The following is a 56,012-nucleotide window of genomic DNA, read 5'->3' as shown; positions in this document are numbered from 1 at the left end:
GCCCGGCCAGCGACCCGGAAGTGCTGGGCCAGCGCGTGGCGAAGATGCTGCTGGATGCGGGTGCTGGCGAGCTGTTGAACGTCTGAGCCACCGCAGGTAGTGCCGGCCGCTGGCCGGCAACCTCATGATCCCGATTGAATGCAGTTGCCGGCCAGCGGCCGGCACTACCAAAAGCAGAACGGGCGCCAGGCGCCCGTTTCGCTTATTTGAACTTGTAGACCACGTTCATCGTGGTCAGCGTATCGGTCTTGCGCTTGTCCTCGGCGACGTCGCTGTTGTAACGCGCCTGCCAGCCGGCCTTCAGCGCCAGGTGCTCGTTCATGCTCACCGAGACACCGAAATCGTTCTGGCCGAAGGTGTTGTACGAACCCGATTCGACCAGCAGCGTGTTGATCAGGTCGGTGTTGTCGGTCAGCGAGTACTTCAGGTCGAACAGGCCGCGACCGATCAGGCCGGTGCGGGTGCGGTCGTCCTCGGTGCTGTGGGTGCGGCGCACACCGGGGCCGATCTGCGCATCGAACGAGAAACGCTCGGTGTTCCACAGCCGGGTGCCGTAACCCAGACCGAACGAGCTCTGCCGGTCGTAGGTGGCGAAATCATCACGCTCGGTACGTACCGTGGCCGTCAGCTGGCGATGTTCGCCCAGCTGCAGCGCGCTGCCTGCACTGCCGGTGTAGCGGTTGGCGGTGGTGTTGTTGCGGCGCGTGGTGGTGCCGTCGTCGCTGGTTTCGGTCACCTTGGAGCTGGAGCGCAGGCCGAACAGGTCCATGCTGTGCACCCAGTCGCCATCGGTGTAGCGCAGGCGCAGGCGGCCGTTGAAGCTCTCGGTGCTGCTGTTGCCACGTGCCGACGCGAAGCCGAGTTCGCCACCACTGCCGCTCCACGGCGAGGACATCGCCGCCAGTTCGGAGGCATCCTGCGCATACGCCAGCGGGGCGCAGAGCAGCAAGGGGACCAGCAGGGACACGCGCAGGGACATCGAGGCTTCTCCGAAGCGGTTGGCAGCCGGTGATGATACTGGAAGCGTGATGACCGTCCGAATCGCCCGTCCCGACTGCTTCAGCAGGCGTTGTCGGCCAGGCCCATTCAGGGCAGGTCGACCTGCAGGGCAGGATCGTTGAAGCGCGAGTACCGCAGCCGCAGCTGGAAGGGCTTGCCGTTGTTGTGGCCGCTGCGCACGATCTGCCGCGGCAGGCCCTGCGCATCCACCCAGTACTCCAGGCGCTCACCGGCCGTGGCGCCACGCAGGCGGTAGTGGCGGGTGCTGACGCCGTCCAGCGTCTGCTCGCCCAGGTCTTCGGCCTGCAGGGCCTGTGCGGGGATATCGGCAGGCAGCGGGCTGCGCCATTGCTCCAGCAGCCCCGGCGGGGTTGGCACCTGGCGGATCGCATCGTCGGCCTGCAGGAACATGGTGTCGCCGATGATCACCTGCGGCCCGGCAGGGGTCTGCACCCGGAACCGGTCCGGGGCGACGAAGTCCATCGCGGTACGCACCGGTTGCTGCGCGCCCAGCACCTCCAGCTCGGCATGGAAGCTGCGCAGGGCGGCAAAGCGCTGGCTGGCAGACAGCACCGCCTGCGCCGGATCGGCAGCGGGGACGGGCGTCGCAGCGTCGGTGGGCGCCGGTGCGCGGTCGCAGGCGGCCAGCAGCAGGCAGGCCAGCAGGGGCAGGACAGACAACCGGCGCATCGGGCGCTCCACGGGGCAGGGGGCGCCCACGATAGCCCAATCGTCCGCCACAACGCCCGAGACTCGGACATAATCGGGGGCATGGACCGATACGAACGCATCACCGCCCTGCATCGTCTGCTCAAGTCCGCACGCTATCCGGTGACGGTGGCGACCCTGCAGGACAAGCTCGGTTGCTCCCGGGCCACCGTCTACCGCGACCTGGCGTTCCTGCGCGATGCGCTGATGGCGCCGATCGAGGGCGATGGCGAGGCCGGCTTCCGCTACCTGGCCGACGAGAGTGACCGCTTCGAGCTGCCCGGCCTGTGGCTGAGCTCGGAGGAGCTGCACGCCCTGCTGGCCTCGCAGCACCTGCTGGCCCGTACCGGCGGCGGCGTGCTGTCTTCGGTGCTGGCGCCGCTGCAGCAGCGCATCGAGAGCCTGCTGGCCGCGCAGGCCGGTGTTTCCAGCTGGCCGGTGGATCGGGTGCGGGTGATTCCGCACCGTGGCCGCAAGTTCGACGAAGCCAGCTTCCGTTCGGTGGCCTCGGCGGTGCTGGAGCGCAAGCAGCTGGGCTTCGAGTACCGCGCCCGCTCGACCGACGAAGCGACCAAGCGCACCGTATCGCCGCAACGGCTGACCCATTACCGCGACAACTGGTACCTGGACGGCTGGGACCATGATCGCGAGGCCCTGCGCAGCTTTGCGGTGGACCGCATCTACAAGGCACGGGTGATCGACAGCACCGCCCGCGATGTCGCCGACAGCGAACTGGACGAGCAGCTCGGCGCCAGCTACGGCATCTTCTCCGGTGCGCCCAAGGGCTGGGCAACCATCCTGTTCAGTGCCAAGGCCGCTCGCTGGGTGGCCGACGAGCACTGGCACTCCAAGCAGCAGGGACGCTTCCTTGCCGATGGCCGCTACGAACTGAAAGTGCCCTACAGCGTGTCGCGCGAACTGTTGATGGACGTGTTGCATTACGGGTCCGATGCCGAGATCGTCGAGCCGATGATGCTGCGCGAGCAGGCCAAGGCACTGCTGGAACTGGCCCTGACCAACTACGAAAAATCCTGATACCTCCCCCGAGATCGATTGCGCCCATGAAGAAGACCCTGTTGCTGCCCCTGTTCGCCGCTGCGCTGGCCCTGACCGCCTGCGGCAAGTCCGGTGAGCCTTCGCAGAAGCTGGTGGTGGCCGCCACCGCCGTGCCGCACGCCGAGATCCTGGAAGTGGTCAAGCCGATCCTCAAGCAGGAAGGCGTGGAGCTGGACGTGCGCGTGTTCAACGACTACGTGCAGCCCAACGACCAGCTGGTGCAGAAGCAGGTGGATGCCAACTACTTCCAGACCGAACCGTACCTGGACGCCTACAACCGTGATCGCAAGACCGACCTGACCAAGGTGGTGGGCGTGCACATCGAGCCGTTCGGTGCCTACTCGCGCAAGATCAAGTCGCTGGCCGAACTGCGTGAAGGGGCCGATGTGGTGATCCCCAACGATCCCAGCAACAACAGCCGCGCGCTGATCCTGCTGCACAAGGCCGGCGTGATCGAGCTGAAGGACCCGACCAATGCGCTGGCCACCCAGCGCGACGTCGTCTCCAACCCGAAGAACCTGAAGTTCCGCGAGCTGGATTCGGCCATGCTGCCGCGCGTGCTCGACCAGGTCGATCTGGCCCTGATCAACACCAACTATGCGCTGGATGCCGGCCTCAACCCGACCAAGGACGCGCTGGCGATCGAGAGCAAGGACTCGCCCTACGTGAACTTCCTGGTCGCCCGCCCGGACAACAAGGACGACGCCCGCGTGCAGAAGCTGGCCAAGGCGCTGACCAGCCCGCAGGTGAAGGCCTTCATCGAGACCAAGTACAAGGGCGCGGTGCTGCCGGCGTTCTGATGTTGGGGTAGCGCCGGGCCATGCCCGGCGGAATGGGTGTCGCCGGGCATGGCCCGGCGCTACCGCCCTCAATCGACATGGAAGGCGAGGGTGGCGGCCACGGCCTGCTGCCACCCGGCGTAGAGTTTCTCGCGCCGGGCCACCGCCATCTGCGGTTCGAAGCGGCGATCCAGCCCCCACTGTGCCGCGATCTGTTCGCGGCTCTCCCAGAAGCCGACCGCCAGCCCGGCCAGGTAGGCCGCACCCAGCGCGGTGGTCTCGGTCACCCGCGGTCGCAGCAGGGGGACGCCGAGGATGTCGGCCTGGAAGCTGGCAAGGAAGTCGTTGCCGATCGCGCCGCCATCGGCGCGCAGTTCACTGAGCGAGATGCCCGCATCGGACTGCATCGCATCCAGAACGTCGCGGGTCTGGTAGGCCATCGCCTCCAGCGCTGCGCGCACGAAGTGGGCCTTGCCGGTGCCACGGGTCAGGCCGAACATCGCGCCGCGCACGTCGCTGCGCCAGTACGGTGCACCCAGGCCGACGAAGGCCGGCACCAGGTACACCCCCGCGCTGTCCGGCACCTGTGCGGCCAAGGCCTGGCTGTCAGCAGCGCGATCGATCATGCGCAGCCCATCGCGCAGCCACTGCACCACCGAGCCGGCGATGAAGATCGACCCCTCCAGCGCGTACTCCACCTTTCCCTCCAGGCCCCAGGCAATGGTGGTCAGCAGGCCATTGCGCGAGCGCACGGCCTGCGTGCCGGTGTGCATCAGCATGAAGCAGCCGGTGCCATAGGTGTTCTTGACCATGCCTGGCTGGAAGCAGGCCTGGCCGAACAGCGCGGCCTGCTGGTCACCGGCGATGCCGGCAATCGGGATCGGATGGTCGAAGAAGAACTGCGGGCGCGTGTGCGCGTACACCGAACTGGAATCGCGCACCTGCGGCAGCATCACACGCGGAATGTCCAGCAGGGCCAGCAGGTCCTCGTCCCAGTCCAGGGTATGGATGTTGAACAGCAGCGTACGTGCGGCGTTGCTGTAGTCGGTCACGTGCGCCTGGCCGCCGCTGAGATTCCACACCAGCCAGCTGTCGATGGTGCCGAACAGCAGCTCGCCGCGCTCGGCCCGCTGCTGCGCGCCTTCCACGTGATCGAGGATCCAGCGGATCTTGGTGGCCGAGAAATAGGCGTCGATCAGCAGGCCGGTGCGCTCGCGGATCAGCGCTTCGTGGCCGTCGGACTTCAGCCGCTCGCAGATCGCCTGGCTCTGCCGCGACTGCCAGACGATGGCGTTGTGGATCGGCTGGCCGCTGGCACGGTCCCAGACCACGGTGGTTTCGCGCTGGTTGGTGATGCCCAGTGCGGCGATGTGGCGGGGATCGATCTGTTCGCGGCTGAGCAGTTCGGTGATCGTGGCATAGACGCTTGTCAGGATCTCGCGCGGGTCATGCTCGACCCAGCCCGGCTGTGGAAACAACTGGGCAAACTCGCGCTGCGCGCTGCCGACGATGTCGCCGGCGCGATCGAACAGGATCGCGCGCGAACTGGTGGTTCCCTGGTCGATGGCCAGCACGTAGCGGGGCGTCATGCAGCGTCTCCGGTGGCGATGTTGGGATCGTAATGCATCGGTGGCGCCGGGCCGCGCGCGGCATTACCGGCGACGTGAATCCATCCAGGCCTGCAGCCGTGCCGCCTGTGTCGCGTCCATCTGCAGCCCCAGCTTGCTCCGCCGCCACAGTACATCCTCGGCGCTGCGGGCCCACTCGTGGTCGCACAGGAACGCCACCTCGCGTGCGTGCAGGCCCGCGCCAAAGTCTTCGCCCAGATCGAACAGGCTGCGTGCGCCGTGCAGCAGATCGATGCTGCGACTGCCATAGGCGCTGGCCCAGCGCCGCAGCGTGGCCTCCGGCAGCCAGGGGGCCTGGTGCCGAAGCTGTTCCCGTGCCTGCCCGGCATCACCCCAGTCGCTGCCGGGCAGTGGCTCGCCTGCCGCCGTCCAGGCGGGGCGGGCGTGCGGCAGATAGGGGCGCAGCAGGTCCAGTGCCTCCTCGGCCAGTACCCGGTACGTGGTCAGCTTGCCGCCCAGCACGTGCAGCGCAGGCGCACCTTCGGCGTCCAGTTGCAGGCGATAGTCACGGCTCAGTTTGGCCGCGCGCGGGTCCGGATCGGCCAGCAACGGGCGCACGCCGGCAAACTGCCAGACCACCTCGGCAGGTGCGACCGGATCGCGCAGGTAGCCGTTGGCAGCGCTGCACAGGTAGTCCACTTCCGCGGGCAGCACACTGCAGCGTGCGGGGTCGCCGCGATAGTCGGTGTCGGTGGTGCCGATGAGCAGGTGGTCGTGGAAGGGCAGCAGGAACACCACACGGCCGTCGGGCTGCTGCAGCAGGCAGGCGCGGTCGTTCGGCCAGGCGCGGCGCAGCACGATGTGGCTGCCCTGGACCAGGCGCAGCGCAGGTCCGCCGCTGCGGGCGTGCATGCGCTCCAGCAGACCGCCGGCCCAGGGGCCTGCGGCGTTGACCACCGCCTGTGCCTGCACGGTCTGCTGATGGCCTGCGGCGTTTTCCAGTACGGCGTGCCAGCGTCCGTGCCCGCGTTGCAGGTCCACGCAGCGCGTGCCGGTCAGGATGCACGCACCCCGCTGCGCAGCATCGAGCGCGTTGAGGATGACCAGCCGCGCATCATCCACCTGCGCGTCGGCGTAGCTGAAGGCGTGCTGCAGCTGTGGCGACAGCAGCGCGCCGAGTGGATCGTCGTGCAGGTCCACGGCGCGCGACGCAGGAAAGGCGGGACTGCGCCGGCCCAGATGGTCGTACAGCCAGAGCCCGAGCCGCAGCATCCAGCGCGGGCGCAGGTGCGGCTGCCACGGAAGCACGAAGCACAGCGGCCGCACCAGGAACGGCGCCTGCCGACGCACCACTTCGCGCTCGCCCAGCGCCTTGCGCACCAGGCCGAACTCGCCCTGTTCCAGGTAGCGCAGGCCGCCATGGATCAGCTTGCTGCTGGCGCTGGAGGTGTGTGCTGCCAGGTCGTGCTGTTCGCACAGCAGCACCTTCAGGCCGCGGCCGCTGGCATCACGGGCGATACCGGCGCCGTTGATGCCACCGCCGATCACCAGCAGGTCGACCTCGTGCATCGCGCCTCCGCATCCCGTCTGTGTAGATCCGACTGTCAGTCGACTCTACAGAACCCGGGTGACGGAAACGACGACGGGCCCCGAAGGGCCCGTCGCGGTACAACAATGACGCAGAAGCGCTTAGAAGCGGGCGCCGATGCCGAAGCCGACGGTCCACGGATCCATCTTCGCTTCGCCGATCTTCTCGCCGCCGACCTTCACGTCCGGACGCGAACGCATGTAGCGGGCGTCGGCACGGGCGAACCAGGTCGAGTTGATGTTCATGTCCACACCGACGGTGCCGATCACGCCCTTGGCGTCCTTCAGGCGGATGTCGGAGTCGCTGCCGTCGGCCAGGGTTTCATTGCTGAAGGCCGACTGGAAGTAGCCCACGCCCACGAACGGACGGAACACGTTGTCAGCCTGGCCGAAGTGGTACTGGCCGCTCAGCGCGACCGGCTGCTGCTCGACGTTGCCGAGGCGGGCATTGCCCGGGCCCTTCACCTTGTGGTCGAACTTGTCTGCAGCGCCCCACAGTTCAACGGCCCAGTTGTCGTTGATGTAGTAGCTGAAGCTGACGGTCGGTGCCGGGCCGCCATCGACCTTCTTGATGCCGTCGATCGGGTCATTCTTCGGCTGCAGCAGCGAGACGCCGCCAACCACGGCAAAATGCTTGCCCGAGGCGGTATCGGTGGTGGTGCTGTCCTGCGCGAAGGCAGCCGGTGCAAACGCGGCGGAGGTCAGCAGGGCGAGGCTCAGGATACGGATGGAGCGCATGGGGGAATCTCCTAATGTTTCTTGTTTTGGGCCCCCGGTTGCGGGGCGAGCACACCGTAGTCGCCCCAACATGAATCGAATCCGACGCGCGTTAAAAATTAGTTCGCACTGTTCAGCGAACAGCGCGAAATCCCTGTTTCCATGCGGTTTCTGCCCTCCCGGAATATTCATGCAGTTGGAGAAGATGTGAGCGCTGCAACGTTGTGCATCGGCCTGCCTGCGCAGGTGAACGCGGATTGCCGGGTGTTGCTGCTGGGTTCAATGCCCGGTATCGCTTCGTTGCAGGCACAGCATTACTACGCGCACCCGCGCAATCGTTTCTGGCCATTGCTCGGCGATCTGTGCGGCTTCGACCCGGCAATGCCGTACGCGCAGCGACTGCAGGCGCTGGCAGCCAATGGTGTCGGCCTGTGGGATGTGATCGGCCGCTGCGAACGACGCGGAAGCCTGGATGCGGACATCGTGCGTGGCACGGAAGTAGCCAATGCACTTCCGGCACTGATCGCCGCACTGCCTGACCTGCAGCTGATCGGCTGCAACGGTGGCGCGGCCATGCAGGCCTTCCAGCGCTGGGTGCAGCCGCAGCTGGCCACGTCTGCCAAGGTGCTGGCACTGCCGTCCACCAGTCCGGCCAACGCAGCGTGGTCCTTGCCGCGCCTGCGCCAGGCCTGGCAGCCGGTGGCCGTCGCACTGGCGACATCAAGCGGACATCGGCAGGACAATACGCTACCGACTGGAAGCGCCGGCGGGCCATGAGCAACAGCGTGTCCCGGCTGCGTGCGTACTGAAAACACCTGTAACGGTTGGCGCTGGCTCCCGCTGGCCGCACAATAGACGTTTCCCTACACCAGATTGCCGGAGTTCTCCCCATGGCCGAAATCAAGGAAGCACGTGTCCCCGATATCGGTGACTACAGCGATATCCCGGTAATCGAGGTGCTTGTTGCCGTCGGCGATACGGTGAAGAAGGACCAGGGCCTGGTCACGCTGGAAAGCGATAAAGCGACCATGGAGGTGCCGTCCTCGGTGGCCGGCGTGGTCAAGGAAATCAAGGTCAAGCTGGGCGACAGCCTGTCCGAAGGCAAGGTCGTGGCACTGATCGAAGTGGCCGACGGCGAGGCTGCCCAGCCGGCCGCTGCTGCTGCACCCGCCGCTGCGCCCGCACCGGCCAAGGCCGCTGCTCCGGCCGCTGCCACCCAGGCCGCTCCCGCTCCGGCCGCTGCTGCCGCCCCCGCTGCCAGCGGCGGCGCGGTGGAAGCCCTGGTGCCGGATATCGGCGATTACAGCGGCATTCCGGTCATCGAAGTGCTGGTCGCCGTGGGCGATACGGTGAAGAAGGACCAGGGCCTGGTCACGCTGGAAAGCGACAAGGCCACCATGGAAGTGCCGTCGTCGGTCGCCGGCGTGGTCAAGGAGATCAAGGTCAAGGTCGGCGACAACCTGTCGCAGGGCAACGTGGTCGCCATCATCGAAGCCGAAGGCGCTGCCGCCCCGGCCCCGGGCAAGGCTGCCGCCGCTGCTGCCCCGGCCGCCGCCGAGACCGCCACCAAGGTCGAGCCGGTCGCCGTGCCGGCCCAGCCGGACAAGCTGGCCGCCCGCGAGATCGCCAGCGCCCCCTCGGCCGGCGCGCCGACCAGCCCGCCGGTGCAGTTCAATGCCGATGGCGTGCTGCCGGCCAAGGTGCCCTACGCATCGCCGGTGGTGCGCGTGTTTGCCCGTGAGCTCGGTGTCGACCTGCTGCAGGTCAGTGGCAGCGAGAAGGGCGGCCGCATCACCAAGGCCGACGTGCAGAAGTTCGTCAAGGCCGCGCTCAGCGGCGGCGCTCCGGCAGCTGCCGGTGGCACCGTGGCTGCCGGCGGTGGCCTCAACCTGCTGCCGTGGCCGAAGGTTGATTTCAGCAAGTTCGGCGACGTTGAAGTGCAGCCGCTGTCGCGCATCAAGAAGATCTCCGGTGCGAACCTGGCCCGCAACTGGGCGATGATCCCGCACGTCACCCAGTTCGAGCAGGCCGACATCACCGACCTGGAAGGCCTGCGCGTGGCGCTGAACAAGGAGAACGAGAAGGCCGGCATCAAGCTGACCATGCTCGCCTTCCTGATCAAGGCCAGCGCCGCGGCGCTGAAGAAGTTCCCGGAGTTCAACGCCTCGCTCGATGCCAGCGGCGAGAACCTGACCCTGAAGAAGTACTTCAACATCGGTTTCGCTGCCGATACCCCGAACGGCCTGGTCGTTCCGGTCATCCGCGATGTCGACAAGAAGGGCGTGGTGCAGATCGCGCAGGAAACCGGCGAGCTGGCCAAGAAGGCGCGTGACGGCAAGCTGGGCCCGGCCGACATGAGCGGCGGTTGCTTCTCGATCAGCTCGCTGGGCGGCATCGGCGGCACCGCGTTCACTCCGATCGTCAATGCGCCGGAAGTGGCCATCCTCGGCGTCTCCAAGTCGTCCATCCAGCCGGTCTGGAATGGCAAGGAGTTCGCACCGAAGCTGATGCTGCCGCTGTCGCTGAGCTACGACCACCGCGTCATCGATGGCGCCCTGGCCGCACGCTTCACCACGTACCTCTCGCAGGTGCTGGCCGACATGCGCCGCGTGCTGCTGTAAGGCACCGCTTCGCCCCCACCGTGCGGCCGCTGCCCCTGGCGCGGCCGCCTGTCGAAACGCAGTGACAGCCCGCCGGCCACGCCGGTCGGGCACGAGGAAAACCCACCATGGCCACGATTGAAATCAAGGTTCCCGACATCGGCGATTACAGCGATGTGCCGGTGATCGAAGTGCTGGTCGCCGTTGGCGATACGGTGAAGAAAGACCAGGGTCTGGTGACCCTGGAGTCGGACAAGGCGACCCTGGAAGTGCCGTCCTCGGCAGCCGGCGTGGTCAAGGAAATCAAGGTCAAGCTGGGCGACACGCTGTCCGAAGGCGCGGTCGTCGTGCTGCTGGAGACCGAAGGCGCCGCTGAAGCGCCGGCCAAGGCCGCTGCGCCGGCCCCGGCGGCCGCCGCCCCGGCCAGCAAGCCGCCGGTGACGCCGTCGCACCGCGCCCCCGCCGAGCCCGAAGCACCGAAGCCGGCACTGGCCAGTGGCAAGGCCGCCGACATCGAGTGCGAAATGGTCGTGCTGGGCTCGGGCCCGGGCGGCTACACCGCCGCCTTCCGCGCCGCCGACGTCGGCCTGGATACGGTGCTGGTCGAACGCTACGCCAGCCTCGGCGGCGTCTGCCTCAACGTGGGCTGCATCCCGTCCAAGGCACTGCTGCACGCCGCTGCGGTGATCGACGAAGTCGCCCATGCCGGTGATTTCGGCGTCGAGTTCGGCAAGCCGACCATCACCTTGGACAAGCTGCGCCAGTACAAGGAAAAGGTCGTCAACCAGCTGACCAAGGGCCTGGCCGGCATGGCCAAGCAGCGCAAGGTCCGCAATGTGCAGGGCGTTGGTAAGTTCGTGTCGGCCAACGAGCTGCTGATCACCGCTGAAGACGGCAGCACCCAGTTGCTGCGCTTCCAGAAGTGCATCATCGCCGCCGGTTCGCAGGCGGTGAAGCTGCCGAACTTCCCGTGGGACGACAAGCGCGTGATGGACTCCACCGACGCACTGGAACTGGCCGAAGTGCCGGGTTCGCTGCTGGTCGTCGGTGGTGGCATCATCGGCCTGGAAATGGCCACCGTGTATGGCGCGCTGGGCAGCAAGGTCACCGTGGTCGAGTTCATGGACCAGCTGATGCCGGGCGCCGACAAGGACCTGGTCAAGCCGTTGGCCGATCGCCTGAAGAAGCAGGGCATCGAAGTGCACCTGAAGACCAAGGCCTCGGGCGTCACCGCCGATGCCAAGGGCATCACCGTGACCTTCGAAGCCGCCGAGGAAGGCCAGGCGCCTGCGTTGGCGCAGGGCACCTTCGACCGCGTGCTGGTGGCCGTGGGTCGCTCGCCGAACGGCAAGAAGATCGATGCTGAAAAGGCCGGCGTGCAGGTGACCGATCGTGGCTTCATTCCGGTCGACCGGCAGATGCGCACCAACGTGCCGCACATTTTTGCCATCGGCGACATCGTCGGCAACCCGATGCTGGCCCACAAGGCCACGCACGAGGGCAAGCTGGCGGCCGAAGTGGCTGCCGGGCACAAGAAGGAGTGGGTCGCGCGGGTGATTCCGTCGGTGGCCTACACCAACCCGGAAATCGCCTGGGTTGGCGTCACCGAGACCGAAGCCAAGGCCAAGGGCCTGAAGGTTGGCGTGGCCAAGTTCCCGTGGGCCGCCAGCGGCCGCGCGATCGGCATCGGTCGCACCGAGGGCTTCACCAAGCTGATCTTCGACGAGGACAGCCACCGCATCATCGGCGGCGCGATCGTCGGCGTGCACGCCGGTGACCTGCTGGCCGAGATCGGCCTGGCGATCGAGATGGGTGCCGAGGCCGAGGATATCGGCCACACCATCCATGCGCATCCGACGCTGAGCGAGTCGGTGGCGATGGCCTCGGAAATCTACGACGGCACGATCACCGATCTGTATCTTCCTAAAAAGAAGTAGCGCCGGGCCATGCCCGGCGAAACGGAAAACCCGGCGCAAGCCGGGTTTTTTGTTGGTCGTCTGCGCGAGTCTTCGATCATGCTCACTGCGAGCGTTCGGGCCGCTGCGCGGGCGGCAGGCATTTCGACAAATGTCCCCCGTCGCCCGCCTTCGGCGGTCGCCTCCTCCTTTACTTTGTCGAAACGCCTGCCGCCCGCGCAGCGGCTCGGCTTGCGGAAAGCGGAGCCACAACCACCGCAGCGGCTGCCTGGATGCCTGACACGCGGAGGGAGAGGGGGCGGGGTGCGAAGTAAAGGAGGAGGTGACGGCCGCAGGCCGGCGCCGGGGGACATTCGCACCCCGCCCCCTCTCCCTCCAGCGCTCGACCAACCCGCTTCTACTCGACGATGCAAAGAAAAAACGCGGCCCCCGATGTTCCGGAGGCCGCGCCAGGAGAGAGAATGCTGTGGAAGGGGAGCAGGGTTTAGAAGGTGACGCTGATACCCGCCACCGGGCCCTTGAATTCCTGCTTCAGGCCGATGGTGCCGTCGCTGCCCTTCTTGTCCGCATCCAGCTTGAACCAGTCGTAGCCGGCGAACACGCCGAAGTTCTGGGTGAAGCGGTAATCGACGATCGCGTTGGCGCGGCTGAGGTCACCCTTGTAGTCGTCGAAGCTGCCCCAGCGCGTGTTGAGGTACTGGCCCTGCAGGGTGATCATCCACTTTTCGGACGGGGTGAAGCTCAGGCGTGCACCGACCACCGGCGCCACACCGTCGGTCTTCTCGTCCAGGAACTGGCCTTCATACACCGTGCCCAGGTCGGCGTAGCCCTTGGTGCTGACCTTGGCGTATTCGGCACCCAGCTGCAGGCCGAGGTCGAACTTCTCGGTGTCCACCACCGAGTAGTCATACACCAGGCTGGCCACCTGGTACTTCAGCTCCGCCTTGACGAAGCTGTCGGCCGGTACGTTGACGTTGCCGAAGGAAATGTCCTGGCCAAGCGTCTCGCGGCGGTCCTTGTCGTACTTGAAGTAGTTGAACAGCAGGCGCTGGCGGTTGCTGATGCGGAACATGCCGTCGATGCGCGGCTCCCATTCCTTGCCACCCAGCTTGAAGTCCTCGGAGAAGCCGATGTCCTGGCCGGCGACATTGGTGTTGCCGCGCAGGGTGTTGTCCGAGTCGATGTTCATCGCACCCAGGCGCAGGGCGAAGCGGTCATCGCCTTCGGCGGCATGGGCGGAGGAGGCGAACGACGCGCCGGCGGCGAGAAGCGAGAGGGCGAGCAGGGTGGGGACGGAGCGCATCGAAAGAGTCCTTGCAGTGGTTCATCGGAATGAAGGCCACTTTGCCGGACGTCGCTGTCCACCATTCGTGAAGGTATGGTCCACGCGATGTGGACGGTTCAGCGCTGTCAGCGCCCTGCGAAAAGATGGCCCCGGAGCGGCGCTTCGGGGCCATCATGGGGACCTGCAGGCGAAGCGTCGACGAGGTAGCTGCAGGCAGGTCGGAAGATGGGACCACGGCCGTCGGCGGAAAGTTCCGCCGCCTGCGACCAAAGTTCAATGCGTTGCACCGCAACATCGCGCAGATGGCATTGTCCCCGTGGTGGGCTGCAAAACCGCAGCCCTTACCGCAACTTGCGCTGTTCCGATATGAACAGGCAGCGGTTGTCTCGCAAATTGTCCCATTGCTATAATTTGGCGGCTCGATGAGGCCCCCCTGCTGTAGTCGCCTCAGCCATCCACTTGTAACCACGCGGGACGTCCTGTGCTGAACTCCGTAGAAACGGGTCGGCGACTGATGCTGCGCGCCGCGGTCTACCCGCTGGCCGCGGTGGCTGTCCTGGCTCTGGCCTTCCTGCTGGTGGGGCCGAAGTATGCCCTTGGTGCCCTGGCATCCGGTGTGGCGGTTTCGGCCGGTGGTTGGGTGGCGGCACGGATGGCGCTGGGTGGTGGTGCGCTGGGGGCCGGTTCGGCCATGGCACGCCTGATCGTTGCGATCGTGGCCAAGTGGGCGCTCGTTTTTGGTGTCCTGATGGTGGGGTTCCTGGTCTTCAAGCTGCCTGCACTGGCGCTGTTGGCCGGTATCGCCGTCGGGCTGATGTTCCAGGTCCTGGCCATGGCCAGGCGCTAATCGAATTCATTTAACTTAAGGTTCCGGACACATGGCAGGCGAGGCGCTTACACCCACCTCCTACATCCAGCATCACCTGCACAATCTGACGGCAGGTCATGGCACCCCGTGGGCGATCCACGTGGACACGCTGGTAACCTCGCTGCTGATGGGCCTGGTGATGGTCGTCGCCTTCTGGATGGCGACCCGCAAGGCCACCTCCGGCGTGCCGGGCAAGTGGCAGGCATTCGTCGAGATCTGCCTGGAGTTCGTTGACCGCCAGGCCAAGGACACCTATCACGGCACCAGCAAGCTGGTGACCCCGATCGCGATCACGATCTTCTTCTGGATCCTCCTGATGAACCTCATCAAGATGATCCCGGCCGACTTCATCGCCAAGCCGCTTGAACTGATGGGCGTGCCGTACTGGAAGCCGGTCCCCACCGCCGACGTCAATGCCACCCTGGGCATGTCGATCAGCGTGTTCTTCCTGATGCTGTTCTTCGCGTTGCGCGCCAAGGGTATTGGTGGTTTCACCAAGGAATTCCTGACCGCACCGTTCGGCAAGTGGATGATGCCGTTCAACCTGATCCTGAACATCGTCGAGTGGCTGAGCAAGCCGATTTCGCTGGCGATGCGACTGTTCGGCAACATGTTCGGCGGTGAAATCGTGTTCCTGCTGATCTGGGTGCTGGGCGGTGCAGGTATCGCCGGCATGTTTGCAGGCGCGTTCGCCGGCTTCGGCTGGATGCTGTTCCACCTGCTGGTGATCCCGCTGCAGGCCTTCATCTTCATGATGCTGTCCATCGTGTACCTGAGCCTGTCGGAAGACGCTCACTGAGTTTCGCTTCACCCTTCATCCGTTTGTTTCTAAACCCTTAGCAATCAAGTTCCTGGAGAAAACCATGTACTTCGCCGTCCTGACCAATCTCGCCCAAGTTCAGAGCTCCACCGTCCTCGCCGTCGGCATCATGATCGGCCTGGCCGCGCTGGGCGCCGGTCTGGGTCTGGCCATCATGGCCGGTAAGTTCCTGGAGTCGGCCGCGCGCCAGCCGGAACTGATCCCGGTCCTGCAGGTCCGCATGTTCATCACCGCCGGCCTGATCGACGCCGCCTTCATCATCTCGGTCGCCGTGGGCCTGCTGTTCGCCTTCGCCAACCCGCTGGTCGGCGAGTTCGTCTCGCGCCTGCCGGCAATCGCTGGCTGATCCAGCGAAAGTGAAACGACCGGGCGCCGCAGGCGCCTGGTCGCGGATGAAGGTTCGGAGGCGCCGCCCGTGTGGCGGCGCATCCATCCCGTCACAACCGACTGAGCGAACCCCATGGATATCGGTTTTACCCTCATCGCCCAGGCCCTGGCCTTTGCCGCCCTGATCTGGCTCATCGCGACCAAGATCTGGCCGCCGCTGATGAACGCGATCGAAGAGCGCCAGCAGAAGATCGCTGAAGGCCTCGCTGCTGCCGACCGCAGCCAGAAAGATCTGGCCCAGGCGCAGGACAAGGTCAATGAAGCGCTGAAGGAAGCCCGCACCAAGGCCAACGAGATCATCGACCAGGCCCACGCGCGTGCCAACCAGATCGTCGACGCGGCCCGCAACGAAGCTGTTGCCGAAGCCACCCGTCAGAAGGACCTGGCCCAGGCCGAAATCGACGCCGCCGCCAACCGTGCCCGTGAAGATCTGCGCAAGCAGGTGTCCGCGCTGGCCGTGACCGGTGCCGAAAAGCTGCTCAAGCGCGAAATCGACGCCAACGCCCACAAGGCGCTGCTCGACGAGCTGGCCTCGGAGATTTAAGGATGAGCCAGGCCCTCACGCTTGCCCGCCCGTACGCCCGCGCCGCCTTCGCGACCGCGCGTGACGAAGGCGCGTTCGCGCCGTGGTCGGACGCTTTGGCGTTCTCCGCCCACGTCGCCGCCGACCCGCGCGTGGCGGCCCTGCTCGCCAACCCGGAGCTGGGTCGCGATGACGCCATCGCCCTGCTGGCGCCGGAGTCCCGCGGCGAGACCTACTCGCGCTTCCTGGCTGTGCTTGCCGAGTCGCATCGTCTGCCGCTGCTGCCGGAGATCGCCGGCATGTTCGACGCCCTGCGCGCCGAGGCCGAGCACGTGGTCAAGGCCACGGTGACCTCCGCGGCCGAGCTGTCGGTTGCCGAGCTGGACGCGATCAAGGCCGCGCTGCGCAAGCGCTTCAACCGCGAGGTCGAAGTGGCCACCGCGGTCGACGCCTCGCTGATCGGCGGCGCTGTGATCGACGCCGGCGACGTGGTCATCGATGGTTCGCTGAAGGGCAAGCTGGCCCGTCTGCAGACCGCGCTCGCTAACTGAATTCATTTAACGTCCGGCCCCGCTGCCGGCACTAGGACTTGACGATGGCAACCACGCTCAACCCCTCCGAAATCAGCGAACTGATCAAGAACCGCATCGAGAAGGTCAAGCTGGCCGCGGAATCGCGCAACGAAGGCACCGTGACCAGCGTGTCCGACGGCATCGTGCGCATCTTCGGTCTGGCCGACGTGATGCAGGGCGAAATGATCGAACTGCCGAACAACACCTTTGCCCTGGCCCTGAACCTGGAGCGCGACTCGGTCGGCGCCGTGGTCCTGGGTGGCTACGAGAACGTGCGCGAAGGTGACGTCGCCAAGACCACCGGCCGCATCCTGGAAGTGCCGGTCGGTCCGGAACTGCTGGGCCGCGTCGTCAACGCGCTCGGCGAGCCGATCGACGGCAAGGGCCCGCTGGCCACCCAGCTGACCGCTCCGGTGGAGCGCGTTGCTCCGGGCGTGATCTGGCGCAAGTCGGTCGACCAGCCGGTGCAGACCGGTTACAAGTCGGTCGACTCGATGATCCCGATCGGCCGTGGCCAGCGCGAGCTGGTCATCGGTGACCGCCAGACCGGCAAGACCGCACTGGCCATCGATGCGGTGATCAACCAGAAGGGTACCGGCATCAAGTGCGTGTACGTAGCGATCGGCCAGAAGGCTTCGACCGTTGCCAACATCGTGCGCAAGCTGGAAGAGAACGGCGCCCTGGCGCACACCATCGTGGTGGCTGCCACCGCGTCCGAATCGGCCGCGATGCAGTACATCAGCGCCTACTCGGGCTGCACCATGGGCGAGTACTTCATGGACCGCGGCGAAGACGCGCTGATCGTGTACGACGATCTGTCCAAGCAGGCCGTGGCCTACCGCCAGATCTCGCTGCTGCTGAAGCGCCCGCCGGGCCGTGAAGCCTACCCGGGTGACGTGTTCTACCTGCACTCCCGTCTGCTCGAGCGCGCTGCCCGCGTGTCCGAAGAGTACGTCGAGAAGTTCACCAACGGTGCGGTGACCGGCAAGACCGGTTCGCTGACCGCGCTGCCGATCATCGAGACCCAGGCCGGCGACGTTTCCGCGTTCGTTCCGACCAACGTGATCTCGATCACCGACGGCCAGATCTTCCTGGAAACCGATCTGTTCAACGCCGGCATCCGCCCGGCCGTGAACGCCGGTATCTCGGTGTCGCGCGTCGGTGGTTCGGCGCAGACCAAGATCATCAAGAAGCTGTCCGGCGGCATCCGTATCTCGCTGGCCCAGTACCGCGAGCTGGCTGCGTTCGCGCAGTTCGCCTCGGACCTGGACGAAGCCACCCGCAAGCAGCTTGAGCGCGGCCAGCGCGTCACCGAGCTGATGAAGCAGAAGCAGTACGCGCCGATGTCGATCGCCAACCAGGCGCTGTCGATCTACGCCGTCAACGAGGGTTACCTCGACGACGTGCCGGTCAGCAAGCTGCTGGCGTTCGAAGAAGGCCTGCACGCGCATTTCGCCAACACCCAGGGCGAACTGATCGGCAAGGTCAACGCCACCGGCGGTTGGGACAACGACATCGAAGGTGCCTTCAAGAAGGGCATCGTCGAGTTCAAGACCACCGGCAGCTGGTAATCGAGGTCCTGTAGAGCGGAGCGATGCTCCGCTGGACCAGACGATCAAACGGTTGAACAACGCGGGGCCCCGGCCCCGCGCCACGGGAATAAAAGATGGCAAGCGGACGCGAAATCAAAACCAAGATCAAGAGCGTGCAGAACACCCGCAAGGTGACGCGCGCCCTGGAAATGGTCTCGGCCTCCAAGATCCGCAAGGCGCAGGATCGGATGAAGACCTCGCGTCCGTACGCGCAGGCGATGAAGCAGGTGATCGGCCACCTGGCGCAGGCCAGCACCGACTACCAGCATCCGTTCCTGGTCGAGCGTGAGCAGGTCAAGCGGGTCGGTTTCATCGTGATCTCCTCCGATCGCGGTCTGGCCGGCGGCCTCAACAACAACCTGTTCCGCAGGATGCTTGGCGAAGCCAAAGCCTGGCAGGACAAGGGCGCCGAAGTGGACCTGGTGACCATCGGCCAGAAGGCATCGACCTTCTTCCGCCGGGTCAAGGTGAACATGGTCGGCACGGTGACCCACATCGGCGACACGCCTAAGCTGGAATCGCTGATCGGTGTGATCAAAGTCATGCTCGACGCCTTCACCGAAGGCAAGGTCGACCGCGTGTACCTGGTCTACAACCGCTTCGTCAACACGATGACGCAGAAGGCCAGCTTCGATCAGCTGCTGCCGCTGCCGGCAGCTGAGAAGCAGGTTGCGCACCACGACTGGGACTACCTGTACGAACCCGATGCCGCGACCGTGCTCGAGCACGTGATGACGCGTTACATCGAGTCGCTGGTGTACCAGGCGCTGCTGGAAAACGTCGCTTCCGAGCATGCCGCGCGCATGGTGGCGATGAAGTCGGCCAGTGACAACGCCAACAAGCTGATCGGAACCCTGCAGCTGGTCTACAACAAGGCCCGCCAGGCAGCGATCACCCAGGAAATCTCCGAAATCGTCGGCGGCGCGGCAGCAGTCTGACCGCGTTCGTTAAAAGCACACATTTAGAGGATGCAGCAATGAGTCAGGGCAAGATCGTTCAGATCATCGGCGCCGTCGTCGACGTCGAATTCCCCCGCGAGTCGGTGCCGAAGGTGTACCACGCGCTGAAGGTGGACAACACCGAAATCACCCTGGAAGTGCAGCAGCAGCTCGGTGACGGCGTGGTCCGCTGCATCGCGCTGGGCTCCACCGATGGCCTGAAGCGCAACCTGGTGGCCACCAACACCGGCCGCGGCATCTCCGTGCCGGTCGGCGCTGGCACCCTGGGCCGCATCATGGACGTGCTCGGCCGCCCGATCGACGAAGCCGGTCCGGTCGCCTCCAGCGATACCTGGGAAATCCATCGCGCTGCTCCGTCGTATGAAGACCAGTCCCCGGCCACCGAGCTGCTGGAAACCGGCATCAAGGTCATCGACCTGATGTGCCCGTTCGCCAAGGGCGGCAAGGTCGGCCTGTTCGGCGGCGCCGGCGTCGGCAAGACCGTCAACATGATGGAACTGATCAACAACATCGCCAAGGCGCACAGCGGTCTGTCCGTGTTCGCCGGCGTGGGTGAGCGTACCCGTGAGGGTAACGACTTCTACCACGAGATGAAGGACTCCAACGTCCTAGACAAGGTCGCGATGGTGTACGGCCAGATGAACGAGCCGCCGGGCAACCGTCTGCGCGTCGCCCTGACCGGCCTGACCATGGCCGAGTACTTCCGCGACGAGAAGGACGAGAACGGCAAGGGCAAGGACGTGCTGCTGTTCGTCGACAACATCTACCGCTACACCCTGGCCGGTACCGAAGTGTCGGCACTGCTGGGTCGTATGCCGTCGGCAGTGGGTTACCAGCCGACCCTGGCCGAGGAAATGGGCGTCCTGCAGGAGCGCATCACCTCGACCAAGAATGGTTCGATCACCTCGATCCAGGCCGTCTACGTGCCGGCCGATGACTTGACCGATCCGTCGCCGGCGACCACCTTCGCCCACCTTGACTCGACCGTGACCCTGTCGCGTTCGATCGCTTCGCTGGGTATCTACCCGGCGGTCGATCCGCTGGACTCCACCAGCCGCCAGATGGACCCGCTGGTCATCGGCCACGAGCACTACGACACCGCCCAGCGCGTCCAGCAGACCCTGCAGAAGTACAAGGAACTGAAGGACATCATCGCCATCCTGGGCATGGACGAACTGTCCGAAGAAGACAAGCAGGCCGTGTCGCGCGCCCGCAAGATCGAGCGCTTCTTCAGCCAGCCGTTCCACGTGGCCGAAGTGTTCACCGGCTCGCCGGGCAAGTACGTGTCGCTGAAGGACACCATCCGTGGCTTCAAGGCCATCGTCGATGGCGAGTACGACCACCTGCCGGAGCAGGCGTTCTACATGGTCGGCAGCATCGAAGAAGCGGTCGAGAAGGCCAAGAAGATGGCCGAGAAGGCCTGATGCGGCGGGGACGGGCACACGCCCGTCCCGACCGTGACACGGGGTGGGCCTGCGCCCACCGCTGCGGAATCCCTGCGGTGGGTTCGACCCGCCCCCTAGCGAAGAGAGTTACATGAGCACCATCCGTTGCGACATCGTCAGCGCCGAGCAGGAAATCTTCCGTGGCGAAGCGACCCTGGTCGTGGCCACCGGTGAGCTGGGCGAGCTGGGCATCGCGCCCAAGCACGCACCGCTGATCACCCGCCTGAAGCCGGGCAAGGTGGTAGTGACCACGCCGAGCGGCGAGCAGCTGGATTTCGCCATTTCCGGCGGCATCCTGGAAGTGCAGCCGCAGGTGGTGACCGTGCTGGCCGACACCGCGATCCGCGCACAGGACATCGACGAAGCCTCGGTCCGCAAGGCCAAGGAAGAAGCCGAACGCATCCTGGCCAATCGCGGCGAAGCGATGGAAGTGGCTGAAGCCCAGCAGAAGCTGGCAGAGGCCGTTGTCCAGCTGCAGGCGCTTGAGCGCCTGCGCAAGACCCTCAAGCACTGAGGTCCAGCGCCATCAAGCAGGAACGCCGGCCATGTGCCGGCGTTTTTGTATGTGTCGACAACGCAGCGGAAACGCCGTTACCGGTACACGACATGGCGCAGCAGCAGGAAAGACACCACCGCCAGGCCCGCTTCCACCAGCGGCTTTGCCAGCCAGGCGTACCGCAGGCCCAGCGCATGGTCGGCGGCGGCCACCAGCAGCGTGCTGGCCATGGTCAGCAGCAGCCACAGCGGCAGGAATCGTGCGAAGCGGCGCCAGCCCAGGCGCTGCCCGTTGGCGTCGGCGAAGGTGATGCGTCCGTTGAGCCAGAAACCCAGCAGCATGGCGGCCACGCGTCCGCAGACGTTGCCGGGCGCAGCCGGCATGCCGGCCGCCGTCGCCAGCACGAACACCGCCCAGTCCAGCAGCAACTGCAGCAGGCCGATGACGAGATAGGAACGGCCTTGGCGGAGCAGGCTCATGGTGCCGGGGTCATGGTGGGGGCTCCATGTTAACGGCCCCCGTTCTAGAATCACCGCCATCGAATCGTGGACCGCCCGCATGACCCAACCCCTGCACGTGATCATCCTCGCCGCTGGCGCCGGCAAGCGCATGAAGTCGGTGCTGCCCAAGGTGCTGCAGCCGATTGCCGGCCAGCCGATGCTGGCGCATGTGATCGCCACGGCGCGGGAACTGCAGCCGGCCGCCATCCACGTGGTGTACGGCCACGGCGGGGACCAGGTGCGGAGCTACTTCGCTGACCAGCCGGACCTGTTGTGGGCGGAACAAGCGCAGCAGCTGGGTACCGGTCACGCCGTGGCCCAGGCCATGCCGGAGGTGCCCGACGCCGCCCAGGTGCTGGTGCTGTACGGCGATGTGCCGTTGATCCGTGCGCAGACCCTGCGCGATCTGCTGGCCCAGCCGGGCCGGCTGGCGGTGCTGGTGGCCGATGTCGACGATCCCACCGGCTATGGTCGCGTGCTGCGCGACGCCGAAGGCAAGGTCGGGGCGATCGTCGAGCAGAAGGACGCCGATGACGAACAGCGCCGGGTGCGCATCATCAACACCGGCATCATCACTGCCGAATCGACGGCGCTGCGCCGCTGGCTGTCGCAGCTGTCCAACAGCAACGCGCAGGGCGAGTACTACCTGACCGATGTGTTCGCCTTTGCCGCCCGCGAGTTCACTCCGGCGGAGATGGCCCTGGTGGCCGATGCGCAGGACGCCGAAGGCGCGAACGATCCGTGGCAGCTCTCGCAGCTGGAACGGGCCTGGCAGCGGCGCGCGGTGCGCGCGCTGTGCATCCAGGGCGCGCGCGTGCGCGATCCGTCGCGGGTCGATATCCGGGGTGAGGTGATCGTCGGCAGCGATGTGATGATCGATGTCGATGTGATTCTTGAAGGCAAGGTGGTACTCGGCGATGGCGTGACCATCGGCCCGTTCACCCGGCTGAAGGACGTCACTCTCGGCGCGGGCACCGAAGTGCGTGCGCACTGCGATGTGGAAGGCGTGATCAGCGAGGGTGCGGCGCAGATCGGCCCGTTCGCGCGCCTGCGCCCGGGCACCGTGCTGGCCGATGGCGTGCACGTGGGCAACTTCGTGGAAACCAAGAAGGTCACCCTGGGAGTGGGCAGCAAGGCCAACCACCTCACCTATCTGGGCGACGCGGTGATCGGCAGCAAGGTCAACATCGGTGCGGGCACCATCACCTGCAACTACGACGGGGTGAACAAGTCGACCACCACCATCGGCGACAACGCTTTCATCGGCTCCAACAGCTCGCTGGTGGCGCCGGTGCTGATCGGTGAAGGCGCGACGATTGCTGCCGGTTCGGTCATCACCCGCACTGCGCCGGACGGCAAGCTGACCGTAGCCCGTGCGCGCCAGGAAACCATCGATGGCTGGCAGCGCCCCATCAAGAAAAGCTGAGCCGAGGCCACCGCGCGTCGATGAACTGAGTGCGCTGCCCTGCATCGAACAGCGTGCGGGTGAACTGCTGCGCGGGCACGAGGCGTACCCGGTGTTCGCCGGCCATGGACTGGACCTTCCCACGTTGCAGGCCGGACTGCGGCGTGGCCTGTTGTGGATCATCGAAGGCGCCGCTGGCGGCATCGCCGGCTACCTGCTGGGCGGTACGCTCGACGGCGATTTCCATGTGCTGCAGATGGATGTGGATCCCAATCATGCTCGCCGTGGCTACGGACGGGCGTTGCTGCAGCATGCACTCGCCGAGGCCAAGGTGCTTGGCTATCCGGCGGCGGTGCTGACCACGTTGTCCGATGTGCCGTGGAATGCGGCTTTCTATGCCAGCGAAGGATTCACCCTGCTGCCGGAGCCAGAGTGGGGCGCGGGCCTGCGAGGGGTGATGGCCGAGGAGGCCGCGTCGGGATTCCCGATGCACCTGCGGGTGGCGATGCGACGGGTGCTTTAGTTTTGCTTCTCCTGTTGATTGCTGAAGGTTGATAACGGTTCATGGGTGTCACTCTTCTTTTCGCGCGAAAAGAAAAGTAACCAAAAGAAACGCGCCGCCAGTCCGCGAGCCGTCGTGCTGCGCACGCCGGTACCCTGCGCTCCTCGGTCCGTCGAGGGACGGCGCGGGAACTCGCTGCGCTCAGACACCCGCGCCTCTTCGCCCTCGCCGGCCCTGCGGTGCTCGGCTCGCTTCAAGGCGGACCCAAGTCAAAGGCCACAGCTGCACCCAGTAGATCCACGCCATGCGTGGATGCTTTTGCTCTGCTTCTCGAGTCCGTCTTGAAGCGAGCCGAGCACCGATGCGCAGCACGACGGCTCGCGGCCGGCGGAACGCTTCTTTTGGTTGCTCTTCTTTGCGTACAAAGAAAAGTGACGCCCATGAACAATGATCAACCTTCAGCCATCAATAGAGGAAGGAAGAACAAACCTACCCCACCGGCAACAGGATCGACACACACAGCCCGCCGTCGGTGCGGTTCTGCAGTGACACGCGACCACCGTGCGCCTCGACGATCTCGCGGGTGAGGGCCAGCCCCAGCCCGGTGCCGTTGCGCTTGGTCGAATAGAACGGCATCAGCGCATTCTGCAGCACCTGCTCGTTCATGCCCTTGCCGCGGTCCAGCACATCCAGCCGCAGCCACTGCGGCAGCCGGGTCAGCTGCACCTGCACGTCGTCGTTGGGCGGATCGGCTTCGGCGCAGGCCTCGTGTGCATTCTTCAGCAGGTTGAGCAGGGCCTGGCCGAACTGGGCGATGTCGATCCGGCTGCTCAGTTCCTCGTCGGGTTCACGCTCCATCGTGAACGGAATCTGCTGGCACAGGCTGGACAGGAACGGCGCCCAGTGCACGGTCTGCAGCTGCGGCTGCGGCAGCTTGGCGAAACGCGCGTAGCCGCGGATGAAGCCTTCCAGATGGCGGGCGCGGTCTTCGATGGTGGTGAAGATCTCCGGCAGCCGGTCGAAGCGTTCGCGCTTGACCAGTTCGCCGCCGGAGTGCGCCAGCGATGCGATCGGCGCCAGCGAGTTGTTGAGTTCGTGGCTGATCACCCGGATCACCTTCTTCCAGGTCTGTACTTCCTGCCGGCGCAGTTCGGCAGTGAGCTGGCGTACCAGCAGCAGGTCATGCGGGCGGCCGTTGAGCTGGAACGCGCGCCGCGACAGGTGATAGACCTGTTCGTCGTCCTCGTCGCCTTCCACGCCGTCTTCGCTTTCCGACTTCACCGCAAACAGGCTGTCGCCGCCGCGGCCGATGGCATCGCGCAGTTCCACCGGCAGCTGCTCGAGCACGTCTTCCATGCGCTGGCCTTCCAGCTTCCAGCCGCTGTGCAGCAGCTTGCGCGCGGCCAGGTTGGAGAACACCACGCGGGAAATGCCATCGCCACCGGCGGCGATCAGCAGCATCGCCACCGGGGTGTTCTGCACCATGGTGTCCAGCAGCAGTTCGCGCTGCACGAGGCCCTGGCGTTGTGCGCGCAGCACTTCCCCCAGCTCGCGGTGTGCCTGCACCAGGTCACCCAGTTCGTCATTGCCGGGCCAGTAGATGCCGAAGTTGTACTCACCGTCGCGGTAGCTGCTGGTGGTCCCGGACAGCGCCCGCATCAACGAGCGCACCGGTGCGGTGGCGCGGCGCAGCGTCCACCACATCAATGACAGCAGGATGATCGTGGAGACCGTGGTCACCACCCAGCCATGGTCCATCCAGTAGGCCAGCAGCCACGGCAGCGCGGCAGCCAGCGCCAGCACCGGCAGCAGGCGCAGGAACAGGCGGAAGGTGAATGAGCGTCGCTTCATTCGCGTGGGATGCCGTGACGGTCCATACGCCGGTACAGCGCCTGCCGGCTCAGTCCAAGCTCGTTGGCCGCCTGTGCGATGACGCCGTGATTGCGCGCCAGCACTTCTTCGATGCGTGCGCGATCGGGATCATTGCCGGCGCTTGGCGTCGGGCGCGGTGCAGCAGGTGTACGCGGCAGGTTGAGATCGGCCACTTCGATGCGGTTGCCGGTGGCCAGCAGTTCGGCACGCTGGATCACGTTGCGCAGCTCGCGCACGTTGCCCGGCCACAGGTGGCGCTGCAGTGCGGTGGCCGCCGTGCTGGACAGCGGCTTGCCGATGCTGAGGAAATGCTCGGCCAACGGCACGATGTCGCCGGGGCGGTCGGCCAGCGGCGGCAGCGTCAGTTCCACCGTGTTGAGCCGGTAGTAAAGGTCTTCGCGGAACGTACCTTCGCGGATCATCGCCGGCAGGTCGGCATTGGTCGCGCTGACCACGCGCACCTTGACCTGGCGTTCGCGGTTGGAGCCCAGGCGTTCGAAACGTCCTGTCTCCAGCACGCGCAGCAGCTTCATCTGCCCACCCAGCGACAGGTTGCCGATCTCATCCAGGAACAGCGTGCCGCCGTCGGCTGCCTCGAACTTGCCTTCGCGCGCCTTGTTGGCGCCGGTATAGGCGCCGGCCTCGGCACCGAACAGTTCGGCCTCGATCAGTTCGGAGGGCAGGGCGCCACAGTTCACCGCCACGAACGGACCCTTGGCCACCAGCGAGTTGGCCTGGATGATCTGCGCGATCTTCTCCTTGCCCGCGCCATTGGGGCCAGTGATCAGTACCGGCAGCTCCGAGCGCGCGACCTGGCAGGCCAGGGCGATCACCCGCTCGCTGGCGGGGTCAGCGAACACTGCGCCACACAACGCGTACTTGTCTTCCAGCGCATGCCGCTGGCGCTGTTCGCGCTGGCGTCGCTGGTCCAGCTCGCGCCGCGCTTCGGACAATTCCAGCAGGTTGTTGACCGTGGTCAGCAGCTTGCGGTCATCCCAGGGCTTGGCCAGGTAGTCGGCGGCACCGGCCTTGACCAGGTCCACCGCGCTGCTCAGGTGGGTCCAGGCCGTCAGCAGGATCACCGGCAGATCGGGGTGGCGTTCGCGGATCTGTGCGAACAGCGCCTCGCCTTCCTCACCGGAGGTGGTGTCCTCGCTGAAATTCATGTCCTGGATCACCAGGTCCACCGGCTGCGATTCCAGCAGCGCCAGCCCTTCGGCCGGGCTCTGCGCCAGCAGGGTGTCGATGTCGTGCAGGGAGAACAGCACGTCCAGCGCGGTTCCCACGCTGGCGTTGTCGTCGATGATCAGGATCGCAGGCATGGGTCGCAAAGAGGGTAGCGCCGGGCCATGCCCGGCGGGGCGGGTGCAGTTGCAGCGGCTGGAACCGCCGGGCATGGCCCGGCGCTACCGGGCCGCTCTGCAATATAGCGAAACCAGCGGTAGCGCAGGGGCGTCCGGACTCAGCGCCGTGGCGGCGGCGGCGGAGCCGGAGGGGGTGGCGGCGGCGCCAGCGCGGGGCGCCACTGGGCCACGTTCACCGGTACCGTGAGCATCCGGCCATCGCGGCGCAGCAGCAGGTGGACGGTGGGCGTCGATGCCGCCCGCACTGCGTCGGCGAGCTGTTCGATCTGCCGCACCGGCGAATCGTCCACGCGCAGGATGCGGTCGCCATGGCGCACGCCGAAGCGCGCCTCCGGGCTGGCCGCATCCACCCTCACCACGCCTTCGGTCGAGCGCAGCGCCAGCCGCGCATCGTCCTGGCGCCACTCCAGCGTCTGCGCGCTGCTGCTGCCGGCGAGTACCGGCAGCGGCAGGGCCAGCAACAGCACCAGCAGGCTGGCGCGCATCTCACGCCCCCCGCGTGGCGACGGCCGGTGGCACCGCCGCAGCGCGGCGGGCCGGGCCGAACACGGCGATCTGGCCGAGCAGCCACAGCAGCGCTGCGCCCAGCGGCAGGTACAGCAGCGGCATGCGCGGCAGCTCGTACATGTTCATCAGGGCCAGGTTGATGGCGTACGCCGCCAGCATGCCCAGCACGATGCCCAGCGTGGCCAGCAGGAAGTTCTCGGTCTGGAAGTAGCGCAGGATCTGCCCGCGGGTGGCGCCCAATGCGCGGCGGATACCGATCTGCTTGCTGCGCTGCTGCACCCAGAAGCTGGCCAGGCCGACGATGCCCAGGGCGGTGACAACCAGCAGCGCCACGCAGACCGTCACCAGCAGGCCGACCATCGAGCGGTCGTTCTTGAAGTAGTCGGCACGCTGTTCCTGGTAAGTCAGTTTCTCGCGCACAAGGCGGTTGGGGTCGTTGTGCTCCAGCGCGGCCAGCGCACCCTTCAGCACTTCATCGCGGCGTTCCGGTGAAGTGCGCAGCATGTACGGGCCGCGGGTGAAGTCGGTACGTACCGGCAGGATCATCGACAGGGTGCTGTTGTCATTGTAGTCGGTGGGGGTGGCCAGATGGGCGACCACACCAACCACATGCAGGGCCTGGTTGCCCATGTAGAAGGTCTTGCCCAGCGCACTCTGGTCCGGGTACATCTTGGCGGCGACCTGCTGGTTGATGATCACCGGTGCGGCGCGGTCGGGCTTCGGATTCTTCTGTGCTTCTTCCAGATCGATGTACTCGCTGGGCTGGAAGTCGCGGCCGGCGACCAGCTGCAGGCCGAGCGTGGACAGCGCGTTCTCGCCAACCATGTACTGCGACACGAAGGCTGTCGGCCGTTCCTGGTCACGCTCGCGCGAGATGCTGGTGTTGCTCGAATTGCGGCGGAACGGCAGCTGGTTGACCTTGGCCACGCTGGTCACGCCCGGGATCGCGCGCAGCGATGCCAGGTCTTCGTTGGTGCGGGCCATGGCGTTGGTCTGCTTGCCGATGCCGCTGACCCGGACCATGACCAGTTCGTTCTCGGCCAAGCCGCTGGGCTGGCTGATCTTTTCCACGCGCTGGGTGACCAGGAACAGGGCATTGCAGACGATGGCGCAGGTCAGGGCGATTTCCAGCACGATCAATGCGGCTGCGGTCTTGTGCCGGCGCAGGGTGCTGAGGATGGGGCGGATGTCCATGGGAAGTCCTCGTTCTCGTGCTTACTGCGACTTGAGCTGGATGGCCGGGGTGACCTGCATCGCGCGCCAGGCGGGCAGGAAGCCGGCAGCAATGCTGGCCAGCAGGGTCAGGCCGAGGGCGAGCAGCAGCATGCTGCCGTCGAGGTGGGCCAGCTTGGCGTAGTCCACCGGCTGCTGGCGCACTGCATACAGGCCCAGCAGAGCCAGGCCGATGCCGAGCACGCCGCCGACCACGCCCACCGCGCCCGCCTCGACCAGGCACTGCAGGAAGATCTGCCCGCGGCTTGCACCCAGTGCGCGGCGCACGCCGATCTCACCGCTGCGGCGCAGGAACTTGGCCAGCAGCAGGCCGACCGTGTTGACCAGGCAGACACCGAGGAAACCCAGGGCCAGCCACATCTGCAGGCGCACGTCGCTGGGTACCGCGTTGTTGAAGGTCAGCCACTCCATCACGGTGCGCAGGCGCACGTTGGCCGGGCGCTCGAAACGGCCGGCAGCCCGCTGCTGGTCCGAGTAGTTCACCAGGTAGCGGCGGTAGTCCTCGGCCTTGGACGGGTCGAGCTCCACCCAGTACTGGATCCAGGTGCACGGCGCGTTGATCGAATTGCTGTCGTCATCGGGTGCGCCGTCGCGGAAGCAGTTCATGTTGCCGTTGCTGCCGAGCTTGAGGTCCATCGCGGTGGACAGCGGCATCATCAGGTCCTCTTCGCGGCCATAGTTGCCCACGGTCAGGTCGAAGAAGTGCGGTTCCGGATTCCAGGAGTCCATCACCCCGATCACCCGCAGCGAATGGCCATCGGCACGGATCTCACGGCCGACACTGTCCGCTCCCTGGAACAGCTTGTCGTTGATCACCTTGGACAGCACCACCACGCGGGAGCGACCGTCATCGTCGCTGGCCGTCCAGGCACGGCCATACAGCATCGGCACATTGAACATCGGGAAGAAATCAGCCGATGTCCAGCGGGTGTCGATGTTGAACGGCTTCAACGTGCTGCCTTCCGGCTCGATGGTCGCGTCACCGGCACTCATCATCGCCTGGCGCTCGCCACGCTTCTCGCGCAGCAGCGTCTCGGCATCGAAGCGGGTCATCTGGGTCTCCGGCTCTTCGCCGGTCAGGTAACCCGAGCGCGGGCGCGGATCGACCTGCACGTAGAACAGGCGGTCGCTCTTGTCAGGGATCGGGTCGCCGGACAGCACGTGGAACACGGTCAGGGTGGTCATCGAAGCACCGATGCCCAGCGCGATGGCCACCACCATCAGCGCGGTCAGTACCTTGTTGCGGCGGAAGCTGCGTACCGCCAGTCGGGCGTAGTAGGCGAACATGGTCGTGCCCTCACTCGTTGACGGCGACGATGCGACGCGGGGTGGTCAGCACCGGCTCGCGCACCAGGTCGGTGACCTGGCCGTCGACGATGTGCACGTTGCGCTGCGCGCGTGCGGCCAGTTCCGGGTCATGGGTGACCATCACGATGGTGGTGCCGGCAGCGTTGATCTCCTCCAGCAGTTCCATCACCCCGCGCGCCATCTGCGTGTCCAGGTTGCCGGTCGGTTCGTCGGCCAGCAGCAGGCGCGGGCTGCCGGCCAGGGCACGGGCGATCGCCGCGCGCTGCTGCTGGCCGCCGGAGAGTTCGTTCGGATAGTGCTTCATGCGCGAGCCCAGGCCGACCTGGCTCAGCGCCTTTTCGATGCGCTCGCGGCGCTCGCCGGCGCTCATCCTGCGGTAGCGCAGCGGCACGTCGACGTTGTCGAACAGGTTGAGGTCCGGAATCAGGTTGAAGCCCTGGAAGATGAAGCCGATCTTCTGGTTGCGCAGGCGGCTGCGGGCATCATCGCCGAGCTTGCTGACGTCCTGGCCATCAAGCATGTAGGTGCCGCTGGTGAAGGTTTCCAGCAGGCCGGCGATGTTGAGGAAGGTGGTCTTGCCGGAGCCGGACGGACCGGTGACGGCGACGAACTCGCCTTCCTTGACCTGCAGTTCCAGTGAACGCAGCGCGTGGGTTTCCACCTGTTCGGTACGGAAGACCTTGGCGACCGAACGCATTTCGAGCATGTACATGGGGTGTCCTCTCTCCAGGATGTATGAGTTGTCAGTTGACGGAGACGCGTTCGGCGTCCTTGAACAGGTCGCTGCCCGAGACCACGATGCGGTCCCCCGGCTGCACACCCGACTTGATTTCCACTTCGCCCAGGCTGCTGACGCCCAGTTCGACCGGACGACGCACCGCGGTGCGGCCATCCATTACGTACGCCACACCGTTGCCCTGTTCCACGAACGGGCCGCGCTCGACCTTCATGACATTCCTGCGGGTATCCAGCAGCACCCGCACCGACATCCGCTGGCTCTGGCGCAGGCCTTCAGGCTGGGCTGCGGCAAAGCGGACGCGTGCGTTGACTTCGCCATTGACCACTTCCGGCGACACCGCACTGATCTCGCCCGGGAACGGCTGGCCATTGCCACCGGTCAGCTGCGCCGGCATGCCGATCGCCAGATCGCGCGCGAAGCTCTCCGGCACCTTGATCTCGACTTCGAACTTGGACAGGTCGACCACGCCCAGCACCGGCGCGTTGGCGGCAAGGTTGGTGGCCTGGGTGGCCTGCACCTGGCCGACCTGGCCATCGAACGGTGCACGCAGGGTCAGTGCGTCGACCTGGCGCCGCACTTCGGCCACCACGGCCTTCTGGCGGTCGGCCAGCAAACGCTTGTTGCGTGCGTCCAGGTCCGCGCCCTGGCTCTGCAGGCGTGCATCGGTGGTGGCATTGACCAGGCTGATGTCGGCCTTCTTCAGGGTGTCCTGGGCCTTGGCCAGATCGATCTGCGGCACCGCGCCGCCATCGAAGCCGCGCTGGTAGCGCTGCAGGTCGCGGTCGGCGGCCTGCCGCTCGATGCTGGCCTGGTCGGTTTCCTTGCGCGATTTGGCCCGGGCCAGGGTGGCATCCAAGTTGGCGCGGCTGGCCTCGGCTTCCAGGCCGGCCAGGGTGGCCTCCTCCTGGGCGAGCTTGCTGCGCAGCTCGGGGCTGTCGATGATCGCCAGCTCCTGGCCCTTCTTGACCACGTCACCGGCGACCACCTTCAGGTCCACCGTGCCGGCGGAGATGGCGTACAGGACCGGGCTGTTGGCGGCGATCACGCGGCCGTCGGCGGCGATGTCGCGCACCAGGTCGCCGCGCTGCACTTCGGCGATGCGCACCCGGCTGCTGTCGAACGAGCTGCTGGCATTGGACCACGCATGCACGGCCCAGCCGATGCCGGTCAGCAGCGCGATACCCGCCAGGGCCGGCCAGCGGTAACGGTGCCATGCGGCCTTGGGGGCGCTGGCTGAAGCGGAGGAAACGATCTGGTCCTGGGCGGAGGTGTCGCGGATCATCGGGTTCGTGCCTGTCGGTGGTGCCAGAGTGGTGCTATGGACAAAGCACACAGCGTGCCAACTTTATTTCCTTTTCCATCAATGAGTTGAACATGTGTCGCTACTGTCCGGGTGTCCGCGGACACCTTTCCGGACACTTTCATTAAGCGGACAGGAGGGGGCTGGCGGACACGCAGGCTAGAATGCGGCGACCGTCTTCAAGGAAATGCGTGACATGTGTGGAATCGTGGGTGCGATCGCCGGGCGCGACGTGGTGCCGCTGCTGATCGAAGGACTGAAGCGACTGGAATACCGCGGCTACGATTCCTCCGGCATCGCCGTGATCGATCAGGCCGAACGGCCCGAGGTGCGCCGCGTACGCCGCACCGGTCGTGTCTCGGAGATGGCCACTGCTGCCGAGGCTGAAGGCTTCAACGCCAGCCTCGGTATCGGCCACACCCGCTGGGCCACCCATGGTGGTGTCACCGAGGCGAACGCGCATCCGCACATCAGCCATGGCGTGGCGCTGGTGCACAACGGCATCATCGAGAACCATGAGGAGCAGCGCGAGAAGCTGCGCGCGCTGGGCTACACCTTCGAGTCGCAGACCGACACCGAAGTGATCGCCCACCTGATCCACCACCATCTGAAGAAGGGCGATGACCTGCTGGTCGCGCTGCAGCACACGGTGAAGGAACTGACCGGTGCCTATGCGCTTGCCGTGGTCAGCCGTGCCGAGCCGGAACGCTTCGTCTGTGCCCGCATGGGCTGCCCGCTGCTGGTCGGTCTGGGCGAGGGCGAGAACTTCGTGGCGTCCGATGTGTCGGCCGTGCTGTCGGCCACGCGCAAGGTGATCTTCCTGGAAGAGGGCGACACCGCCGAGATCCGCCGGGATGGCGTGAGCATCTTCGATGGCAACGATCAGCCGATCGAGCGCGATGTGCATCTCTCCGATGTCTCGCTGGCCTCGCTGGAGCTGGGCCCGTACCGCCACTTCATGCAGAAGGAGATCCACGAGCAGCCGCGTGCGCTGGGCGACACCATCGAAGCGGCGATCGACGCTGGTGGCTTCCCGGCCGAACTGTTCGGCAAGAATGCCGAAGCGGTGCTGTCGGGTATCGAGGGCGTGCAGATCCTGGCCTGTGGTACCAGTTACTACTCGGGCCTGACCGCGCGCTACTGGATCGAGGCCATCGCCGGCCTGCCGTGCAGCGTGGAGATCGCCAGCGAGTACCGCTACCGCGCCGCGTATGCCAATCCCAAGCACCTGATCGTGACCATCTCCCAGTCCGGCGAAACGCTGGACACGATGGAAGCGCTGAAGTACGCCAAATCGTTGGGCCACACGCACACGCTGTCGATCTGCAACGTGCCGGAAAGCGCGATTCCGCGCGCCAGCGAACTGGTCTGCTACACCCGTGCCGGCGCCGAGATCGGCGTGGCCTCGACCAAGGCGTTCACCACCCAGCTGGCCGCGCTGTTCCAGCTGACCGTGGTGCTGGGCAAGCTGCATGGCCGCGTTGATGCCGCACAGGAAGCGGACTACCTGGAGCAGCTGCGTTTCCTGCCGGGCAGCGTGCAGCATGCGTTGAACATGGAACCGCAGATCGCCGCATGGGCCGAGCGCTTCGCACGTAAGAGCAGTGCGCTGTTCCTCGGCCGTGGCCTGCACTATCCGATCGCCCTGGAAGGCGCGCTCAAGCTGAAGGAAATCTCGTACATCCACGCCGAGGCCTACCCGGCCGGCGAGCTCAAGCACGGGCCGCTGGCGCTGGTGGACGAGGACATGCCGGTGGTGGTGATCGCGCCCAACGACAGCCTGCTGGAGAAGGTCAAATCCAACATGCAGGAAGTGCGCGCGCGTGGCGGCGAGCTGTTCGTGTTCGCCGACCAGGACAGCAACTTCAACGCGTCCGAAGGCGTGCACGTGATCCGCACCCCGCGCCATGCCGGCGTGCTCAGCCCGGTGGTGCACACCATCCCGGTGCAGCTGCTGGCGTACCACACCGCGCTGGCGCGCGGCACCGACGTGGACAAGCCGCGCAACCTGGCCAAGAGCGTTACGGTGGAGTAACACTCGGGTCCATTGGATGCTGCATGCGAAAGGGGCCCACGTGGCCCCTTTCGTTTACGACGGTGGCGCTGCCAAGTGGGACAGCCGCCGGGTTTTCTGTCCGCGGTCGGCAGCAGGCAATCAATCTTTAATGCGCGACATCGCCTGTATTCAGCGGCGGTTTCAGCCGCGGTGCCATTCTCTGGATCGTCAGTTGGTTCCTACGACGAACTGTCCCATCGATGCCGCTAGTGACCGATGGTCGCAGTCGTAGAATCGAATTGACCGAGATCCGGGTTGAGCCGTTGAACCCCCTCGTTCGTGTTGCAGCACGACGTCTGCCGATCCATTCCAAGCGGCAGGTGGGTGCGCCAGACGTGCACTGAAAGGTCTGTTCCCGGGGAGGGGGCGAATCGGCAGAGCACACTTTTTTGACTTGAGTGACCTGCACCAGGAAACAAGAATGAACGTCCGCGAGCTCCTGCAATCCAAGAAAGAAGCTGTCATCACCATCGACACGGAAGACACGATCGGTGCCGCCGCGCACAAGATGAGCGCGAATAAAATCGCCGCACTGGTAGTGATGAAGGATGATGCGCCGGTCGGCATCATTTCCGAAAAGGACATCGTCCGCAGCCTGGCCGATGATGGCCCGCAGGCCGGTCGCCGGGTGATTTCCAGCCTGCCGTCCACCGGCCTGGAAGGCATTGCGCCGGACGCCACGTTGAAGCAGGCCATGTCCCTGATGACCTACTCGCGTCGTCGCCACCTGATGGTCACCGACGGCAGCAAGCTGGTCGGCATCCTCAGCCTGGGTGACATCGTGAAGAACCTGCTGGGCGAGCTGGAGCTGGAAAAGGCCGTATTGCAGGACATCTACATGGCGGCCCACTGAGGCCTGCGCTGTGTGATGAAACGAAGCCGGGCATTGCCCGGCTTCTTCGTTGGTAGCGCCGGGCCATGCCCGGCTTCTTCGTTGGTAGCGCCGGGCCATGCCCGGTTTCATTCGTTGGTAGCGCCGGGCCATGCCCGGCGAGCGCGTAGCGCAGGAATCAGAAGCTGATCTTCACCGAATCGGCGCTGTAGTTCGCCGGGCCGTGGTAGACGACCTCGATGTTGTTGCCATCCGGATCGAGCACGAAGGCGCCGTAGTAGCCGGGATGGTACGGGCGCTCGCCGGGCGCGCCGTTGTCCTTGCCGCCAGCCGCCAGCGCAGCGCTGTGGAAAGCATCGACGGTGGCGGTATCGCGGGCCTGGAAGGCCAGGTGATGGCGACCGGTCAACTGGCCGGCAGCGGCCTCGCTGCTGGCGCTGGAAATGAACAACTCGTCGGCCCAGAAGTAGTCATCGCCTTCGCCGGCCACCGGGATGCCGATCGTGTCGAACACCGCCTGGTAGAAGCGGCGGCTGGCGGCCAGATCGCGTACGACCAGCTGGATGTGGTCGATCAATCGCCCGCGGTGCAGTTCCATCGTTTCCATGCCAACCTCACAAAAAAGGGGACGGAGGGGATCAAGTCGCTCGCGGCCCCATCGTGCCATGAATGTCGGAGCAAGGCCGCCGGGCATGGCCCGGCGCTACCGGAACGGGCCCTTTCTGCCGGTCAGGCGTTGGCGATGATCTCGACCCAGTAGCCGTCCGGGTCCTTGATGAAGGCCAGGTTCTTCATGCGGCCGTCGGTCAGGCGCTTCTGGAAGGTGACGCCCAGGTCTTCGAAACGCTGGCAGGCCGCTTCGATGTCCGGCACCGACACGCAGATGTGGCCGAAGCCGCGCGGGTCGCTGTTGCCGTCGTGGTAGACGGCGCCTTCCTGGTTCTCGGTGCCATGGTTGTGGGTCAGTTCCAGCACGCCCGGCAGGCCGGCCATCCACAGGCGGCGGGTGTTGTCGTCTTCCGGCACCACGGTGCCGGCAGGTACGTAGGCCAGGAAGTACAGGCTGAACTGGGCTTCGGCGAAGTCGCGCTTGTCGATCAGCTGGTAGCCCAGCACGCGGGTGTAGAAGTCCAGCGAGGCGGTGGCGTCCTTGACCCGCAGCATGGTGTGGTTGAAGACGAAGCCGGTGGTCTCGGCCGGGGCCTGGGCGGCGACGCCGGGGACATCGCGCAGGGCGGGAATGGTCATGGGGGAGGTCCTTCAGACAGGGCCGTTGCCGGCCGGATGGGTGTCATTCTACGGGCCGGCAGCTGACGGCACCGCGACGTACAATGGCCGGATCGCACCGTTCCGTCCTGATGACCATTGCCCGCCATGTCGCAGCGTGAATGGGTGGCCGCCGCCATCCGCAAGATCGAAGCTGATTTCAACCGTTCCGCCGATACCCACCTGATCCCGCTGGCGCTGCCCGGGTTCGAGGGCATCGATGTGTACCTGAAGGATGAATCGAGCCATCCCACCGGCAGCCTCAAGCACCGGCTGGCGCGTTCGCTGTTCCTGTATGCGCTGGCCAACGGCTGGCTGCGTGAAGGGCGGCCGGTGATCGAGGCCTCCAGCGGCTCCACCGCCGTTTCCGAGGCCTACTTCGCGCGCCTGCTCGGCCTGCCGTTCATCGCAGTGATGCCGGCCACGACGTCGCCGGAGAAGATTGCCGCGATCGAGTTCCACGGTGGCCGCTGCCATCTGGTCGAGCGCGCCTGCGACCTCAACTGCGATTCGGAAAAGCTGGCCCGCGAAACCGGCGGCCACTTCATGGACCAGTTCACCTATGCCGAGCGCGCCACCGACTGGCGTGCCAACAACAACATCGCCGAATCGATCTTCAAGCAGATGGCCGAGGAGCCCAGCCCGATTCCGGACTGGATCGTGTGCAGCCCCGGCACCGGCGGTACCGCAGCAACGCTCGGGCGCTACGTCAGCTATCGTCGGCATGACACCCGCATCCTGTGTGCGGACCCGGAAGTCTCGGTGTTCTACGATGGCTACCAGGCTGCCCTGGCCGGCGGCAACGAGTGGCGCGGCATGACCTGCAACGGCGGCTCGCGGGTGGAAGGCATCGGCCGGCCGCGGGTGGAGTCCAGCTTCATCCCGACCAGTGTCGATGCCATGGTGAAGGTGCCGGACGCCTTGAGCCTGGCTGCGATGCGTCACGTCAGCCGCCAGCTGGGGCGCCGCGTCGGTGGCTCCACCGGCACCAACTTCATCGGCGTGCTGCATGCCGCGCAGTGGATGCGCGAGGCCGGCCGCCAGGGCAGCATCGTCAGCATCCTGTGCGACAGCGGCGATCGCTACGCGCACAGCTATTACGACCCGGCCTGGTATGTGCGGCAGGGAATCGATGTGGACGCTGCCGACGCGCAGCTAGCGGCGGCGGTGGCCGGGCAGGGCCTGCCTGGATTGCCGTGGTGCAGTCTGGAAGCGCTGTAAGCCCGTCAGGCATCCGCCGGGCAAGGCCCGGGGCTACCAGGACAGGTCGGCAGCGCCGGGCCATGCCCGGCGAGCGCAGCGGCGCATTGGATCGCGCTCAATACCCGGCGGCCATGAAGGCCTCCAGTACCGCATCGCGCAGCGCGTCGGGCAGGGCCTCGATCTCCACGGCGCGGTCGTCCAGGTGCAGGCGTGGGTCCAGGCTGCTGGCCCGGCCCTGGGCCAGGGCCTGCAGCCACAGCAGCACGCAGATGACGAATTCGCGCTCGTGGCCCAGCCGCACCTGGCTGGCACCGCGCTCGATCACTTCGAAGGGATACCATTCCTGCTCATCGCTGAACCTGCCGCCCTGGCGCTGCAGTGCCTGCAACTGCTGCAGGTGGCGCGGCGCATCATCGCCCGCATCGCACAACGCGGCGATCCAGGCCAGTTCAGTCGGGCTGGCCGACAGCGCCAGCGTTGGTGAACGTACTGCGGATGGAGCTGGAGCCAGACCTTCCATGTGGGGCCTCCTCGACACGTTCCGCTGCGGTCTCCCCCGCGCCGCAAGCTTCAGCCGGCGGCCGTAAGGCCGACGTGAACAATGGCCCGCCGCCCCTTGTCTGCCGGCCCGGCCAGCGCCATATCGGTCTGGCTGCCCGCGCTGCCGGGCCCGTACCCTGGAGACCTGCCGTGACCGTTGCCAACCCCCTGCTCGATTTTTCCGGCCTGCCGCGCTTCGAGGCGATCCGCCCCGAGCATGTGGCGCCGGCGCTGGACGTGCTGCTGGCGCAGGCCGAAGCGGTGGTCAGCGCTGCCGAGCAGGTGCAGCCGGTAACCTGGCAGACCTTCGTCACCCCGCTGGACGACGCCACCGAACGCCTGTGGCGCGCCTGGGGCCTGGTGGGCCACCTGCAGGGCGTGGTCAACACGCCGGAGCTGCGTGAGGCCTACAACAGCAACCTGCCGCGGGTGACCCGCTTTGCCAGTGCGCTGGGCCAGAACCTGGCGCTGTACCGCCAGTACCAGGCGCTGGCGGCCAGCACCGAAGCGGCCGGTTTTGATGAGGCGCGCCGCAAGGTGCTGGACAACACCCTGCGTGATTTCCGCCTCGGCGGTGCTGAACTGGATGCGGACGCGCAGCAGCGTTTTTCCGCCATCAAGGAGGAACTGTCGGCGCTGTCGGCGAAGTTCTCGCAGAACGTGCTCGACGCCACCGATGCGTGGTCGCTGATCGTCGAAGACCCGGCGCGCCTGGCCGGCGTGCCGGACGACGTGAAGGCTGCTGCACGCGCCGCTGCGGAAAAAGACGGCAAGGCAGGCTGGAAGCTGACCCTGCAGATGCCGTGCTACCTGCCGGTGCAGACCTGGGGCGAGGACCGCGACCTGCGCGAGATCCTGTACCGCGCCAGCGCGCAACGCGCTTCCGAGTTCGGCGACGATGCGCTGGACAACGGCGGCAACATCGATCGCATCCTTGCACTGCGTGCCGAGCTGGCCGCGCTGCTGGGCTTTGATTCCTACGCCGACTATTCGGTGGCCACCAAGATGGCCAGCGACCCCGCCGAAGTGCTGGGCTTCCTGCGTGACCTGGCCGCGCGCGCCAAGCCGTTCGCCGCCAAGGACCGCGCCGAGCTGGAGCAGTTCGCCCGCGAGCATCTCGGTATCGACAGCCTGCAGGCCTGGGATCTGGCGTTCGCCGCCGACCGCCTGAAGCAGGCGCGTTACAGCTACTCCGAGCAGGAAGTGAAGCAGTATTTCACCGAACCGAAGGTACTCGGCGGCCTGTTCTCGGTGATCGAGCAGCTGTACGGCCTGCGCGTGCAGGAAGACAGTGCGCCGGTCTGGCATGAGGACGTGCGCTTCTTCCGCCTGGTGGATGCGCAGGGCGCCCTGGTGGGCCAGTTCTACCTGGACCTGTACGCCCGCGAGGGCAAGCGTGGCGGCGCGTGGATGGATGACTGCCGCAACCGCCGCGAGCGCGCCGATGGCAGCGTACAGACGCCGCTGGTGTACCTGGTGTGCAACTTCGGCCGTGGTGCCGATGGCAAGCCGGCAACCTTCAGCCACAATGAAGTGACCACGCTGTTCCATGAAATGGGCCATGGCCTGCATCAGCTGCTGACCCGCATCGGCGAACTGGGCGTGGCCGGCATCAACGGCGTGGAGTGGGATGCGGTGGAGCTGCCCAGCCAGTTCATGGAGAACTTCTGCTGGGAATGGGACCACCTGCAGGGCATGACCGCGCATGTGGAAACCGGCGAGCCGCTGCCGCGCGCGCTGTACGAGCGCATGCTGGCCGCACGCAACTTCCACAGCGGCATGGCCACCGTGCGCCAGCTGGAATTCGGTCTGTTCGACATGCTGCTGCACAGCCAGTTCGAGGCGGCGCAGGACAGCGTGCTGGCACTGCTTGAGCGGGTGCGTGCGGAAGTGGCGGTGAACCATCCGCCGAGCTGGAATCGCTTCCCGCACCAGTTCAGCCATATCTTCGCCGGTGGCTATGCCGCCGGTTACTACAGCTACAAGTGGGCCGAAGTGTTGAGCGCCGATGCCTACGCCGCGTTCGAGGAAGCGCCGCAGGCGCTGGCCGCAACCGGCGCGCGTTTCCGCGACGAGGTGCTGTCGCGCGGCGGCAGCCGTCCGGCTGCCGAGAACTTCAAGGCCTTCCGCGGCCGTGCGCCGCAGATCGACGCGCTGCTGCGCCATTCGGGCATGGCGTAAGCACGTTGCCGCCATCCACGCATGGCGTGGATCTACCGGAATGCTCCGGCATGGCGTAAACGCAAAAAAGGGCAGCGCTCCGGTAGCGCCGGGCCATGCCTGGCGAGCACGTAGCGCGGCGTAGGAAAGCCGCCGGGCATGGCCCGGCGCTACCGGGGCGTCCCGCTTTCAATCGGCGTAGATCATCTTCCGGGTCATGCCGCCGTCGACGATGAAGTCCTGGCCGGTGCTGAAGCCGGACAACGAGGACAGCAGGTACACCGCCAGTGCGCCGATGTCCTCGGGTTCGCCGACGCGGCCAACCGGATGCTGGGCGTGGGCGGTGGCCGAGTACTGCGGCACGTGCCGGCGTGACGGCGCCTGCCAGGCATCGGTGCTGATCCAGCCGGGGCTGATGCTGTTCACCCGCACCGCCGGTCCCGCACTGATGGCCAGTGCATGGGTGAAGGCCACCAGCCCGCCCTTGGCCGCAGCGTAGGCTTCGCTGTGCGCCTCGGACTGCCAGGCGCGCGTCGATGCGATGTTGATGATCGCGCCTGCGTCGGCCGACAACGCCGGCAATGCGTGCTTGCTGCACAGGAACGCGCCATGCAGCGATGACAGCCGGCGCTGCCATTCTTCCCAGTCCATGTCCTGCAGCAGGGTGCCGTGCGGCCCGGCGATGCCGGCATTGTTGACCAGGCCGTCGATGCGCCCGAAGCGTTGCAGGGCCGCCGCGATGAAGTCGCGCACGCTGCTTTCGTCGGTGATGTCCAGCCGCTGGAACGCGGCATCATCGCCGCGCTGCCATTCGGCCAGGCAGGCCTGGCCCGCCTCTACGTCCAGATCGCCGATCAGCACACGGCCGCCGGCCCCGAGCACCGCCTGGGCGATGCCGCGGCCGATGCCGTTGGCACCGCCGGTGACCAGCACCACCCTGCCGTGCAGCGGCGCAGCCGGCCAGGTGGCAATCGGCGGCACCGTGCTCATGACAGGTCGTCGCCGCGCAGGCGACGGTGCCAGCCCTCGACACCGATCCGGTCCAGGGTCTGGATGTTGCGCTCGACGATCACGTCCGGGTCCGGGTAGACGTCCACCGCGCGCGCCACGCTGTCTTCGCGCAGCAGGTGCAGGGTGGGGTAGGGCGCGCGGTTGGTGTAGTTGCTGGCGTCATCGGCGGCGACGCCATCGAACTGGTAGTCCGGATGGAAGCTGGCCACCTGCAGGATGCCCTGCAGGTCCAGCGCCTCGATCGCCGCATCGGCGTTGTCGAGGAAGTCGTTGTAGTCGAGGAAGTCGGTCAGTACCTGCGGATGCACGATCAGGGTGGTATCGATCTGCTCGGCCGGCGTGTCGCGCAGCAGCACCAGTTCCTCGGCCAGTTCTTCCACCAGGGCTTCGGGTGTGGTCGCGTCGCTCAGCACGATGCGGACCTGGTCCTTCACATACACCGCCTTGGCGAACGGGCACAGGTTCAGGCCGATGACGATGCGCTCCAGCCACAGGCGGGTGGCGGCGATCGGGTCGTCGGTGGGCAGGGGGGTGTCGGTCATGGCGGGCGCATCGGCTGGCGGGGGGGGCCATTGTAGGCGGGCCGCTGCAGGGGCGCCGTTCACTGTGCAGGAACTGGACAACGGCGATGCTGGAAATTCCCGTCGATTCAATCCCTTGCCGACATCACGCCAATGGCCGATTGCCGACGCTGCGGGCCAGGCGTGCAATGGCGGCACGACACAGGAGGACTTTTCATGACTGCATCTTCCCCATGGCTGCCGGACGCACTCTGGTCAGGCGCCTTCTTCGACGGTCAATGGAGCGCCGCTGCACAGCGCCAGCCGGTGATCGAGCCCGCCACCGGGCACTCGCTTGGCGAAATCGGCCTGGCCGATGCGGCGCAGGTCGCACGTTCGGCGGCCGCTGCGGCGCAGGCACAACAGGCATGGGCGGCAGCGCCGTACGAACAGCGCGCCGAGGTGCTGCGCAAGGCTGCACGCCTGGCCGAAGAAAACATCGATACGCTGGTCGGCTGGCTGGTCCGCGAAAGTGGCTCCACCCGCCTGAAGGCCGGTTTCGAGGCCAAGGTGACCATCAAGGCGCTGCATGAGGCCGCCGCGCTGCCTTCGCGCAGCGTGGGTGAGATCCTGCCGTCCGAACCTGGGCGGCTGAACCTGGCGCGGCGCCGTCCGCTGGGTGTGGTGGGGGTGATCTCTCCGTTCAATTTCCCGCTGTACCTGGCGATGCGCGCGGTGGCGCCGGCGATCGCGCTCGGCAATGCCGTGGTGCTCAAGCCGGACCCGCGCACGGCGGTGTGTGGTGGTGCGGTGATCGCACGCCTGTTCGAGCAGGCTGGTCTTCCGCAGGGTGTGCTGCAGATGTTGCCCGGCGACGGCGCCGTCGGTGCCGCGCTGACCAGCGACCCGCATGTGGCGATGATCCAGTTCACCGGCTCGACGGCGGCCGGACGCAAGGTTGGCGAAGCCGCCGGCAAGCACCTGAAAAAGGTGTCGCTGGAGCTGGGCGGCAAGAACGCGCTGATCATCCTTGACGATGCCGATCTCGACCTGGCCGTGGCCAACACCGCCTGGGGCGTGTACCTGCACCAGGGCCAGATCTGCATGGCCACCGGCCGTGTGCTGGTACAGCGCAGCATCCACCAGGCCTTCCTGCAGAAGCTGGTGGCCAAGGCGAAGTCGCTGAAGGTGGGTGACCCGGCACGCGAGGATGTTGCGCTGGGCCCACTGATCAATGCCGCGCAACGCGACCATGCGGCGCGTGTGGTCGACGACGCGGTGAAGGCGGGTGCCACGCTTGAAACCGGCGGCACCCACCAGGACCTGTTCTTCGCACCCACCGTGCTCGGCAACGTCAGTGTCGACAATCCGGCGTTCAACGAAGAGATTTTCGCGCCAGTAGCGGTGGTGGTGCCGTTCGATGACGACGACGAAGCCGTGCGCCTGGCCAATGACAGCGAGTACGGCCTGTCGATGGCGATCGTCTCCCGCAATGTCGGCCGCGCGCTGAAGCTGGGCGAGCGCCTGCGCACCGGTCTGCTGCACATCAACGACCAGACCGTGAACGACGAGGTCATCAATCCCTTCGGCGGGGTAGGGGCGTCCGGCAACGGCACCAGCATCGGCGGCCCGTCCAACGTGGAGGAATTCACCCAGTGGCAATGGATGACGGTCAAGGGCGAAGCCCCGGCCTATCCCATCTGATCGAGGAGAACGCAACGATGAGCAGCAACAGTGGATCGCGTGACATCACCGCAGCGGTGGTGCGCGGCAAGGAACAGCCCTTTGTCATCGAGCAGGCGCGCCTGCGCGGCCCGCAGGACGACGAAGTGCTGGTGAAGATCGTAGCGACCGGCCTGTGCCATACCGACCTGATCGTGCGTGACCAGTACTATCCGGTGCCGCTGCCGGCGGTGCTGGGCCATGAGGGTGCGGGCATCGTCGAGGCGGTCGGCCCCAACGTGCGCGAGCTGAAGGCCGGCGACCATGTCGTGCTGACCTACGGCCAATGCGGCCACTGCAATCCCTGTCGTGGTGGCCACGGTGCGTACTGCCGCGATTTCTTCGCGCTGAATTTCGGTGGTGATGATGGCCACGGCCATACCGCCATCACCGATGCACAGGGCCAACCGCTGCACGATCACTTCTTTGCACAGTCGTCGTTCGCCACGTTTGCGCTGGCGCGCGAGATCAATGCGATCAAGGTGCCTGACGATGCGCCGCTGGAGCTGCTCGGTCCGCTGGGCTGCGGCATCCAGACCGGTGCCGGTGCGGTGCTCAACTCGCTGCAGGTGCGATCGGGCAGCAGCTTCGCCAGCTACGGCGCCGGTGCGGTCGGCCTGAGTGCGGTGATGGCGGCCAAGGTCGCCGGTGCCACCACCATCATCGCCATCGACGTGGTGCCCTCGCGGTTGCAGCTGGCCATGGAGCTGGGCGCCACCCATGTGGTCAACAGCCGCGAGACCGATGTGATCGAGGCGGTGCGCGCGATCACCGGTGGTGGCGCCGATTTCGCGCTGGAATCGACCGGGCGCCCGGAAGTGCTGTCGGCCGGCATCGAAGCGCTCGGCGGGCTTGGCATGATGGGCGTGGTCGGTGCGCCGAAGCTGGGCACCACTGCCAGTTTCGATGTGAACAACCTGCTGCTGGGTGGCCGCAGCATCCGTGGCATTGTCGAGGGCGACAGCGTGCCGCAGGTGTTCATTCCGCAGCTGGTGACGCTGTACCAGCAGGGGCGCTTCCCGTTCGACAGGCTGGTGAAGTTCTATCCGCTGGAGCAGATCAACCAGGCGGCCGAGGACAGCACGCGGGGGATTACGCTGAAGCCGATTCTGCGGATCGCGGCGTGAGGTGAGGGTGGGGTGGGTTTGCAGGGCTGCGCCCTGCACCTGCCGAATCAACGGCAACGGCAACGGCAACGGCAACGGCAAAAGCGGGCATTCCGTGGGATGGCGGGGTGGGTCCGGTTGCGGGGGACGCTGCAAGTACGTCCATGTAAGCTCGGTCGCCGCATCCATGCGGCTCACGCCCCCGCAACCGGACCCACCCCGCCTTCGACAGGTTCCCGCTGCTGTTGGTGGGTGGGGACCGTTGGTCGGCACGCGGCTGTTGGCGGGTGTCGACCACGCGGCTGTTGGTGGGTGTCGACCTTGGTCGACACGTGGATCCACGCCATGCGTGGATGAATGCCGGACGAAATTGGAAACGCTCCGTTGTTGGCATGTAACGCGGGCATGGCGTGTGTGGGTGTACGCTGCATGCATGATGGCCACGACAGTCGGGCAACAGCAGCTGGTGGCGGCTCGGGCCGCCTTCGCCGAGGGCGACGTGCAGTCGCTGGCGATGCTGCCCCTGCCGTTGCAGCAGTCCTGGCAGCGCTCGCATGCGGCCGGTGTGCGCCCCGGGCAGGAGCCGTATTACCCGCCGTTGCAGGGCAACGGACACCGCTTGGAGTCCCGCGATGACCGCCGCCTGGCGCGTTGCGTGCAGCCGGAACTGGAGCAGTTGTGGGCCGCGTTCGGTGCGCGTGGGTGGACGATGTTCTGCGCCAACCGCGAGGGCATGGTGATCGTGCATCGCGCCCATGGCCTGGAAGATGCAGCGCTGCTGCGGCCGATCCAGGTGGGCCGGCGGCTGGGCGAGGCCGAGATCGGTACCACCGCGCCTGCGGTCAGCCTGGCCGACGACCTGCCCGCATTGGTACGCGGCAATGAACACTATCTGCAGCGGTTCGCCCCCGTGTTCTGCCTGAGTGAGCCGCTGCATGACCTGCAGGGGCAGGTCTGCGGTGCGATCGACATCACTGGGCTGGGGGAACGCGATCCGGCGTTGCTGCAGGGCTATTTCCGGCAGGCAGCGCTGGCCATCGAGAACCGCTTGATGCACACGCTCAGCGATGTGCATCTGCTGGCGGTGCAGCATGATCCGCGCTGGTTGGCATCACCGCTGCAGGGCCTGCTGGCGGTGCAGGAAGACGGCCAGTTGCTTTGCGCCAATCGCGTCGCCCGGCGCCTGCTCGGCCTGCCGCGGCGTGGGCCGCTGCCGCTGCTTTCGCTGGACACGCTGTTTGCCGGCGCCAGCGCAGCACAGCGACGTCGACTGCTGCAGCCCGGCCCTGCGCATCGGGTGCGACTGGGCGAGGGCAGTGCGGTCCATCTGCAGCATCTGCAGGCACCGCGCGCCGCACGGACACGTTCACCGGCTACGGCCGCAGCGCCCGTGCAGGCGGCACCATTGCGTGACCAGCAGCGCGATGCGGCACGGCGAGCCGCCCATACCGCCGACGGCAACCTCAGCCTCGCCGCACGCCAGCTCGGCATCTCGCGGACAACGCTGTACAAACTGCTGCGCGAGTGAGGCCGGCCACCGAGGCCGGCGTTACATCGCGGTGTCGATCAATCGCGGAAGTTGTTGAACTGCAGCGGCAGTTCGAACTTGCCGGCCTTCAGCACGGCGATGGCGTCCTGCAGGTCGTCGCGCTTCTTGCCCATCACCCGCAGCTTGTCGCCGTTGATCTGGGTTTCCACCTTCAGCTTCGCTTCCTTCAGCGCCGCAGCGATCTTCTTGGCGATCTTCTGCTCGATGCCCTGCTTGACGGTGATCTTCTGCCGGGCCTGCGCAAGGTTGGTTTCCACGTCGCCATACTCCAGGCTGAGCACGTCGATGCTGCGGGCGGCCAGGCGAGCGCGCAGGATGTCGTTCATCTGCTTGAGCTGGAACTCGCTCGGCGCGGACTGGGTGATCACTTCGCCGTCTCGCTCGAACTTGGCGTCCACGCCCTTGAAGTCGAAACGGGTGGCAAGCTCGCGGTTGGCCTGGTCGAGCGCATTGGTCAGTTCGTGGGTGTCGACTTCGGACACAACGTCGAAGGAAGGCATGGGCGTTACTCCGCAGAAATCAGTGGCGGCCATTCTATCGCGCCGGTCGCGGCGGCAACGCCCGTGGTCGGCGATAATGGGCCATGAACGTGCAACGCTCCCCTTCGCGCGCCGTGGCCTGGATGGTCGCTGCTGTCGCCTGTTTCTCGCTGATGGACGCCGGCATGAAGCAGCTCTCGGCCGGCTATCCCTCGCTGCAGGTCACCTTCCTGCGTGGCGCGGCGTCGCTGCCCTTCGTGCTGGTCTGGGTGCTGGCCAGTGCCGGGCCACGCTCGCTGATCCCGCGCCGCTGGGGGCTGCACCTGCTGCGCGGCGGGCTGGGCATGGCGATGATCGGCTGCTTCGTGTTCGCCCTGCGCGACCTGCCGCTGTCCACCGCCTACACCATTTATTTCGTCGCGCCGCTGCTGATTGCCGCACTGTCGGTGCCGCTGCTGGGCGAGCGGGTCGGGCCGCGGCGCTGGGTCGCCATCGGCATCGGCCTGGTCGGCGTGCTGGTGGTGCTGCGGCCGGGCGTGGGCGGTTTCATCTCGGTGCCGGGCCTGATGGTGCTGGCCGCCGCCACCGCCTATGCCATCGCCGCGATCACCGTCAGCCTGTTGACCCGCACCGATACCTCGCAGTCGATGGTGGTCTGGTTCCTGGTCATCATGGCCATCGGCGCCGGGCTGCTGGCTATCCCCGGCTGGGTGCCGCTGCAGATGGCGCATGCGCCGTTGATCGCCGGCATGGGCCTGGCCGGAGCGCTGGGCCAGATCGCGCTGACCAAGGCCTTCCAGCTGGGTGAGGCATCGATGATCGCACCGCTCGAATACAGCGGCCTGGTCTGGGTAATCGGCTGGGACCTGGCCTTCTGGGGGCAGCTGCCGGATGGCTACACCTGGGCGGGCGCGGCAATCATCGTCGCCTCGGGCCTGTACCTGCTGCACCGCGAACGGGTGAACCGGCAGGAGCCGCCGAAACCGTTGGACCATCCCTGAACCGATCTGGCTGGGGAAGGGGTCAGAGCCCCTGCGGGGATCCGACCCCGGGGTCGGATCCCCGCAGGGGCTCCGACCGCCGCCGATGTACCGATGCGGGCGCCTTAGAATCAAAAGGAATAACATTCTGGCCCATGGCGCGGGCGCGCGAGCGCCAGCGCTGGTAGGCTGCACGCCCCTTCCATCGCCCTCCCGGTGAGCTGATCCCGTGATCGAGTTCCAGCGCCTGCACAAATCCTATGCCGTTGCCGGCCGCGCGGTCAGCGCGCTGCAGCCGCTGGACCTGACCATCGAGGCCGGCGAGGTGTTCGGCATCATCGGTCATTCCGGTGCGGGCAAATCGACGCTGATCCGCATGATCAACCGCCTGGAGGAGCCCAGTGGTGGCCGCCTGCTGATCGCCGGCGAAGATGTCACCGCGCTGGATCCGGAAGGCCTGCGCGCGCTGCGCCGCCGGATCGGCATGATCTTCCAGCACTTCAACCTGCTGTCCTCGCGCACGGTGGCCGGCAATGTCGCCTTCCCGCTGGAGCTGGCCGGCACGCCGAAGGCCGAGATCGATGCGCGTGTCGCCGAGCTGCTGCAGACCGTGGGCCTGCAGGCGCATGCGGACAAGTACCCGGCGCAGTTGTCGGGCGGCCAGAAGCAACGTGTGGGCATCGCCCGCGCACTGGCCACCCGCCCGCAGATCCTGCTGTGCGATGAGGCTACCAGCGCGCTCGATCCGCAGACCACCGCGTCGGTGCTGGCGCTGCTGTCGAAGATCAACCGCGAACTGGGCCTGACCATCGTGCTGATCACCCACGAGATGGACGTGATCCGTCGCGTCTGCGACCGCGTGGCCGTGCTTGATGCCGGCCAGCTGGTCGAGACCGGCCCGGTAACGAAGGTGTTCCTGCACCCGCAGCACCCGACCACCCGCCGTTTCGTCAGCGAATCGGAGCAGGTGGACGAGGGCACCCTGCACCGCGATTTCGACGCGGTCGGTGGCCGTGTCGTGCGCCTGACCTTCCTTGGCGCCGACACCTACGAACCCCTGCTCGGCAGCGTCGCGCGGCAGACCGGGGTCGACTACAACATCCTGTCCGGGCGTATCGACCGGATCAAGGACACCCCGTATGGCCAGCTGATCGTCGCCCTGGTGGGCGGTGACCAGTCCGCCGCGCAGGCCGCATTCGTGGCTGCCGGCGTGCATGTTGAGGAACTGCGTCGATGATCATCGCCACCGCCGGCGGCTTCTTCCGTCACCTGGATGCAGGCAAGTGGGCCGACATCGGTCAGGCCACCATCGACACCCTGCTGATGCTGGCCGGTTCGCTGCCGCTGACCCTGGCCATCGGCCTGCCTCTGGGCGTGCTGCTGTACCTGTTCGGTGCGCCACAGCTGAAACGCCGGCCGGTTGCCTACGGCGTGCTGGCGCTGGTGGTGAACCTGCTGCGCTCGGTGCCCTTCATCATCCTGATGATCGTGCTGATCCCGGTGACCCTGTTCATGATGGGCACCTCGCTGGGCGTAGGTGGCGCGATCGTGCCGCTGGTCATCGGCGCTGCGCCGTTCTATGCGCGGCTGGTGGAAACCGCGCTGCGTGAAGTGGACCGCGGGGTTATCGAGGCGACCCAGGCAATGGGTGCTACCACCTGGCAGCTGGTCACCCGCGTGCTGCTGCCCGAAGCACGGCCGGGCCTGATTGCCGGTGCCACGGTGACCACCGTGGCCCTGATCGGCTTCACCGCGATGGGCGGTGCGATCGGTTCCGGTGGCTTGGGCGACCTGGCCTTCCGCGACGGCTACCAGCGCTCGCACACCGACGTGGCGCTGGTCACGGTGGTCCTTTTGCTGGTGCTGGTGCAGCTGCTGCAGATGCTGGGTGACCGCCTGGTCGCGCATTACAGCCGCAGATAACAGAATGCCGGGCGGTGCCCGGCATCGTTCAGGGTAGTGCCGGCCGCTGGCCGGCAACTTCATGCCTGGTAGTGCCGGCCGCTGGCCGGCAACTTCATGTCTGGTAGTGCCGGCCGCTGGCCGGCAACTTCATGAACGCGGGAAGCACCCTGCAGTTGCCGGCCAGCGGCCGGCACTACCACCGTGTGCAGTCAACGCACGTTCGGTACTTCGTAGCCCAGCTTGCCCACCTGCTCGGCGTGCTGCGGCACGCGCTTGAGCTTGTCGGTGTTGACCCCGTACTCGTCGCGCAGGCGTTCGGCCAGGTCCTTGTACAGGGCCTTGTCCATGTCAGGCGTGCGGGCGAAGATCCAGGCCATCTCGCGGCCCGGGTAGCCGATCAGCGCCCAGGAATAGTCCGGCGCTACTTCCAGTACCCGCGAATGGGTCGGCACGACCCGGTAGAACCAGGTGCGCCAGCCGTGGTTGCCACTGTCGGGATCGACGCTGGCGCGCGCACGGATTTCCTGCAGCGGTTCACCGAAACCATCGCGGTAGCGATAGGTGATGGCGACCTTGTGGTCCTCGCGCAGCTCGTACTGGTTGACGCTGGCGACGTGGCCGCGCTCGATGAAGTTCGGCACGCGGCCGATCACGTACCAGGTCCCCATGAAGCGCTGCAGGTCGATCGCCCCATCTGCAGAGGCTTCCGCGGCGCTGTTGCGGGACGACGGTGGAGAATTGGCAGCCACTGCCGGACCGCCCAGGGACAGGGCCAGCAACACAGCGCAGAGCGGGCGGATCGAGGTCATGCGGGAGCGGGCTCCAGTGGGCTTGCCCGCGCATGGTCACTGTGTGCACGCCATCCGTCAATGGTGTCGCAGCCGGTGAGAAGCCCCGCAGCCAAGCTGACCGCCATCGACCACCGGAGAATCCGCATGCGCACACGTCCCCGCCACCGCCCGCCAACTGAACGCGTCAGCGAACGCGCCGATCCGCGCCTGTTGCGGGTGGTGCCGCAGCTCGCCCTCGCTGGCCTGGCCGTGGTGCTGGTGTGGCCGGCCGCGCGCGGCAGCAGTGCCTGGCTGGGCTGGTTGCCGCTGTGGCTGGTCGGCATGCCGTTGGCGGCCTGGTGGGCACTGCTGCGCTGCCCGTTGCCGACGCTGGCCGCGCTCCGCGCGCTGCGACGCGACCATGGGCAGGCCCGGCGGCGCTCCCCCACACGTACGCGCAAGGCGCACACCGCCACGGCCTGACCTTCGACACGGGGGCGGCCCCGGTGATCCATGCTAGCGTTCCACGGCTAATGACTGCCTGGAGCTGCAATGTCACGATTCGCTTCCGCCTGCCTGCTGGCCGGCATGATGACCGCTGCCTCGGTGGGTACCGCCGTGGCCGCTGAAGACACCGACCGTTACGCCTGGCTGGAGGACGTCACCGGCGACAAGCCGTTGTCCTGGGTCAAGGAACAGAACGCCAAGTCCGAGGCGCGCCTGGCGCAGACCCCGGCCTTCAAGCAGATGGAGAGCAGCATCCGCGAGGTGCTCGACTCGGACGCCAAGATTCCCGGCGTGCAGAAGATCGGCGATTACTACTACAACTTCTGGAAGGACAAGCAGCACGAGCGCGGCCTGTGGCGTCGCACCACCCTGGCCGAGTACCGCAAGGCCTCGCCGACCTGGGAAACCGTGCTCGACCTGGATGCGCTGAACAAGGCCGAGAACGAGAACTGGGTCTGGCACGGCGCCGACTGCCTGCGTCCGGATTACAGCCGCTGCCTGATCGCGCTGTCGCGCGGCGGTGCCGACGCCGATGTCACCCGCGAGTTCGACCTGGCCAGCAAGAGCTGGATCAAGGACGGCTTCTTCCGTCCCGAATCGAAGGGCGGCCTGAGCTGGATCGACCGCGACACCGTGTTCGTCTACACCGATTTCGGCAGCGGCTCGATGACCACCTCCGGTTACCCGCGCGTGGCCAAGCTGTGGAAGCGTGGCACGCCGATGTCCGCCGCCAGCCTGGTCTACGAAGGCAAGCCGGAAGACATGTACATCGCGGCGATGCACGATGACACCCCGGGCTTCGAGCGCAACCTGGTCAGCCGTACGCTGGCCTTCTACAACAACGAGATCTACCTGCGCGGCGACGATGGCAAGCTGACCAGGATCGATGCGCCGAACTCGGCCGAGAAGGGCCTGCACAAGCAGTGGCTGACCCTGGAACTGCGCGACCCGTGGACCGTGGGTGGCAAGACCTACGCCTCCGGCGCACTGCTGGTGACCAAGCTGGATGATTTCCTGGCCGGCAAGCGTGACTTCGAGGTGCTGTTCACCCCGACCGCGACCACCTCGCTGGCCAGTGCCTCGTGGACCAAGAACCACCTGGTGCTGAACGTGCTGGACGACGTCAAGAACCGCCTGTCGGTGCTGACTCCGACCGCCAAGGGCTGGCAGAAGAGCGATTTCGTCGGCGCGCCGGCCTTCGGCACTCTGGGCGTCAGTGCGGTCGACAGCAATGACAGTGATGCAGTGTGGCTGACCGCCACCGATTACCTGACCCCGACCACCCTGGCGATCGCCGACATCGGCAAGGCACCGGAAGTGCTCAAGACCATGCCGGCGTTCTTCGATGCCGACGGCAAGGTGATCGAGCAGCATTTCGCCACCAGCAAGGACGGTACCCGCGTGCCGTACTTCGTGGTGCACGACAAGGCGATGAAGCTCGACGGTTCCAACCCGACCCTGCTGTACGGCTACGGTGGTTTCGAGATTTCGCTGACCCCGTCGTACTCGGGCGGCATGGGCCGCGCCTGGCTGGAGAAGGGCGGCGTGTACGTGGTCGCCAACATCCGTGGTGGTGGCGAGTACGGCCCGCGCTGGCACCAGGCGGCGCTGAAGCAGAACCGTCACAAGGCCTATGAAGACATGGCCGCGGTTGCCCGGGACCTGGTCACCCGCAAGATCACTTCTGCCAAGCACCTGGGCGTGCAGGGCGGCAGCAACGGTGGCCTGCTCACCGGCAACATGCTGACCCAGTACCCGGAGCTGTTCGGTGCGGTGGTGGTGCAGGTTCCGCTGCTGGACATGAAGCGTTACAGCCACCTGCTGGCCGGCGCCTCGTGGATGGCCGAGTACGGCAACCCGGACACCAGCGACTGGGAGTTCATCAAGACCTTCTCGCCGTACCACCTGTTCGACGCGAAGAAGAGCTACCCGCCGGTGCTGTTCACCACCTCCACCCGCGATGACCGCGTGCATCCGGGCCACGCCCGCAAGATGGCCGCGAAGATGATCGATGCCGGCAAGGACGTGACCTACTACGAGAACATCGAAGGTGGTCATGGCGGTGCAGCCAACAACGCGCAGGCCGCGCACATGTCCGCACTGGCCTACAGCTTCCTGTGGGAGCGGTTGGGCGGTAAATGATGAAATGAAAAACGCCGCCCTCGGGCGGCGTTTTTCGTTGGGTATTCGTTGAACGATAGCGCCGGGCCATGCCCGGCGGCTCCTTTGCCGCGTCGCGCGGCAAAAATCCGCCGGGCACGGCCCGGCGCTACCGGAATCGTTTCAATCCGCGCGCGATACGCTCCACCGCTTCCTGCAGCCGCGGCACTTCCTGGGTATAGGCCAGGCGTACGTGCTGGTTCGATCGATGGAAGCCGAAATCCAGGCCCGGGGTGAACGCCACATGCTCGGTCTCCAGGAAGTGCGCGCAGAACGCCTGCGCGTCATCGGTGAACGCACTGACGTCGGCGTACAGGTAGAACGCCCCCTGCGGCTCCACTTCGATGCGGAAGCCAAGCTCGCGCAGGGCTGGCAGCAGGAAGTCGCGGCGCTGCTGGAAGGCCTGGCAGCGCTGCTCGAAGATCGCCATCGCCTCGTCGCTGAAACAGGCAAGGGCCGCGTGCTGGGCGATGCTCGAAGCGCTGATGTACAGGTTCTGCGCCAGCTTCTCCAGGTCGGTTACCGCCGCCGGTGGCGCCACCAGCCAGCCCAGTCGCCAGCCGGTCATGCCGAAGTACTTGGAGAAACTGTTCAGCACGAACGCGCTGTCATCGACCTGCAGCACGCTCGCTGCATCCAGGCCGTAGGTCAGGCCGTGATAGATCTCGTCGACCACCAGGTGGCCGCCGCGCGCATGCAGTGAAGCCGAGAGGGCCGCCAGTTCATCGGCTGACAGCACGGTGCCGGTGGGATTGGCCGGCGACGCCACCAGCGCGCCGACGCTGTCGGCGTTCCAGTGCTGCTGCACCAGCGAAGGGGTCAACTGGTAGGCCGTTTCGGGGCCGACCGGGACCAGCTGCGCGCCGCCTTCCACCAGCCGCAGGAAGTGGCGGTTGCACGGATAACCGGGATCGGCCAGCAGCCAGTGGCGGCCGGGGTCGACCAGCAGGCTGCTGGCCAGCAGCAGCGCGCCGGAGCCGCCCGGCGTGACCAGGATGCGTTCGGGGTCGATATCCAGGCCGTAATGACTGCGATAGAAACCGCTGATCGCCTGGCGCAGGGCGGGCAGGCCGCGTGCGGCGGTGTAGCGGGTGTGGCCGGCGGCCAACGCCGCCTGGCCGGCACGCACGACCGGCTCGGCGGTGGTGAAGTCCGGTTCGCCGATCTCCAGATGGATCACATCGTGACCGGCCTGTTCCAGCGCCTGTGCGCGGGCCAGCAGGGACATCACGTGGAAGGGAGCGATTTCGTGGCTGCGCCGGCTGTAGCCCGGCGTGTGGGGCAGGGTACTCATGCCCCACATGGTACGCCGGGTGTCCCGGTAGTGCCGGCCGCTGGCCGGCAACCTCGGGATGAACAGTCTGCTGCCGTTGCCGGCCAGCGGCCGGCACTACCTCCGCGCGTCCATGACGATCCGCAGGGTTGCCCGCAGCCCCCCTGCCACCCAGACTCAGGCACAAGGACGCCATTGCATTGCCGATCAAGGAGCCTTATTTCATGAAATCCACTCTCTGCCTGTTGCTTGCGAGCCTGATGACCAGCACCGCTACCGCCGCCACCCCGCCCGTTCCGCCGGATGTTGAGAAGCGTCCGCACGTGGTCAAGGCGCCGTTCGGCGCGACCCGCAACGATGACTATTACTGGCTGCGCGACGACAAGCGCGAGGACAAGGCCATGCTGGCCTACCTGCAGGCCGAGAACGCCTACGCCGACCAGCTGCTGGCACCGCTGAAGCCGCTGGAGGATGCGCTGTACGGCGAGATCGTCGGCCGCATCAAGCAGGACGATGCCAGCGTGCCGGCGCGCGAGCGCGGCTACTGGTACTACAGCCGCTACGAGACCGGCCAGGACTATCCCATCCATGCGCGCCGCAAGGCCAGCATGGACGCGCCGGAAGAGGTCCTGCTCAACGTCAACACGATGGCTGCTGGCAAGGGCTATTTCAGCGTCGGCTCGATGGAGGTCAGCCAGGACAACCAGCTGCTGGCCTGGGCCGACGATGACGTGGGCCGCCGCCAGTACGTCATCCGCTTCAAGGACCTGCGCACCGGCGCGGTGCTGCCGGATACGATCACCGGCACCTCCGGCGACCTGGTCTGGGCCGACGACAACCGCACCGTGCTGTATGTCGAGAACGATCCGGAAACCCTGCTGACCGTGCGGGTGAAGAAGCACGTGCTGGGCACCCCGGCCAGCGCCGACACCGTCGTCTACGAAGAGAAGGACGACAGCTTCTACATGGGCATCGGCCGCACCCGCGACGATCGCTTCATCACCATCGGCGTGCACAGCACCGTGTCCTCCGAAGAGCGCTACGCGCCGGCCAGCGACCCGACCACGTTCACCGTGCTCGCCCCGCGCCAGCGCGACGTGGAGTACGACGCCGACCACTATGACGGCCGCTGGGTGATCCGCACCAACGATGGCGCGAAGAACTTCAAGCTGGTGACCGCACCGACCGACGCCACCTCGCGTGCGCAGTGGAAGGATTGGATCGCCCATGACGATGCGGTGTTCATCGAAGGCTTCGAACTGTTCGATACCTACACCGCCATCGCCGAACGTTCCGAAGGCCTGGAGCGCATCCGCCTGCTGTTCAAGGACGGTCGCAACGACTACGTAAAGGCCGACGAACCGGCCTATTCGATGGGCCTGGGCGACAACACCGAGGCTGACACCACGTGGCTGCGCTACGTGTACACCTCGATGACCACGCCGACCACGGTGTACGAACTGAACACCGCCACCGGCGAGCGTCGCCAGCTCAAGCAGCAGCCGGTGATCGGCTATGACGCCTCGAAGTACGAGACCGACCGGGTGTGGATCACCGCGCGCGACGGGGTGAAGGTGCCGGTGTCGCTGGTCTATCGCAAGGGCTACAGGAAGGATGGCACCGGCGCGCTGTTCCAGTACGCCTACGGCAGCTACGGCATGTCGATGGACCCCTACTTCAACCAGACGGCGGTGAGCCTGCTCGACCGTGGTGTGGTGTACGCCATCGCCCACATCCGCGGTGGCCAGGAAATGGGTCGCGACTGGTACGAGAACGGCAAGCTGCTGCACAAGCAGAACACCTTCAACGACTTCATCGACGTCACCCGTGGCCTGGTGGCACAGGGCTGGGCGGCGAAGGACCGTGTCGCCGCGTCCGGTGGCAGCGCCGGTGGCCTGCTGATGGGCGCCATCGCCAACCAGGCGCCGCAGGACTACCGCGTGCTGGTGGCGCAGGTGCCGTTCGTGGACGTGGTCACCACCATGCTCGACCCGACCATCCCGCTGACCACCAACGAGTACGACGAGTGGGGCAACCCCGAGCAGAAGCCGTACTACGAGTACATGCTGTCCTACTCGCCCTACGACAACGTGAAAAAGCAGGCCTATCCGTCGCTGTTCGTGGGTACCGGCCTGTGGGATTCGCAGGTGCAGTACTGGGAACCGGCCAAGTGGGTGGCCAAGCTGCGTGATGACAACACCAGCACCTTCCCGATCCTGTTCCGCACCAACATGGAAGCCGGCCACGGCGGCAAGTCCGGGCGCTTCCAGCGTTACCGCGAACTGTCCGAGTCGTATGCATTCGTGCTGCAGCAGCTGGGCATCGAAACGCCCGCGGCCGGTGCTGCGACGGAATGACGCAACGTGGCGGCGGTGATATCGCCGCC

The 56,012-nt window shown here is 66.4% G+C and carries 52 protein-coding genes (1 of these 52 cut by a window edge); 30 read left to right on the top strand and 22 right to left on the bottom strand.

The features are described 5' to 3' along the window. A protein-coding gene (hemC, locus tag CR918_RS16420) for a hydroxymethylbilane synthase (protein ID WP_025877394.1) crosses the window boundary here: on the top strand, nt 1-86 show its end. 826 nt of this gene lie to the left of the window's left edge; 86 of the gene's 912 nt are visible here — the last part of the coding sequence; its start codon lies beyond the left edge, outside the window; the stop codon is at nt 84-86. A gap of 116 nt (nt 87-202) precedes the next feature. On the opposite strand, the gene CR918_RS16415 is transcribed toward hemC, so the two are convergent. Together CR918_RS16415 and CR918_RS16410 are read right to left on the bottom strand one after the other, a co-directional pair. Continuing rightward, entirely contained in the window at nt 203-979 is a 777-nt protein-coding gene (locus CR918_RS16415) for a DUF481 domain-containing protein (protein WP_025877391.1), read from the bottom strand. Between the two features lie 107 nt (nt 980-1,086). After that, nucleotides 1,087-1,689 (bottom strand): LolA family protein, encoded by a 603-nt coding sequence (locus CR918_RS16410; protein ID WP_032976576.1) that lies wholly within the window; start codon nt 1,687-1,689, stop codon nt 1,087-1,089. Between the two features lie 81 nt (nt 1,690-1,770). Between CR918_RS16410 and CR918_RS16405 the strand changes: the two genes are divergently transcribed. Further along, on the top strand, nt 1,771-2,742 hold the full coding sequence (locus CR918_RS16405) for a helix-turn-helix transcriptional regulator (protein ID WP_025877388.1): 972 nt from the start codon (nt 1,771-1,773) through the stop codon (nt 2,740-2,742). Between the two features lie 26 nt (nt 2,743-2,768). Further along, entirely contained in the window at nt 2,769-3,563 is a 795-nt protein-coding gene (locus CR918_RS16400; RefSeq protein WP_099843750.1) for a MetQ/NlpA family ABC transporter substrate-binding protein, read from the top strand. Between the two features lie 68 nt (nt 3,564-3,631). Here the strand turns inward: CR918_RS16400 and glpK are convergent, their stop codons facing one another. The 3 genes from glpK to CR918_RS16385 all read right to left on the bottom strand — a co-directional run bounded on the left by glpK (nt 3,632) and on the right by CR918_RS16385 (nt 7,435). Next, entirely contained in the window at nt 3,632-5,131 is a 1,500-nt protein-coding gene (gene glpK / locus CR918_RS16395; protein ID WP_099843748.1) for a glycerol kinase GlpK, read from the bottom strand. 63 nt (nt 5,132-5,194) lie between these two features. Next, entirely contained in the window at nt 5,195-6,679 is a 1,485-nt protein-coding gene (gene glpD, locus CR918_RS16390) for a glycerol-3-phosphate dehydrogenase (RefSeq protein WP_088101922.1), read from the bottom strand. 120 nt (nt 6,680-6,799) lie between these two features. After that, entirely contained in the window at nt 6,800-7,435 is a 636-nt protein-coding gene (locus tag CR918_RS16385; protein WP_099843747.1) for an OmpW/AlkL family protein, read from the bottom strand. A 186-nt stretch (nt 7,436-7,621) separates the two neighbouring features. On the opposite strand from CR918_RS16385, the gene CR918_RS16380 reads away from it, so the two are divergent. The 3 genes from CR918_RS16380 (at nt 7,622) to lpdA (ending at nt 11,951) form a co-directional block, all read left to right on the top strand. Next, nucleotides 7,622-8,191: a DNA-deoxyinosine glycosylase gene (locus tag CR918_RS16380; RefSeq protein ID WP_025877378.1), complete on the top strand. Its 570-nt coding sequence runs from the start codon at nt 7,622-7,624 to the stop codon at nt 8,189-8,191. Nucleotides 8,192-8,304: 113 nt separating this feature from the next. Further along, nucleotides 8,305-10,035 carry a dihydrolipoyllysine-residue acetyltransferase gene (gene aceF, locus CR918_RS16375; protein ID WP_032976572.1) on the top strand — a complete coding sequence of 577 codons (1,731 nt, stop codon included), beginning with the start codon at nt 8,305-8,307 and terminating at the stop codon, nt 10,033-10,035. A gap of 107 nt (nt 10,036-10,142) precedes the next feature. Next, the gene (gene lpdA / locus CR918_RS16370; RefSeq protein ID WP_099843745.1) at nt 10,143-11,951 is read left to right on the top strand and encodes a dihydrolipoyl dehydrogenase; all 1,809 of its coding nucleotides are present in this window, start codon (nt 10,143-10,145) and stop codon (nt 11,949-11,951) included. Nucleotides 11,952-12,414: 463 nt separating this feature from the next. On the opposite strand, the gene CR918_RS16365 is transcribed toward lpdA, so the two are convergent. Beyond that, nucleotides 12,415-13,233 (bottom strand): hypothetical protein, encoded by an 819-nt coding sequence (locus CR918_RS16365; RefSeq protein WP_025877373.1) that lies wholly within the window; start codon nt 13,231-13,233, stop codon nt 12,415-12,417. Between the two features lie 496 nt (nt 13,234-13,729). Between CR918_RS16365 and CR918_RS16360 the strand changes: the two genes are divergently transcribed. The 9 genes from CR918_RS16360 to CR918_RS16320 all read left to right on the top strand — a co-directional run bounded on the left by CR918_RS16360 (nt 13,730) and on the right by CR918_RS16320 (nt 20,895). Next, on the top strand, nt 13,730-14,062 hold the full coding sequence (locus CR918_RS16360; protein WP_032952006.1) for a hypothetical protein: 333 nt from the start codon (nt 13,730-13,732) through the stop codon (nt 14,060-14,062). 31 nt (nt 14,063-14,093) lie between these two features. Then, entirely contained in the window at nt 14,094-14,882 is a 789-nt protein-coding gene (atpB, locus tag CR918_RS16355; protein ID WP_025877369.1) for a F0F1 ATP synthase subunit A, read from the top strand. A gap of 64 nt (nt 14,883-14,946) precedes the next feature. Then, nucleotides 14,947-15,249 carry a F0F1 ATP synthase subunit C gene (gene atpE, locus CR918_RS16350; protein WP_025877367.1) on the top strand — a complete coding sequence of 101 codons (303 nt, stop codon included), beginning with the start codon at nt 14,947-14,949 and terminating at the stop codon, nt 15,247-15,249. A 114-nt stretch (nt 15,250-15,363) separates the two neighbouring features. Then, nucleotides 15,364-15,834: a F0F1 ATP synthase subunit B gene (locus CR918_RS16345; protein WP_025877365.1), complete on the top strand. Its 471-nt coding sequence runs from the start codon at nt 15,364-15,366 to the stop codon at nt 15,832-15,834. Between the two features lie 2 nt (nt 15,835-15,836). Then, on the top strand, nt 15,837-16,364 hold the full coding sequence (locus tag CR918_RS16340) for a F0F1 ATP synthase subunit delta (RefSeq protein ID WP_025877363.1): 528 nt from the start codon (nt 15,837-15,839) through the stop codon (nt 16,362-16,364). 44 nt (nt 16,365-16,408) lie between these two features. Further along, nucleotides 16,409-17,956, top strand: coding sequence for a F0F1 ATP synthase subunit alpha (gene atpA / locus CR918_RS16335; RefSeq protein ID WP_025877361.1), 1,548 nt, complete (start codon nt 16,409-16,411; stop codon nt 17,954-17,956). A gap of 95 nt (nt 17,957-18,051) precedes the next feature. Further along, the gene (gene atpG / locus CR918_RS16330) at nt 18,052-18,915 is read left to right on the top strand and encodes a F0F1 ATP synthase subunit gamma (RefSeq protein WP_025877359.1); all 864 of its coding nucleotides are present in this window, start codon (nt 18,052-18,054) and stop codon (nt 18,913-18,915) included. Between the two features lie 38 nt (nt 18,916-18,953). Then, nucleotides 18,954-20,360: a F0F1 ATP synthase subunit beta gene (atpD, locus tag CR918_RS16325; protein ID WP_025877357.1), complete on the top strand. Its 1,407-nt coding sequence runs from the start codon at nt 18,954-18,956 to the stop codon at nt 20,358-20,360. A gap of 112 nt (nt 20,361-20,472) precedes the next feature. Further along, nucleotides 20,473-20,895, top strand: coding sequence for a F0F1 ATP synthase subunit epsilon (locus CR918_RS16320; protein WP_025877355.1), 423 nt, complete (start codon nt 20,473-20,475; stop codon nt 20,893-20,895). A gap of 77 nt (nt 20,896-20,972) precedes the next feature. Here CR918_RS16320 and CR918_RS16315 read toward each other — a convergent pair whose 3' ends face one another. Continuing rightward, the gene (locus CR918_RS16315; RefSeq protein ID WP_099843743.1) at nt 20,973-21,356 is read right to left on the bottom strand and encodes a GtrA family protein; all 384 of its coding nucleotides are present in this window, start codon (nt 21,354-21,356) and stop codon (nt 20,973-20,975) included. A 79-nt stretch (nt 21,357-21,435) separates the two neighbouring features. Between CR918_RS16315 and glmU the strand changes: the two genes are divergently transcribed. Together glmU and CR918_RS16305 are read left to right on the top strand one after the other, a co-directional pair. Continuing rightward, on the top strand, nt 21,436-22,803 hold the full coding sequence (gene glmU / locus CR918_RS16310; RefSeq protein WP_099843741.1) for a bifunctional UDP-N-acetylglucosamine diphosphorylase/glucosamine-1-phosphate N-acetyltransferase GlmU: 1,368 nt from the start codon (nt 21,436-21,438) through the stop codon (nt 22,801-22,803). Continuing rightward, nucleotides 22,772-23,305 (top strand): GNAT family N-acetyltransferase, encoded by a 534-nt coding sequence (locus CR918_RS16305; RefSeq protein WP_099843739.1) that lies wholly within the window; start codon nt 22,772-22,774, stop codon nt 23,303-23,305. The genes glmU and CR918_RS16305 overlap by 32 nt, the downstream gene beginning before the upstream one ends. Before the next feature lie 468 nt (nt 23,306-23,773). Here the strand turns inward: CR918_RS16305 and CR918_RS16300 are convergent, their stop codons facing one another. The 7 genes from CR918_RS16300 to CR918_RS16270 all read right to left on the bottom strand — a co-directional run bounded on the left by CR918_RS16300 (nt 23,774) and on the right by CR918_RS16270 (nt 31,589). Continuing rightward, nucleotides 23,774-25,135: a sensor histidine kinase gene (locus CR918_RS16300; RefSeq protein WP_099785484.1), complete on the bottom strand. Its 1,362-nt coding sequence runs from the start codon at nt 25,133-25,135 to the stop codon at nt 23,774-23,776. Further along, on the bottom strand, nt 25,132-26,478 hold the full coding sequence (locus CR918_RS16295; protein ID WP_099785482.1) for a sigma-54-dependent transcriptional regulator: 1,347 nt from the start codon (nt 26,476-26,478) through the stop codon (nt 25,132-25,134). The genes CR918_RS16300 and CR918_RS16295 overlap by 4 nt, the downstream gene beginning before the upstream one ends. A 140-nt stretch (nt 26,479-26,618) precedes the next feature. Further along, nucleotides 26,619-27,005 (bottom strand): PDZ domain-containing protein, encoded by a 387-nt coding sequence (locus CR918_RS16290; RefSeq protein WP_099843737.1) that lies wholly within the window; start codon nt 27,003-27,005, stop codon nt 26,619-26,621. Nucleotide 27,006: 1 nt separating this feature from the next. Continuing rightward, on the bottom strand, nt 27,007-28,221 hold the full coding sequence (locus CR918_RS16285; protein ID WP_080149800.1) for an ABC transporter permease: 1,215 nt from the start codon (nt 28,219-28,221) through the stop codon (nt 27,007-27,009). Between the two features lie 21 nt (nt 28,222-28,242). Further along, entirely contained in the window at nt 28,243-29,547 is a 1,305-nt protein-coding gene (locus CR918_RS16280; protein ID WP_099785478.1) for an ABC transporter permease, read from the bottom strand. A gap of 10 nt (nt 29,548-29,557) precedes the next feature. Beyond that, a complete protein-coding gene (locus CR918_RS16275) occupies nt 29,558-30,280 on the bottom strand; it encodes an ABC transporter ATP-binding protein (protein WP_099843735.1) in 723 nt (240 codons plus the stop codon). 31 nt (nt 30,281-30,311) lie between these two features. After that, a complete protein-coding gene (locus CR918_RS16270; RefSeq protein WP_099843733.1) occupies nt 30,312-31,589 on the bottom strand; it encodes an efflux RND transporter periplasmic adaptor subunit in 1,278 nt (425 codons plus the stop codon). Between the two features lie 214 nt (nt 31,590-31,803). Between CR918_RS16270 and glmS the strand changes: the two genes are divergently transcribed. After that, the gene (glmS, locus tag CR918_RS16265; RefSeq protein ID WP_025877334.1) at nt 31,804-33,642 is read left to right on the top strand and encodes a glutamine--fructose-6-phosphate transaminase (isomerizing); all 1,839 of its coding nucleotides are present in this window, start codon (nt 31,804-31,806) and stop codon (nt 33,640-33,642) included. A gap of 442 nt (nt 33,643-34,084) precedes the next feature. Then, nucleotides 34,085-34,516, top strand: a complete 432-nt coding sequence (locus CR918_RS16260) for a CBS domain-containing protein (RefSeq protein WP_025877332.1) — start codon at nt 34,085-34,087, stop codon at nt 34,514-34,516. A gap of 157 nt (nt 34,517-34,673) precedes the next feature. Here the strand turns inward: CR918_RS16260 and CR918_RS16255 are convergent, their stop codons facing one another. Beyond that, nucleotides 34,674-35,102, bottom strand: coding sequence for a VOC family protein (locus CR918_RS16255; protein ID WP_099843731.1), 429 nt, complete (start codon nt 35,100-35,102; stop codon nt 34,674-34,676). A gap of 122 nt (nt 35,103-35,224) precedes the next feature. After that, on the bottom strand, nt 35,225-35,743 hold the full coding sequence (gene gloA, locus CR918_RS16250; RefSeq protein ID WP_088101934.1) for a lactoylglutathione lyase: 519 nt from the start codon (nt 35,741-35,743) through the stop codon (nt 35,225-35,227). A gap of 126 nt (nt 35,744-35,869) precedes the next feature. Between gloA and CR918_RS16245 the strand changes: the two genes are divergently transcribed. Further along, nucleotides 35,870-36,982, top strand: coding sequence for a PLP-dependent cysteine synthase family protein (locus CR918_RS16245; RefSeq protein WP_099843729.1), 1,113 nt, complete (start codon nt 35,870-35,872; stop codon nt 36,980-36,982). 97 nt (nt 36,983-37,079) lie between these two features. On the opposite strand, the gene CR918_RS16240 is transcribed toward CR918_RS16245, so the two are convergent. Next, nucleotides 37,080-37,484 (bottom strand): hypothetical protein, encoded by a 405-nt coding sequence (locus CR918_RS16240; RefSeq protein WP_033832265.1) that lies wholly within the window; start codon nt 37,482-37,484, stop codon nt 37,080-37,082. 170 nt (nt 37,485-37,654) lie between these two features. On the opposite strand from CR918_RS16240, the gene CR918_RS16235 reads away from it, so the two are divergent. Then, nucleotides 37,655-39,685, top strand: a complete 2,031-nt coding sequence (locus CR918_RS16235; RefSeq protein WP_099843728.1) for a M3 family metallopeptidase — start codon at nt 37,655-37,657, stop codon at nt 39,683-39,685. Between the two features lie 168 nt (nt 39,686-39,853). Here CR918_RS16235 and CR918_RS16230 read toward each other — a convergent pair whose 3' ends face one another. Together CR918_RS16230 and CR918_RS16225 are read right to left on the bottom strand one after the other, a co-directional pair. Beyond that, on the bottom strand, nt 39,854-40,654 hold the full coding sequence (locus CR918_RS16230; RefSeq protein ID WP_099843726.1) for an SDR family oxidoreductase: 801 nt from the start codon (nt 40,652-40,654) through the stop codon (nt 39,854-39,856). Beyond that, nucleotides 40,651-41,217, bottom strand: coding sequence for a DUF1415 domain-containing protein (locus CR918_RS16225; RefSeq protein WP_025877318.1), 567 nt, complete (start codon nt 41,215-41,217; stop codon nt 40,651-40,653). Before CR918_RS16225 ends, CR918_RS16230 begins: the two co-directional genes overlap by 4 nt. A gap of 195 nt (nt 41,218-41,412) precedes the next feature. On the opposite strand from CR918_RS16225, the gene CR918_RS16220 reads away from it, so the two are divergent. The 3 genes from CR918_RS16220 to CR918_RS16210 all read left to right on the top strand — a co-directional run bounded on the left by CR918_RS16220 (nt 41,413) and on the right by CR918_RS16210 (nt 45,531). Further along, nucleotides 41,413-42,879 carry a benzaldehyde dehydrogenase gene (locus CR918_RS16220; protein WP_099843725.1) on the top strand — a complete coding sequence of 489 codons (1,467 nt, stop codon included), beginning with the start codon at nt 41,413-41,415 and terminating at the stop codon, nt 42,877-42,879. A 17-nt stretch (nt 42,880-42,896) separates the two neighbouring features. Continuing rightward, entirely contained in the window at nt 42,897-44,024 is a 1,128-nt protein-coding gene (locus tag CR918_RS16215; RefSeq protein ID WP_025877316.1) for an NAD(P)-dependent alcohol dehydrogenase, read from the top strand. Between the two features lie 415 nt (nt 44,025-44,439). Next, on the top strand, nt 44,440-45,531 hold the full coding sequence (locus CR918_RS16210; protein ID WP_223486690.1) for a helix-turn-helix domain-containing protein: 1,092 nt from the start codon (nt 44,440-44,442) through the stop codon (nt 45,529-45,531). 38 nt (nt 45,532-45,569) lie between these two features. On the opposite strand, the gene CR918_RS16205 is transcribed toward CR918_RS16210, so the two are convergent. Next, the gene (locus tag CR918_RS16205; RefSeq protein ID WP_025877313.1) at nt 45,570-46,052 is read right to left on the bottom strand and encodes a YajQ family cyclic di-GMP-binding protein; all 483 of its coding nucleotides are present in this window, start codon (nt 46,050-46,052) and stop codon (nt 45,570-45,572) included. Between the two features lie 83 nt (nt 46,053-46,135). Here CR918_RS16205 and CR918_RS16200 point away from each other — a divergent pair, with 83 nt between their 5' ends. The 3 genes from CR918_RS16200 to CR918_RS16190 all read left to right on the top strand — a co-directional run bounded on the left by CR918_RS16200 (nt 46,136) and on the right by CR918_RS16190 (nt 48,934). Further along, the gene (locus CR918_RS16200) at nt 46,136-47,032 is read left to right on the top strand and encodes a DMT family transporter (RefSeq protein WP_025877311.1); all 897 of its coding nucleotides are present in this window, start codon (nt 46,136-46,138) and stop codon (nt 47,030-47,032) included. 208 nt (nt 47,033-47,240) lie between these two features. After that, complete coding sequence (locus tag CR918_RS16195; protein ID WP_025877309.1) at nt 47,241-48,248, top strand: methionine ABC transporter ATP-binding protein; 1,008 nt, start codon at nt 47,241-47,243, stop codon at nt 48,246-48,248. After that, a complete protein-coding gene (locus CR918_RS16190; RefSeq protein WP_099843721.1) occupies nt 48,245-48,934 on the top strand; it encodes a methionine ABC transporter permease in 690 nt (229 codons plus the stop codon). The genes CR918_RS16195 and CR918_RS16190 overlap by 4 nt, the downstream gene beginning before the upstream one ends. Before the next feature lie 191 nt (nt 48,935-49,125). Here the strand turns inward: CR918_RS16190 and CR918_RS16185 are convergent, their stop codons facing one another. After that, nucleotides 49,126-49,725: a lipocalin family protein gene (locus CR918_RS16185; RefSeq protein WP_033832259.1), complete on the bottom strand. Its 600-nt coding sequence runs from the start codon at nt 49,723-49,725 to the stop codon at nt 49,126-49,128. 126 nt (nt 49,726-49,851) lie between these two features. On the opposite strand from CR918_RS16185, the gene CR918_RS16180 reads away from it, so the two are divergent. Both CR918_RS16180 and CR918_RS16175 read left to right on the top strand, forming a co-directional pair. Further along, nucleotides 49,852-50,169 (top strand): hypothetical protein, encoded by a 318-nt coding sequence (locus CR918_RS16180; protein WP_099843719.1) that lies wholly within the window; start codon nt 49,852-49,854, stop codon nt 50,167-50,169. 69 nt (nt 50,170-50,238) lie between these two features. Further along, nucleotides 50,239-52,335, top strand: a complete 2,097-nt coding sequence (locus tag CR918_RS16175) for a prolyl oligopeptidase family serine peptidase (RefSeq protein WP_099843717.1) — start codon at nt 50,239-50,241, stop codon at nt 52,333-52,335. A 127-nt stretch (nt 52,336-52,462) separates the two neighbouring features. Here the strand turns inward: CR918_RS16175 and CR918_RS16170 are convergent, their stop codons facing one another. Next, a complete protein-coding gene (locus tag CR918_RS16170) occupies nt 52,463-53,647 on the bottom strand; it encodes a pyridoxal phosphate-dependent aminotransferase (RefSeq protein ID WP_207759526.1) in 1,185 nt (394 codons plus the stop codon). Nucleotides 53,648-53,850: 203 nt separating this feature from the next. On the opposite strand from CR918_RS16170, the gene CR918_RS16165 reads away from it, so the two are divergent. Further along, entirely contained in the window at nt 53,851-55,983 is a 2,133-nt protein-coding gene (locus CR918_RS16165; protein WP_099843713.1) for a S9 family peptidase, read from the top strand. The last annotated feature ends 29 nt before the right edge of the window (nt 55,984-56,012 follow it).

It is taken from the genome of Stenotrophomonas indicatrix (assembly GCF_002750975.1).
In the GTDB taxonomy this organism is placed as follows: domain Bacteria; phylum Pseudomonadota; class Gammaproteobacteria; order Xanthomonadales; family Xanthomonadaceae; genus Stenotrophomonas; species Stenotrophomonas indicatrix.
This window is presented reverse-complemented; position numbering and strand designations above follow the sequence as displayed.

Excerpts from the sequence above, each read along its gene's own strand:
- CR918_RS16185 (WP_033832259.1), bottom strand. The coding sequence starts at position 49,725 with ATGACCTCGATCCGCCCGCTCTGCGCTGTGTTGCTGGCCCTGTCCCTG.
- CR918_RS16290 (WP_099843737.1), bottom strand. The coding sequence starts at position 27,005 with ATGCGCGCCAGCCTGCTGGTGCTGTTGCTGGCCCTGCCGCTGCCGGTA.
- glmS (WP_025877334.1), top strand. The coding sequence starts at position 31,804 with ATGTGTGGAATCGTGGGTGCGATCGCCGGGCGCGACGTGGTGCCGCTG.
- CR918_RS16320 (WP_025877355.1), top strand. The coding sequence starts at position 20,473 with ATGAGCACCATCCGTTGCGACATCGTCAGCGCCGAGCAGGAAATCTTC.
- CR918_RS16315 (WP_099843743.1), bottom strand. The coding sequence starts at position 21,356 with ATGAGCCTGCTCCGCCAAGGCCGTTCCTATCTCGTCATCGGCCTGCTG.
- glpD (WP_088101922.1), bottom strand. The coding sequence starts at position 6,679 with ATGCACGAGGTCGACCTGCTGGTGATCGGCGGTGGCATCAACGGCGCC.
- atpE (WP_025877367.1), top strand. The coding sequence starts at position 14,947 with ATGTACTTCGCCGTCCTGACCAATCTCGCCCAAGTTCAGAGCTCCACC.
- aceF (WP_032976572.1), top strand. The coding sequence starts at position 8,305 with ATGGCCGAAATCAAGGAAGCACGTGTCCCCGATATCGGTGACTACAGC.
- CR918_RS16385 (WP_099843747.1), bottom strand. The coding sequence starts at position 7,435 with ATGCGCTCCATCCGTATCCTGAGCCTCGCCCTGCTGACCTCCGCCGCG.
- gloA (WP_088101934.1), bottom strand. The coding sequence starts at position 35,743 with ATGACCATTCCCGCCCTGCGCGATGTCCCCGGCGTCGCCGCCCAGGCC.
- CR918_RS16200 (WP_025877311.1), top strand. The coding sequence starts at position 46,136 with ATGAACGTGCAACGCTCCCCTTCGCGCGCCGTGGCCTGGATGGTCGCT.
- CR918_RS16220 (WP_099843725.1), top strand. The coding sequence starts at position 41,413 with ATGACTGCATCTTCCCCATGGCTGCCGGACGCACTCTGGTCAGGCGCC.
- CR918_RS16295 (WP_099785482.1), bottom strand. The coding sequence starts at position 26,478 with ATGCCTGCGATCCTGATCATCGACGACAACGCCAGCGTGGGAACCGCG.
- CR918_RS16175 (WP_099843717.1), top strand. The coding sequence starts at position 50,239 with ATGTCACGATTCGCTTCCGCCTGCCTGCTGGCCGGCATGATGACCGCT.
- CR918_RS16360 (WP_032952006.1), top strand. The coding sequence starts at position 13,730 with ATGCTGCGCGCCGCGGTCTACCCGCTGGCCGCGGTGGCTGTCCTGGCT.
- CR918_RS16340 (WP_025877363.1), top strand. The coding sequence starts at position 15,837 with ATGAGCCAGGCCCTCACGCTTGCCCGCCCGTACGCCCGCGCCGCCTTC.
- CR918_RS16275 (WP_099843735.1), bottom strand. The coding sequence starts at position 30,280 with ATGTACATGCTCGAAATGCGTTCGGTCGCCAAGGTCTTCCGTACCGAA.
- atpD (WP_025877357.1), top strand. The coding sequence starts at position 18,954 with ATGAGTCAGGGCAAGATCGTTCAGATCATCGGCGCCGTCGTCGACGTC.
- glpK (WP_099843748.1), bottom strand. The coding sequence starts at position 5,131 with ATGACGCCCCGCTACGTGCTGGCCATCGACCAGGGAACCACCAGTTCG.
- CR918_RS16260 (WP_025877332.1), top strand. The coding sequence starts at position 34,085 with ATGAACGTCCGCGAGCTCCTGCAATCCAAGAAAGAAGCTGTCATCACC.
- lpdA (WP_099843745.1), top strand. The coding sequence starts at position 10,143 with ATGGCCACGATTGAAATCAAGGTTCCCGACATCGGCGATTACAGCGAT.
- CR918_RS16180 (WP_099843719.1), top strand. The coding sequence starts at position 49,852 with ATGCGCACACGTCCCCGCCACCGCCCGCCAACTGAACGCGTCAGCGAA.
- atpG (WP_025877359.1), top strand. The coding sequence starts at position 18,052 with ATGGCAAGCGGACGCGAAATCAAAACCAAGATCAAGAGCGTGCAGAAC.
- CR918_RS16400 (WP_099843750.1), top strand. The coding sequence starts at position 2,769 with ATGAAGAAGACCCTGTTGCTGCCCCTGTTCGCCGCTGCGCTGGCCCTG.
- CR918_RS16305 (WP_099843739.1), top strand. The coding sequence starts at position 22,772 with ATGGCTGGCAGCGCCCCATCAAGAAAAGCTGAGCCGAGGCCACCGCGC.
- CR918_RS16240 (WP_033832265.1), bottom strand. The coding sequence starts at position 37,484 with ATGGAAGGTCTGGCTCCAGCTCCATCCGCAGTACGTTCACCAACGCTG.
- CR918_RS16410 (WP_032976576.1), bottom strand. The coding sequence starts at position 1,689 with ATGCGCCGGTTGTCTGTCCTGCCCCTGCTGGCCTGCCTGCTGCTGGCC.
- CR918_RS16405 (WP_025877388.1), top strand. The coding sequence starts at position 1,771 with ATGGACCGATACGAACGCATCACCGCCCTGCATCGTCTGCTCAAGTCC.
- CR918_RS16190 (WP_099843721.1), top strand. The coding sequence starts at position 48,245 with ATGATCATCGCCACCGCCGGCGGCTTCTTCCGTCACCTGGATGCAGGC.
- glmU (WP_099843741.1), top strand. The coding sequence starts at position 21,436 with ATGACCCAACCCCTGCACGTGATCATCCTCGCCGCTGGCGCCGGCAAG.
- CR918_RS16170 (WP_207759526.1), bottom strand. The coding sequence starts at position 53,647 with ATGAGTACCCTGCCCCACACGCCGGGCTACAGCCGGCGCAGCCACGAA.
- CR918_RS16415 (WP_025877391.1), bottom strand. The coding sequence starts at position 979 with ATGTCCCTGCGCGTGTCCCTGCTGGTCCCCTTGCTGCTCTGCGCCCCG.
- CR918_RS16165 (WP_099843713.1), top strand. The coding sequence starts at position 53,851 with ATGAAATCCACTCTCTGCCTGTTGCTTGCGAGCCTGATGACCAGCACC.
- CR918_RS16365 (WP_025877373.1), bottom strand. The coding sequence starts at position 13,233 with ATGCGCTCCGTCCCCACCCTGCTCGCCCTCTCGCTTCTCGCCGCCGGC.
- CR918_RS16285 (WP_080149800.1), bottom strand. The coding sequence starts at position 28,221 with ATGGACATCCGCCCCATCCTCAGCACCCTGCGCCGGCACAAGACCGCA.
- CR918_RS16245 (WP_099843729.1), top strand. The coding sequence starts at position 35,870 with ATGTCGCAGCGTGAATGGGTGGCCGCCGCCATCCGCAAGATCGAAGCT.
- CR918_RS16225 (WP_025877318.1), bottom strand. The coding sequence starts at position 41,217 with ATGACCGACACCCCCCTGCCCACCGACGACCCGATCGCCGCCACCCGC.
- CR918_RS16210 (WP_223486690.1), top strand. The coding sequence starts at position 44,440 with ATGGCCACGACAGTCGGGCAACAGCAGCTGGTGGCGGCTCGGGCCGCC.
- CR918_RS16270 (WP_099843733.1), bottom strand. The coding sequence starts at position 31,589 with ATGATCCGCGACACCTCCGCCCAGGACCAGATCGTTTCCTCCGCTTCA.
- CR918_RS16215 (WP_025877316.1), top strand. The coding sequence starts at position 42,897 with ATGAGCAGCAACAGTGGATCGCGTGACATCACCGCAGCGGTGGTGCGC.
- CR918_RS16300 (WP_099785484.1), bottom strand. The coding sequence starts at position 25,135 with ATGAAGCGACGCTCATTCACCTTCCGCCTGTTCCTGCGCCTGCTGCCG.
- atpB (WP_025877369.1), top strand. The coding sequence starts at position 14,094 with ATGGCAGGCGAGGCGCTTACACCCACCTCCTACATCCAGCATCACCTG.
- CR918_RS16280 (WP_099785478.1), bottom strand. The coding sequence starts at position 29,547 with ATGTTCGCCTACTACGCCCGACTGGCGGTACGCAGCTTCCGCCGCAAC.
- CR918_RS16345 (WP_025877365.1), top strand. The coding sequence starts at position 15,364 with ATGGATATCGGTTTTACCCTCATCGCCCAGGCCCTGGCCTTTGCCGCC.
- CR918_RS16255 (WP_099843731.1), bottom strand. The coding sequence starts at position 35,102 with ATGGAAACGATGGAACTGCACCGCGGGCGATTGATCGACCACATCCAG.
- atpA (WP_025877361.1), top strand. The coding sequence starts at position 16,409 with ATGGCAACCACGCTCAACCCCTCCGAAATCAGCGAACTGATCAAGAAC.
- CR918_RS16205 (WP_025877313.1), bottom strand. The coding sequence starts at position 46,052 with ATGCCTTCCTTCGACGTTGTGTCCGAAGTCGACACCCACGAACTGACC.
- CR918_RS16230 (WP_099843726.1), bottom strand. The coding sequence starts at position 40,654 with ATGAGCACGGTGCCGCCGATTGCCACCTGGCCGGCTGCGCCGCTGCAC.